Below are 57,671 nucleotides of genomic sequence, written 5' to 3'. Positions count from 1 at the left end.
TCCACTGCGGCAGCGTGGTGAGATTGGGACGGCTCATCGTGCAATGGATCCTTGTGCCTTTGCGTTAAGCGCGGTCGACTTTTCAGCGATCCGCTGTAGTAATTGTTGCCATGATTTGACGAACGATTGCGCACCTTCGCGCTGCAACTGGGCCGGCAGTGCCTGGATATCCACCCCGGCCTCGGCAAGCTGTGCCAGTACATCGTCAGCGTTGCCGCCGTCGGTCGCCATGACCCCGTGCAGTTGACCGTGATCGGCGAACGCCTGCAAGGTCTTTTCCGGCATGGTATCGACAGTATCGGGAGCCGCCAGGGCGCTGATGTATAGCGTGTCGGCCGCGGCGGGGTCCTTGCTGCCGGTGCTGGCCCACAATAGCCGCTGGGGCTGGGCGCCCGCAGCAGCCAGCTTTTGCCAGCGCGGTGAGGCAAGCAAGCTGCGATAGGCGCGGTAGGTTTGCTGGCCCACGGCGATGCCGAGCCGGTTATGCCATGCGTCCGGCAGTTGCGCGTTGCCGGCAACATCCCAGCGGCTGATAAACAGCGATGCGACCGACGCCACGCGTGGATTCAGCCCGGCGGCAAGGCGCCGTTCGATCCCACGCAGATAGGCTTCGGCGGCGGCCAGATAATGCTCGCGGGAAAACAACAGGGTGATATTGATCGGAATGCCCAGGAAGATCGCTTCCTCAATCGCGGGAATGCCTTGTGGGGTGCCGGGGATTTTTACGAACAGGTTGTCGCGCCCGGCCTGCTGATGGATTTGTATGGCTGCGGCGATTGAGCCGTCGGTGTCCGCGGCAAGCAGCGGTGACACCTCCATCGAGACCCAGCCATCGATCCCCTCGGTGGCATCGAACACCGGGCGGAACAGGTCGGCGGCACGGCGCAGGTCTTCCAGGGCCAGCTCGATAAACAAGTGTTCGCCGTCGTGCCCGGCCAGGGTCTTGGCGTGGATGGCCGCGTCATAGGCATCGCTGCCGCCGATGGCCGCATCGAAGATGCTCGGGTTGGAGGTCAGCCCGGTAATCGAGTCTTCGGCGATATAGCGGGCCAGGGTGCCATCGTCGAGGAGTGCGCGCGTGATGTTGTCCAGCCACAGGCTTTGCCCGAGGTTATGCAGTTGCTGGGTCGCTTTCATGCTGGCTTCCTCCGCGTAGCTGGCTTTAACGGGCGGTCGTGGCGGTTGCTGTGGCCGCTAATAGAAAGTCTTCAAGCGTGCGCCCGCGCAGCTCGCCAATGTTGTTGATTTCAAGATCCGGTGCCGGTTCGATACCGGCGGGGGCCGCGGCGGCATAGTGGCCTTGGCGGACAAACACCGTGGTCAACTTGATGCCGAGGCTTTGTTTCATCTCGGCCAGCAGATTCGGCTTGTCGTCGACCATGACGTAATGCTGCGCCGGGTAGCGCTGCTGCATGGCCTCGAGCATGTGCTGTTTGTGCAGGTAGATCAGTACCTCGCCATGCAAGGCGTTCCAGAGGCCGGCGTGCTGGATCTTGCGTGGCTGAAACACCACATCGCCATCGGACAGAATCACCGGTTGCCCCAGCGTATGCAGGTGGCTGATTACCTCCAGCGCGTGCGGGTAGAGCCGGTCGGCGAACGGATACTCCAGCAGGTAGGCCGACATCTGCAGCAAGGCCGGATGGTTATCCAGCCCGCTGCGAAAACGTTGCAGCGCGGCCAGGTAATCGGCATAACCCCATTCGTCGCGCAGCTGGTTGTAGATGGCCCAGTAGCGCTCACGCTCGGCATGACCGAACGATTGCTCCAGCCGTGCGCTGAGGTCTTCGGCGAAACGGTCGTTATCGAGCAAGGTGTTGTCGACATCGAGCAGAAAAACGATTGGCTTGGTTTGTGCTGGACTCATCGGGCCTGAACTCATGGGGCTAGTACTCAACCTGTGTTTGCTTGTTGCGCAAATTTAATCCGGACTGACGCAACGTGGTCTTACCGAGGCTTGCTCAGGGGGCTTTACTCAGCGCGGATTACTCGCTTCGGCAACTGGGTCGTGCCAGCCTTGGCTGTCACTGACCAGGTCGGCGGCGGCAGCCGGCCCCCAACTGCCGGGCTCATACATGCTTACCGCGCCCTCGTGGGTCAGTACCTGATCGACCACGGCCCAGGCGGCCTCGACGCACTCATCGCTGCTGAAGAGGGAGTTGTCGCCGCGAATCGCATCGCCGAGCAGGCGCTCATAAGGCGATTTCTCCGGCTCCGAATGATGCCGGGCAACCAGCTCCACCGGCTCGCCCTGCATTTGTTCGCCGGGTTGCTTAACCCTGGCGCCCTCGGCGATGACCACCTCGGGGCTGAGCCGGAAGCGGAAATAGTTCGCTTGCGCCGGGCCGATCTCATCGAAGATCGGCAATGGCGGTGCTTTCATCTTCACCATGACCTCGGTGGTCGTGATGGGCAAGCTCTTGCCGGTGCGGATGTAGAACGGCACGCCTGCCCAGCGCCAGGTATCGATATACATGCACAGAGCAACAAAGGTTTCGACATTCGACTCGGCGGCGACGCCGTTGACCTCGCGATAACCGCGGAACTGCCCGCGCACGACCTGCTTGGGGTCGATTGGCCGCATGGCATGGAACAGTCGCAGTTTTTCCGCGCGCAAGGACTCGGGGTCATTGCCGATTGGCGAATCCATGGCCAGCAACGAGATCACTTGCAGCAGGTGGTTTTGCACCACGTCGCGAATGGCGCCGATATCGTCGTAGAAGGCGCCGCGTCCGGCCACGCCAAAGCTTTCAGCCATGGTGATCTGCACGCTGTCGACGTAGTTGCGATTCCACACCGGTTCGAGAAAGGTATTGGCGAAGCGGAAGTACAGCAGATTTTGTACCGCTTCTTTGCCGAGATAGTGGTCGATCCGGAAAATCGCCGGCTCGGCAAAGACCTCATGCAGCCGGCGGTTGAGCTGTTGCGAAGAGGCTAGGTCGCGACCGAAGGGTTTCTCTACCACCACTCGCGCGTCGTTAGCGCAGCCGGCTTGTTGCAGGCCCTTGGTGACGGTGCCGAACAGGCTCGGTGGAATCGCCAGATAGTGCAGCGGACGGGTGGCCGAACCCAGCATGGTTTTCAGCTGCTGAAACGTGGCCGGGTCGTTGTAGTCGCCATCAATGTATTGCAGCTGCGCGGCGAATCTTTCGAACGCCGCCTCATCGATACGGTTGCCTTGCTCTTTAGCCGCCTGCGCCAGGCTGTCATGGGCGCGCTGGCGTAATTGTTCCAGGGTCCAGCCGGAGTGAGCCACGCCGATGATCGGCAGGTCCAGACCGTCGTGGAGCACCATGGCTTGCAGCGCGGGAAAGATTTTTTTATAGGCCAGGTCGCCGGTGGCGCCGAAAAAGACCAAGGCATCCGAATGAGGTGTCGCCATAGCGATGGCTCTCTCCTGTATGACGGTAAGGTTGCGGCTGGCGGATGGCAAACGAGGGTCCGGCTAGTATGCACGCGCTTGGGTTAAGCCCGTGCATAGTGTGAGTACCTCATGTGGCACGCGGATGATTGAGCTCGACGTGGTGCTCGATGCCATCGTCCACCAGGGTGATGTAACCGTCTGCTTGGGCGACCCCATCCAGCCAGACGGTGTGCGTCGTGCCGGTGTCGCCGTGTTGGATGTTGATGCGGTACAAGGTGTTGCGATAGCGATAATTCAAGCTGAAATGATCCCAGCCCGTAGGCAGTACCGGCGCAAAATGCAGCCGTCCCGCGCGCAGTTGCAGGCCAAGCAACGACTCGGTGATCAGGCGATACATCCAGCCGGCCGAACCGGTGTACCAGCTCCAGCCGCCGCGGCCGGTATGCGGTGCGGCGGCGTAGACGTCGGCGCATACCACATAGGGCTCGACCTTGTAGATCTCCAGTCTGGCTGCGCTGTCGCTGTGACTGATCGGGTTGATCATGCGTAGCAGCTCCCAGGCGCGCGCGCTGTCACCGAGCTCGGCAAACGCCATCGTGGCCCAGACCGCGGCATGGGTATATTGGCCGCCATTTTCGCGCACGCCGGGGACATAGCCCTTGATATAGCCGGGGTCGAGGGTTGAGTGATCGAACGGCGGGTCGAGCAATTGCACCAGGCCGGCATCGCGGCGTACCAGGTGTTGATCGAGCGAGTTCATCGCCTGCTGCTGGCGCGCCGGGTCGCCTGCGCCGGACAACACCGACCAGCTCTGCGCGATCGAGTCGATGCGGCATTCCTCGTTGCTGCTTGAACCCAGCGGCGTGCCGTCGTCGAAATAGGCGCGGCGATACCACTCGCCATCCCAGCCATGCTGTTCCAGTGCGGTGCGGAGCTTGGCCACTTCGCCTTCGCAGCGCTGGGCAAAGGCCTGGTCGTCGTGCAGCCGGGCGACGTCGGCAAAGCGTGTCATCACTTCGCAGGAGAAGAAGCCCAGCCAGATACTTTCGCCACGGCCGGCCTCGCCGACCCGGTTCATGCCATCGTTCCAGTCGCCGCTACCCATCAAGGGCAGGCCATGCACACCGCGCGGCAAGCTGTGTTCTATCGCCCGCACGCAGTGCTGATAAAGCGTTTCGCGCAGCTTCGATGGCTGCGGCAGATCGTAATAGGACTCTTCGCTGGCTTGCAGTGGGCGGCCCTCGATATAGCCGACCATTTCATCCAGTACGCCGGTGTCGGCGGTTGCCAGCACATAGCGGCTGGTGGCCAGAGGCAGCCATAGATAGTCATCGGAGCAATGGGTGCGCACGCCGCGATCCATCGGTGGATGCCACCAGTGCTGCACATCGCCTTCGGGGAATTGATGCGCCGCGCACAACAGCAGATGTTCGCGCATGTTTTGCGGCGCGGCGTGGATCATCGCCATGGCATCTTGCAGCTGATCGCGGAAACCGATGGCGCCGCCGGATTGGTAATAGCCACTGCGTGCCCAGAAGCGGCAGGCGATGATTTGATACATCAGCCAGCCGTTGACCAGCAGATCGATGGTCGGATCAGGGGTTTTTACCTGCACGGTATCCAGCGTGCGATCCCAATAGGCGCGGGCTGCCTTCAAGGCATCGGCCGCCGGGCCGCTGCCGCGGAAACGCTGCACCAGCGAACTGGCGTCGGCGGTATTGCGCCCCAACCCAAGCCGGAACACCACCTCGCGTTGTTCGCCGTCGTCCAGCGCCACGGTTACTTGCAGGGCGGCACAGGGATCCAGCCCGGCACCAAGCCGGCCCGACAAATGGGTATGCCCCAGCTCGACCGGTGCGCGGGTGCTGCCGTTACGCCCCAGAAAGGTACTGCGGTCGCCGCTGATGCCACGGTCCGGATCATCCACATCGAAGAAGGCCACCCGTTCCGGAAACTCGGTGTTGTAAGCATTGCGGGCGAATAGCGCGCCGCTGGACGGGTCCGACTCGGTGATCACATGCATCGAGGTTTTCTCGCGCAGATCGCCCAGCAGCCATTCGACATAACCGGTGACGCTGAGCTGGCGCGGCTGGCCCGAATCATTGCGCAGCAGCAGGCGTGAAAATTTCACCGAGGCGTCCATGGCGACATAAACCCATAGCTCGGAGTAAATCCCGTCCTCGCTGTGCTCGAACACGCTGTAGCCAAAACCGTGGCGGGTGACGTAATCGCCTTTGCCGCGGCAAGGCAGGGGCGTGGGTGACCATAGCTGGCCGGTTTCTTCGTCGCGCAGATACAGCGCTTCGCCACTGCCATCGCTGACCGGATCGTTATGCCATGGCGTCAAGCGGAACTCATGGGCGTTCTCGCCCCAGCTATAGGCGCTACCGCTTTCCGAGATCACCGTGCCGAAACTGGCGTTGGTCAATATGTTGGCCCATGGGGCCGGCGTGGCTGCGCCAGGGGGCAGGGTGATCACATACTCGCGGCCGTCTGCGCTGAAGCCGCCATAAGGGTTTCTCAATTGCAGGGTATCGGCGCGCGACGGCATGGCCGAACCTGGAGCCGCTATCGTCAATGGTGTGTGCCGGGCACGATTGGTTTTGAGACGCGGCGTGGGTGTTTCCAGTCGGCGCCGGTTGACCTGTTCGGTCAGGCTGCCGCGCGTATCGGACAAGATGATTCGCGCACTCGCTTGCACCACCATGCGGTCTTCGCTGGAAAGCTGCTGCGCCGGCCGTACAAAAATACCGCCCGGGCGATCCAGCAAGCTGGCCTCACTGCCCGAGGCGATCAAGCCCATGATCTGGTCCTGCAATTCTTGCCGATAGCCGACTCGATCTTCGTTCCAGATCACCAAGTCGACGGCCAGGCCTTTCAGGCGCCAATACGCGTGCGCCTGTACCAGTTGACGCACTACTTCGATGCGCGCCGGGTCAGCGATTTGCAGCAGCACGATCGGCAGGTCGCCTGAGATCGCCTGACCCCACAGGCCCGATTGCCCGCGACGATTGCTTAAGAGAACGCCCGGCTCCGCCCGCAAACTCGCGTTCGGATAAATGATCGACGTGGCCATGTGCTCGTACAACTGGGCATCGACCAGGGTGGCATTGAGTTGCCGCAACATCACCTGGCTATGAGTCCAGGCCAGGTCGAACACGCGATCGGCGAGATGGCGGTCGCGGTATTTTTCGATCAGATGCAAGCAGTCCGCGCGGGTATCGCCCAGGCCGGTAACCATATCCACGGTGACCGATTGCTCCGGCTCCAGGCTGATCCGGCAGCGGATCGCTATGATCGGGTCGAGCACCGAGCCTTCGCTGTTGGACAGGCGCCGATGTTCGTGGTCCGGCGTACCCAACGCCTGAGGTTGCGCCACGCTGCGGCCACGACCGATAAAGCGCGAGCGATCGGTTTCATAGGAGATTTCGTCGATGTCCGCATCGTGCACGGCCAGCAGATGGCACATCCATGGCATGGTTTCGTCGTTGGAACTGGGCCGGCGACTGCACACGATGGCTTGCAGCGCGGGAATCAGTTCGGTCTGCACGAACAATTTGCTGAAGGCCGGGTGTGCGGTATCGGCCGCAGGCGATGCCAATACCACTTCGGCGTAGCTGGTCAGTTCGATCGTGCGCCGGGTGCGGCCGCGATTGGTGATGCGGGTACGCCGCAGTTCGATATCGTCCTCGGGGGAGACGACGATTTCGGTGTGCGTGTCGAAGTCGCGTTCACGCACGCGGAACTCGGCACGGGCATCGGAGAAAATCGCCTCGAACAGCTCGGTTTTCTTCAGCGTCGGCTGGTATGTGGTGGACCAGTAAGCGCCGCTGGCGACATCGCGTAGATAACAGAACATGCCCCAGTTATCGCATGTGATGTCCTCGCGCCACCGGGTTACGGCGAGGTCGCGGCAACGGCTGTAGCCGCCGCCGGCGCTGCTGACCATGACGTGGTAACGGCCGTTCGACAGCAGCTGCAGGGCAGGTTGCGGGCGATCCGGGTCGGTGAATACACGCAGGCGGGCTTCGGTCACGTGAGGGTTACCGGTCATTTCGGGGAAGAGGGATGCGTGCAGGTATTCCGAGGCGGTCTTCGGAACGCGTTCTTGCAGCAGCAGACTGGTAGCGCGAAATTGCGGATCGGATTCGAAGCGCCGTTGCATGGGCCGGTCATGCAGCGCGTAGTCCAGCGCCAGCAGGCTCATGCCCTGGTGGTGCACCATGAATGAGCGCACCAAGGCCGAATTTTGCCCTGGCGGCAATCGGGCCGGGGTGTAGTCGATGGCTTCGTACAGGCCAAAACGACCTTGCGCACCGGCTTCGGTCAGCCGTTGCAGATTGCGGGTAGCGGCGGCGGGCGCCACCATCATCGCCAGCACACAGGCGTAGGGGGCAATGACCAGGTCGTCGCCGAGCCCGCGCTTGAGGCCAAGGCCGGGCACGCCAAAGGCGCGGTATTGATAGGTGAAGTGTGCATCGAGCATGTTGTAGCCCGATTCGGAAACACCCCAGGGCACGCTGAGTTGATTGCCGTATTCGATTTGCCGGGCCACCGCGGCTTCACAGGTCTGTTCGAGCAGAGTGCCTTCATAGCTGGGCATGACCAGCATCGGCATCAGGTATTCGAACATTGAGCCCGACCAGGACAGCAGTACCGGTTCGCCGCCACTGGTGGTCAGCAATCGGCCCAGCGAGAACCAGTTATCTTGTGGCAGCTGGCCTTGGGCGATCGCCACGAAACTGACCAGTCGTGCCTCGGAGGCGAGCAAGTCGTAATAGCTGCTATCCAGTCGCCGTTCGTCTACGTTGTAGCCGATCGCGAGCAGGTCGCGTGCGTTGTCGTAGAGAAAGCGATAATCCATCAGGGCCAGGGCGCTGATCTGCTGCGCAAGCTCTTCTATCGCGTCGATACGCTCGCGTGCGCGTTGGCGTAGCGCATGCAGGTGCGCGTGAGTTTCGACTTCAGGCGGCCCGTTCGATAATTCGATTTGCGCCAGCTGACGCAAGGTGAGGTGCCCATCCATCTGCGCTGTCCCTGGCGGCAGGGGGGCGAGCTGAAACAGGTCCGCTTCATCACACAGTTCCTGGCACTGGCTGACCAGGGTGTCGAGCCAGAACTCAGCATCGCTGCCGGCTTCGGTGACGATATTAAGTGTCAGCGCGTGAGCATGATCGCGTTGCCGCTGCAGTAACGTCAGCGCTTCGGTGCTTGTTGATGGCGGCGACGCTAGCGCGTTCTGCAGGTCTTTTTGTAGCCGGTTCAAGGCGCTGGTACGGCTGTCGTCAAGCGCATCCCTGAGCGTGTCTACCGTGTCGAGCAGGCCTTGCAAGATGCGCGGTTGAAATACCGGCTCGTCGAGCAGGGCCAGCAGGCCGGGACGCAACGTCAGCAAATGCCCGGCCAGGTTGCCGCTGTCCACCGCCGAGACATAGAGCGGCGCCAGCGGTTGCAGCGTCAGCGTGTCGTACCAGTTGTAAAAGTGGCCGCGATGGCGCGGCAGGACGTTCATCGTCGATAGCGTTTTCGCGCTGCGATCGAGTAAGCGTCCGGCGCTGATAAAACCAAAATCGTAACTGGCCAGATTGGCCAGCAAGGCCATACCGATATTGGTCGGCGAGGTGCGATGAGCCAAGACCGGGCTGGGTTGTTCTTGCAGGTTGTCCGGCGGCAGCCAGTGATCGTCGGGCCCGACATAGGTATCGAAGAACGCCCAGGTTCGGCGTGCGAGCGTACGCAGAAATCGTAGCTGTATCGGTGTAGGGGCAAAGCTGCTGGGCTGGCGTGGCTTGCTCATCCACCAGGCGATCCATGGCGAGGCCAGCCACAGCAGCAATAGCGGCTCGGCCAGGATCAGCACCCATGGCCGCTGCAGTGCCAGCGTGATGGTGAGCATGACTGCCAACAACGGGCCGATCCACATCATGCGCAACAAGGCATGGATCGAGTTGCTGCTATGCCGTTCGACTTCGCTGGAGGTTTGCCACTGCAGCAAATGTCGCCGACTGGCGATCATGCGCCAAAGCGTGCGCACGATGGCATCGAGATGGTAAAGCGATTCATGCGGCAACCAGGCCAGGGCCAGGGCCATGCGCGCAAGATGCTGGCCGGTGGCGCGCAGGGCCGCGGGCAAATGTTGATCCAACTGCACTTCGCGTGGCTTCTGCAGCAGGTCCAGTACGGCCGACAGCATCGGTGGAATCAATACCATCGCCAACACGGCGACTGTCCACGAAAAGACCGGCGGCAACACCAGCCAACCAAAGATCAGCAGGATCAACAATGATGGCGACACCAGGCTGCGGCGCAGGTTGTCGAGAATCTTCCAGCGCGACAACGCCGTCAGCGCGTTCTTGCACCAGCCGTTATGCGCACTCGGCGCCCAGGGCAGCAGCCAGGGCAGTAACTGCCAGTCGCCGCGGATCCAGCGATGACGGCGCTTGACGTCGGCGCCATAGCGCGCCGGATATTCTTCGTACAGTTGAACATCGCTGATCAGCCCCGAGCGGGCATGACAGCCTTCGATCAAGTCGTGGCTGAGAATGCTGTTTTCAGGAAACAGACCTTCCAGCGTGAGCTCGAAGGCATCGACGTTGTAAATGCCTTTGCCGATGAACGAGCCCTCTCTGAACACGTCTTGATAGACGTCCGAAACCATTTGCGTATAGGGGTCGATACCCGCATCGCCGCCATAAAGCTTGGCGTAGCGTGAGCGCGAAGTGCTCGGCAGGCTGATGCCGACACGCGGCTGCAGAATCGCGTAACCGGAGATGACCCGCCGACGTTCGGGATCGTAGACGGCGCGATTGAGCGGGTGATCGATGGTGCCGATGAACTCATGCGCTGAATCACGCGGCAGCTGGGTATCGGTGTCCAAGGTGATGATGTATTTCACCGCAGGCAGGGTCGCCAGGTTGCCGACGATCAGCGCATAACGGTCGAAACCCTTGCCGCGCAGCAAATGGTTGAGGTCGGCCAGCTTTCCGCGCTTGCGCTCGTGGCCCATCCAGCACTGCTCGGTGGTATTCCATTGGCGCGAACGATGAAACAGAAAAAAACGGTCGGCGCCAGGGCCGGTATATTTTTTGTTGAGTGCTTCGATACGCCGTTGTGCAGCCTGTAACAACGCCTCATCTTCCGGCAGCGTTTCACTGATGGCGTCGGTGAAGTCGGTGAGTAGCGCAAAGTGCAGGTTGGGGTCTCGATTGGCCAGAAAGCGTACTTCCATGGCCTCGATCAGCCCGTCGATGTCCGGCTCGCTGGAAAACATGCTTGGAATGACCACCATCGTGCGGGCGTCCGCAGGGATGCCTTGCGAATAGTCCAGCCGAGGCAGCAGTCGTGGCGTAATGGTCAGCGTGAATAGCCAATTGAGCAAACTCAAGGCCAATTGACTGCTGAGCAGGGTCGCTGGGACGGCGACGGTTATCAGCAGCCACAGCGGCAGCCGATCATCAATGGCCACGCGCACCAGTGACCCGCTGAGCAAGCAGGTCAGCAGCGCCAGCAGGCTTAGATAGATCGGCAACGGCGCCTTGTCGAACAGTCTGCGTAGCCGGTCGGTCAGCGAGGGGCGTAGCGCTAATCGCCGCTCCAGCTGGCGGCGCCCTTTGTCCAGCAAATAAAAGCCGACGTGGCGATGCAGTGTGCTTGCAGCCACGGTGGTGTCCTCGCGGCACAGCGAGATCACCGCCTCGGCGACTTGTTGTTCGGTCAGGGTGTTGTTGCGTGCCAGCATCTCCACTTCGCGGCGATAGCGATCGCGGGTGGCGAAATCCATGGCGGGATAGACCCCTGCCGGATCTTCGCGCAGCTGTTGTTCGATGATGCTGGTGTGCTCGACGAAATCGCGCCAGTCGATCGCCGACAGTGCACGCAAGCTACCGATGCTGTTGCCGATGGATACCTGATCGGCGGCCTGTTGTTGGGCCTCCCATTGCACCAGATATTCGATGCTTTGGCCTGACTCAGACAGCCGTTGCTCGATCCAGCTCAGCGGCAGCGCCAGCGCCGGACTTTGCCCTTGCAGGCGGCGCGCCATTTCAGCGACGAAGGGGCCGGTCATGGGGGGATTGGATCGCGCCATATCGGCGACCACCAGCACCACATTCTTCGGGTCGCTTTCGGCAATGGCGATCATATTGTCGGCCCAGCGTGCCGCTTTGCCGCGGTAGCGCCAGTCGGCCATGACTCGTGCGGCGACCCGGCGCAGGTTCTCGATCAAGGCCAGTCGCAGCATGATCGGAATCGCCCACAGCTCACCGAGCTTGAGCGGGGTGACTGTTTGATAGGCACTGACGAAGCGGCTCAGGCTGGCGGTATCGACCCGGCCGTCGCCATGCGAAATGATTTCCAGCGCAATGTCGTAGACCCGCGGCAGCCCAGTCGACGGGCCGTGTTCCAGCCGTGGCAACTCGCGGCTATAACCTTGCGGTAAATGTCGCCGGGCACTGCGCACTTGCTCTTCGATCAGGTAGAAATTGTCCAGCAGCCACTCGCCCGCAGGAGTGACGCGGCGCTTATGCCGGGTTGCCGCGGTAAGCCCTTCGCAGGCATGGATCAACACCGCTTCATTGTCGGTCAGCCGCGCCAGCAGCAAGTTGCTGCTGGCGCGTGGACTCAGTCGATGCTGGCTGGCCAGTGACTGGCCGTGGCGCTCCATTTGATCGGCGCTGAACAGTTCCGAGCGTAGCGCAGGCTCTTGCTCGGGCTTTGTGCGTAAGGCAGCGCGACGGCGGCGAAATGCTTTCAAACGCCGCAGCTTGAGTAAATCGAGTGCGCTGCCAATCATTAAAACCAATTTTCCTTCAAGGGGGCATGGCAATCTGTCTAGAGGCGCGTGAAGCGCTGGCGATGAGCTTGTGTAGCCTTGATGAACCGGTCTGACTTAGAGGTAAATGTGAGCAGTTGGCTTGCTGTATTTGGCACAATTCATACCTGATTTTCGCCTTGAGCTGGCGTCCTGGCGCGTTGTGAAATCAAGCGCTTGCAGTAGCTCTGCACGACGGTTTCAGCATGTGCCGTGAGTCGAGAGGAGGAGCTTGGCTTCTACCATCACTCAGCTGATGCGTAGAGGCCGGGAGCGTCATAAATAAAGGGTAGGGGCATGACACAGCGGCGACCGGATCGAGGTCGTGACTACGTCGGCTATTGCCGAAGTGTTGTGTCGACACTACAGCAATATCGGCTCGATGCGCGGTATTTCTGTCACCAGTGCGTATCTGTACTACGACGCGGATATCGTGCACGCCTATACCGGCAGCGCGGTCAAGCTCGGCTCCCGTATGACCTGGTAACAGGCAGGGTGGCGGCCCGCTGGTGCCTCGCCGTTACCGAGGATGGCCGGGGCTTGTGCTTAAAATTCCGGTGGACAAATGGGGCTCTGGTGCCGTTTTTGCCACTAGACGACTGGTCTATTTTCGGGTAGAGTGCCACCCCATGAACGCTGCCGCCGCTCCTTCGGATATTCGCCAACACCTTTTGCTGACGGCCCAAAGAATCATGGGCGGCAAGGGGTTTTCCGCGGTAGGCCTCAATGAAATCCTGACGGCGGCAGGAGTGCCCAAGGGCTCTTTCTATCATTACTTCGATTCCAAAGAAGGTTTCGGCGAAGCCTTGCTCGAGGCTTATTTCGCCGATTACATGGAGCGTTTCGAGGCCTTGTTGACAAAGCCCGGCATGACCGCCGCCGAGCGCTTGCTGAGCTACTTTTCCTTCTGGCTGGAAACCCAGGCGAGCCACGACCCCGAAGGCAAATGCCTTGCGGTGAAACTCGGTGCCGAGGTCAGCGATCTTTCGGAAGCCATGCGCAGCGTGCTTGATCGCGGCACCCAGCAAATCGTCGAGCGTTTGGCCGCCTGTATCGAGGCTGCGGTGGCCGATGGTTCGCTGATCGGCGAACGGGATGCGCAAAGCATGGCGACGGCGCTGTATGAGCTGTGGCTGGGCGCCAGCCTGCTCGCCAAGATCACCCGCAGTCGCCGGCCATTGGTATCGGCGATGGCGACGACCCGACAATTTTTGTTCACTCCAGTCCACGCTTAACACGGCGGCATCACGCCGACTGCGCTTTTATTTCCGCGGTAAGTAGACGACTGGTCTATTTGAGGCTTGCGTATGCAGAACTTCGATTTCTACAACCCGACCAAGATTGTCTTTGGCACCGAGACCATTGCTCGGCTGAGTAAGCTGGTGCCGCCCGCCGCCCGCGTACTGCTGCTTTACGGCGGCTCCAGCGCGCAAAAAAACGGCACGCTCGACGAGGTCAGGGCAGCTCTGGGTGCGCGTGAAGTCCAAGACTTTGGCGGTATCGAACCCAACCCCACGTACGAAACGCTGATGCGTGCCGTTGAACAGATTCGCCGCGAGAAGCTCGACTTCTTGCTGGCGGTCGGCGGCGGCTCGGTGATCGACGGCACCAAATTCATCGCCGCCGCGGTGAATTTCGAAGGCGATCCGTGGAGCATCATGGAGTCGCACGGCCGGGTGGTGAAAAGTGCCTTGCCTTACGGCAGCGTATTGACCCTGCCAGCTACCGGCTCGGAGATGAATAATGGTGGCGTGGTGACGCGCAAGGCGACCATGTCCAAGCTGGCCTTCAGCAGTTCGCATGTGTATCCGCAGTTCTCGATTCTCGACCCCAGCAAAACCTTCAGCCTGCCGGTGCGCCAAGTGGCCAATGGTGTCGCGGACGCCTTTACGCATATCGTCGAGCAGTACCTGACCTATCCGGCAGACGGCATGGTGCAGGATCGTTTTGCCGAAGGACTGTTGCAGACCTTGATCGAGATCGGCCCGAAGGCGATTGCCGACCCCGAGGATTATGCGATTCGCGCCAATCTGATGTGGGTGGCTACCTTGGCACTGAATGGCTTGATCGGTGCCGGTGTGCCGCAAGACTGGGCGACGCACATGATCGGTCACGAACTTACCGCGCGTTACGGTATTGATCATGCGCGCACGCTGTCGATCATCTTGCCGTCGAACTTGCAGATCCGGCGCGAAAGCAAGCACGCCAAGCTGCTGCAATATGCCGAGCGTGTGTGGCATCTCAGCGAAGGCAGCGAAGAGGAGCGCATCGACGCGGCGATCGAAAAGACCCGCGCCTTTTTTGAAAGCCTGGAGATCAAGACCCGTCTGCGCGATTACGACATTGGCGCCGACGCGATCGACCTCCTGATCAATCAGCTGCAAGCCCATGGCATGACGCAGTTGGGCGAGCACAAGGATGTCACGCTCGCGGTCAGTCGCCGCGTACTCGAAGCCAGTCTTTAAGGATGCTCTGATCTATGAGGCGCAGGCGTCACCGTCGCTGTCTGCTCGCAGATCATTGGGGTGTTGGCGAAGGCAGTCTGGCTGGCTGTCGAGCCATCTCTCCGAAGAGATGCGGGCAGACAGCAACGGCCCCAACCTATGAAGGTCAGCTCGTGAACATTAATGCATGGGTGATGTCCAGAAGGCGCGCAGGCTGCGCCGCCCGACTTGCCAAGAGGGCACTCTTCCCGGCGCCGGGCAACTCAACCTGCGCGCCTTCTGCATATCATGCCATCTACGTCTCATAGGTCAGAACATCCTTAATGTCATCTCATCTAATCGGCCATCTAATGAGTGAAGCCCATGTCGAAGAATGAAGTCGTGAATCGCCAAATTGTCTTGAACGCACGCCCCGTCGGTATGCCGACCGCGGAAGATTTCCGCCTCGATCGCAGCGAAGTTCCACAGCCCGCCGATGGCCAGGTGCTGCTGCGGACGTTGTATCTGTCGCTGGACCCCTATATGCGTGGACGCATGAGCGATCGCCCCTCGTATGCGCCGGCAGTGGAGTTGAATGCGGTGATGGTTGGCGGCACGGTCAGCCGTGTCGAGGTGTCGCGGCATCCGAATTTCCAGGCCGGCGAGCTGGTGCTCAGCGAAAACGGCTGGCAGGATTACACGCTATCCGATGGCAGCGGCCTGGCCAAACTGGGCAGCAAGATCACCCATCCTTCGTACGCGCTAAGCATTTTGGGTATGCCGGGATTCACCGCGTACCACGGTCTGTTGACGATCGGCCAGCCCAAGCCCGGCGAAACCGTCGTGGTCGCCTCGGCCAGCGGTGCGGTGGGTTCGGTAGTCGGGCAAATCGCCAAGCTCAAAGGCTGCCGTATCGTAGGTATCGCCAGCGGTGAAGACAAATGCCGGTACGTGGTCGAGACGCTGGGTTTTGACGTCTGCATCGACCGCCGCGATCCTGCGTTTGCCGAGAAGCTCGCCGCGGCATGTCCCAAAGGCATCGATGTGTATTTCGAGAATGTCGGCGGCGCCGTCTTCGATGCCGTGTTGCCGTTGCTCAACATCGGTGCGCGCATACCGGTTTGCGGAATCATCGCCCACTACAACGACACCGCGCTGCCGCCGGGGCCGAACCGCCTGTCCTTGCTGACCTATGCGATCTTGACCAAGCGTCTCAAGATGCAGGGCTTCATCATCATGGATCACTACGGTGCGGAACACGCGAACTTCTTCCGCGAGATGAGTGGCTGGATCGGCGAGGGCAAGGTCACCATTCGCGAAGACATCGTCGATGACTTGGAGCAAGCGCCGGCGGCCTTGATCGGTCTGCTGGCCGGTGAGAATTTCGGCAAAGTGGTCGTGCGCGTTGCCGAGCATTGATGGTTCGTTCTGATCGTTTGTTGATTGATCCGATGCCGCCGCGATGCTTCGACGATGAAGCCGTGGCCGCATCCATCCCACAGGATAGCGAAGATGAAAATACTGATGGTTTTGACCTCGCACGATCAGCTGGGCAGCACCGGTGAAAAGACCGGCTTCTGGCTAGAGGAATTCGCCGCTCCTTACTATGTGTTCAAGGATGCCGGCGCGCAGATCACCCTGGCGTCGCCCAAAGGTGGGCAGCCGCCGCTCGACCCCAAGAGCAGCGATCCCGGCTCGCAGACCGAAGCCACTCGCCGCTTCGATGCCGATGCTGCGGCCAAGGCGGTTTTGGCCCATACGCAAAAGCTCGCCGCGATTTCTGCCAGTGACTATGACGCCGTGTTCTATCCGGGCGGCCATGGCCCGCTGTGGGATTTGGCTGAAGATGCGGCATCGATCGCGCTGATCGAAACCACCATCGCTGCGGGCAAACCGGTGGCGGCAGTGTGTCATGCGCCCGGTGTGCTGCGTCACGCCAAGGCCGCCAATGGCCAGCCGCTGGTGCAGGGCAAGGCGGTGACCGGTTTTACCAATAGCGAAGAGGCTGCCGTGGGCCTGACCAAGATCGTGCCGTTCCTGGTCGAAGACATGCTGACGCAGCACGGTGGCATCTACTCGAAGAGAGCGGATTGGCAATCCCATGTCGTTACCGATGGGCTGTTGATTACCGGGCAAAACCCCGCATCGTCGGAAGCGGCCGCGCACGCGCTGCTCAAACTAGTGGCCTGACATCAGCGACGTACCTGCCGATAGCTGGAAGGATTAAGCGCTCGGCAGCTGCGTCGTGCGAGTAGGATCCATGCGTCTTCGCCATGACGTTGGCGAAACGCGGCGGCTGGTCGCTCAGGCCAGCCTGTTACATGGCCTGTTTGCCGAAGCGATACTCGGCCAGCAGCCACAGCTTGCGCTGGTTCATGCTGAAGCTATTGGCGTGGTAGTCGCCGTATTGCAGTTCCAGGCTGAAGCGTGCATTGAGATTGGCGCGCACACCCGCGTCAACCTCATGGCCATAACGCGAGCCGGTTCCGCTCACCGGCTGAAACTGGTGCAACGTAAGCTGCCAGGTCAGCGTCTGCCACGGCAGTGCGCCATAGAGTCCGCCATAGCGATCGCGCAGGCCATGCGGCGGTATGCTGAAAACACCGACCCAGCCATCGAAACTGTGTCCCGACCCGTAAGCGATATTGAACGGGGTGCGGCCGTTTCCGCCCAGCGATTCCTCGCCTAGGCGCGCGGCGATTTCAGGCAGGCCGTAACCCAGCTCCAGCAAGTGATAGGGCAGGCTGAAACGTTGCGGGTTGTTGCTGTAGTTATCCTGATGGGCGGCCTCCACCGTCCAACTCAGTTGGGCCGGGCTGTCGTCTTGCAGCTTGGCGTGACCGCTCCAGCGCGCGCCAACGGTACGCACCGAATTCGCCGCAAGCGTACGGTTCTTGACGAAGTAGCCGTAGGCGCTCAATTGGCCTAGGGGCAATGCCTGATCCAGATGCAGCAGCTGCCCATTAAGCTTCCAGCGGCGCTGATGGATGTCAGGAAAGTCAGCGCCCACGGTACGGTTGACTTGATCGAGCCAGTCGTAGCTGAGGGTGGTGCCGGTTCCCAGCTTTAGGTAGCTGGTGACGCCATCGAAGGACTGCGGGTTTTGTCGCCATGCGTTGACGCTGAAGAACCGGTTGTTATCCAGGTGCAGATACTGCCGTCCCGCGCGAACGCCGACCTGGCCGTTGTCGTAACCCAGCCATGCACTGCTGAGTTCCGTCGAGGGCGGATCGGGCTCTGCGGGGTAGGGCGTGCGCCGCCCGGTGGTGTCGTTGTACTGCTTGCCGAACAGCGACCATACCCGGGTGCCTTCGGCATACACGGCAAGTTGCGGCGTCAATGCCCATAAATAGCCAAGCTGCAAGCGCAGTGTATGGGCGTGGCCAGTGTTGCCAAAAGCATCCGAGTGCAGGGTGCTGTCGCGATAGCGCAAGCCGATGTAGGGCGAGCTAGTGTAAGTGCTGTCATCTGCCTGACTCGTCTGAGATAGCAGCATGCCGACGGTGATGAAGGCATAGGTCAGACGTTTCATGATGATTTCTTATGGATGTATGGACGTCTTTTTTATTACGCTGTCACGGTTTCTTCAAAAGCACGATTTTTCATATCCTTATGCTCTTGGCTTCCGGGTAGCTGGCTCGGGTCTCGCCGCGGCGCGAGTCGGCCTATGAACCGTGGCCGGCTGCGGCGGTTCAAAAAGGGGCTTGCCGACGAGCTGTACGCAGCCTGCCTGTAGCTGAACGGAAGGGTTTGCCGCCGCGGGGAAGGTCAACGCCGTCGTGGACTATCCGTTTTTACGGTGCGTCCATCAGTCGGCTTGCGCAGCCGGTGGATGGAAGCGTGGGGACAACAAACGATGACATCGATGAGCTGCTATCCCTGGCCATGCAGGGGCCGGCGTACCTCGAATAGTGAGAGTTCTCAAGCGCTGTTCTTCTTATCAACCCGAAATTAAGGATTTAGCCATGCAGAACAAGTCGACATTTCGCCTCAGCTTGACCGCTTTCGCCATGCTTGCCGCGCTTGCCAGCGGTGCCGCCATGGCCCAGGCCGCGGCGCAAGATAATGTGCCTGGTCATCCTCGTGTCAACGAGGTCAACCAGCGCCTGGAAAACCAGCAAAACCGCATCCAGGCCGGTGTGGCCGATGGCCAGCTCAATGCCAAGCAGGCAGCGCGCGACGAAAAGCAGGACGCCAACATCGCACAGCGCGAAAGCGCCGATGAAGCCAAGCACGGCGGTCATCTGACCAAGGGTGAGCAGAAGCGTCTCAACGCGTCGGAAAACCAGGACAGCCGTCGCATTCACAGACAGCGGGCCAAAGCCAAGGCCAAGTAATCGGGCCGTGGCGGGTCGTTGATCGGCCCGCCATTTCACGCTGGGGTAGATGCGCCGGTGTCACCAGCCACAGCGGTTATATGCGCCGCGCGGTCACCTGGTCGACTATGCCGTGGTATGCACGCAGAGCAGTTGCCGCGCGGTGAAGTGTGATTCGCTCGGATAGCCAAAAGCGTTATTGATATAAGTCACCCCGTCGATCGTGACATGGCGGTTGACATGGCTGTGGCCGTAAACGTGAAAATGAGCTCCAAGTTGTCTCAGCTGTGTTTCAAGTACGCTCGTGCCCAGTACCGGATAGATCAGGCGATGTCGTTCCGGCACAAAGTCGGGCATCAAATCGATACGCGGTAAAAAGTGCGAAAAGCTAATCACGGTGGTCGCACCCTCGGCCTCCTGACACGGTGCGACCGCATTGCGCCCGGTGAATTCGCCGGTCACCGCGACGTCGTCATAGCCGCTGGGCCAGACGCAGGCGCGGTAATCCATCCAGACATTCTTCAAGGCGTCGCTGGGTTCGCCGAACGAGTAGTCGTACCAGCCCAGCAGCGGAACCAGGGCGAGGCCGCCGAGCCGCAGCGGAGTCATGCGAACGCCATGCTGCCCAGCCAACGCCTGCAGCGCATCGAGCTTGGCGAATGAATCGCGCATGCCGTCGCGGTTGACCCACAAATCATGATTGCCCGGAACATACATGACGTGCGCAAAGCGTCGCGCCAGCGCTTCGAAGCTCTCGGCGATGAGTTCCAGCGAATCGGACAGGTCGCCGGCCAGTATCAACACATCGTGACGGTAGTCGTGCAGCGACAACTGCTGCAGCCAGGCAAGATTGAGTGGATAGTCCACATGCAGATCCGATACGGCGAACACTCGCATAGCGCGCTTTTCTCATGAAGTTGCCGGCCAGGCCGGCGTGATCAATCGGTTGAATGATCACCGCTCAGACAGGTGGCGGTGACGACATATTCGTCGAAGACCACATAGCGTACCGAAATGCGGCTGTCGGCTTTCCATCGATCAGACCAATCGTGGGTCAAGCGAAATTGCAGGGTCTGCGCATCGGCATAAACCAGCTCAGCGGCATCGAACTCCTTGATCTGCCGGACCTGCGGATAAAGCGCCTTATACAGCGACTCTTTGCCCGAAAAGATAAGCAATAGCCGGGCTGTTACATCCAGTTCGCCGAGCTGCGTCAGCTCGGTAGGTTGCGCAATCATCGACTGAATATCCATCAACACCTTCAGCGCTACCCGTTGCTGTATGTCGATACCCAGCGCGTGGCAACGGGTTTGCGCGGCGGCCACCGCCATGGCGTAGTCGCCGCTATGGCTGATGCTGCCCAGCCACCCGTCCGGCCAGGCGGGCAGGCGGTCTTCTTTCATCGCCGGGTAGATATCGTGGGGATAGCCCGCCTTGCGCAACGCCGAGCAGGCGCAAAGCCGCCCGGTCAAATACTCGCGTTGACGCTTGCGCACAGCCCTATCCAGGCTTGCCGGAAGCGGCGGGCAGGCCAGCCCCTGCTGTTCGAGCACGCTCAACGCCTGGCACGACAATCCGGCCGCTCCGGGCAGGCCTAGTTGCTGGTGAAGTAAGGTGTCGCTGGACAGCGACGCCCACGGCGGAGCCGTTGTTGGCGGTGTGGCCGGGTCAGACATGAAGCACCTTGGCGATAACGGCGTATGCCGTGCAGATTACCGTGCCAGCCATGACCATGGGTGGGCGGTGTGTGACGCCATTATTTTCGTTGTTGCGAGGGCGCTCCTGTTGTGCCGCTTATCGCCCAGCCAGCATGTTTTATCGCCAGCACGGCAACAGCGGTTCGCACGCGAATTTCATTCTCCACGCGACCGATCACACAGTTTCAGCGGTGTGGGAAACGCTAACGACATGGTCGAGCGAGACATCGATGTGCAAGCTTGCAAACGGGGGACGCAATCCTTGGCTTTCCGCCGAAGGCTTCCGAAAACCGGGCGCTTTAATCCATCCGATGGATAGCAGCGATAACTGCTACGTGCGTGTGCAATAGATGTTCGTTGGGTCATTTTCTACGCCTTGTGGTTTTCTGCTTTGCACACAGTTTTCGCATGAAATTGCGGCTTGTTTGATCGCTTGCTCAACACGGCCGCGCATGAATTTTTGCGCTACCCGGTTAACGATTAGCGCGGTATTACCGATTCAATTCAGCTGAAATCGTTGCTGCATCATGCCGTGGTCGCAATTATTTGTGGTTGACTGCCCTTGGTTTTTGACATCGAATCTTGCGTTGCCCGCGCAAGGCTGGCTAATCGCAAGACTAAGGGGATAGGCAATGCGAATTCGTAGGCAGGGAGCTTGCCTTGTTGTTATGGCGTGGATGCTCATCAGTGGCGTGTGTCACGCCCAAACTAGCTCGGTCACCCCCGAGAACGAATACAAAAAACTGATCAAGGTCAATCAGGACATACAGCCACTTGGCGACAGTCCGTTCGGAGAGAGCGTCGGGCTATACGACGGCAGCCTGACCTTTAACCAGACCGACATCAGCATGCCCGGCGCTGGCCCTTTGTTGCAGCTATCGCGTTCGCTCAAGGCCACTGGCGAAGACGCCTATCCTCTGGGCGCGGAAGGCGCGTTTGCGGATTGGGAAGTCGATATTCCGCGTATCGAAACCAATTCGGCCAACCAGGCAAACGTGACTGGTTGGATAACGGCATCGAATAACCTGCAGCGTTGCACCTATTTTGAGCCGCCGCCGCCGGTCACTTCATCGCAGCCGGGTGGTGATCCGTGGGGGCCGAATCAGTGGTGGTATGGCTACCATTTGATCGTGCCGGGCCAGGGCAGCCAGGATCTGCTTGCGCGCGGCAGCATCAACACGCTTTCTCCACAGATCAGTGGCATGAGTTTTCCGATCATCACCACGCACCACTGGATGATCAGCTGTGGCGTGACTGCTGACGATGGCGGCGAGGGCTTTCTCGCGCTTGCTCCCGACGGCACGCAGTACACGTTCTCCCATCTGCTTTATCGTCCCATGGCAACGCTGACATCGGCGCTGGGCACCGGTCCGATGGTTGCCGCACGAGGTGTGCGCCCCATGCTGGCACCGTTCAACATCCTGTATCGACGGGATGCCTCGATGCTGGTGACCAAGGTGCAGGACCGCTTCGGTAATACGCTGACCTACAGCTATGACCCTAGCAGCGGTTACCTCACCGGCATCACTGCCAGCGATGGCCGGCAGATAACACTCCAATATGGTTCTGGCACGACGCTGGTCAGTTCGGTGACGTTGCAGTCGTCGACGGCAGCCCCGCGTACCTGGACCTATCAGTACGGTACGTTCAATGGCGAGGGACATCCTCCGACACTAACTGGCGTGCAGTTACCCGATGGCAGTGCCTGGTCCTACAGCCTGGGTGCATTCCAGCAGCCGCAGATCATTACCGATGGTAGCGATTGCAAGGCAGGCAACATCGCCACCCTTTACACCGTGCCGGTCTCTGGCTCCATCACGCACCCCTCCGGTTTGACGGCGACTTTCAACTTGCTGGCGATGATGCACGGACGTTCCTACGTGCCCAAGCAGTGCTACGGCAGCCTGGCTACCGGGACATCCGCACCCTACGCGGTGATGCCGCAGCTTTACGCTCAGTTATCGTTGACCAGCAAAGTCTTCACCGGTGCGGGTCTGCCCACGGAAACCTGGGCCTACAGCTACTCGTCCCCGAACCAAAGCTGGACGACGGACGCATGCGCAAGCAACAACAGCTGCGCATCGAGCGTTTATACCGATGTGCTCGATCCGTTGGGGAACGACGTTCGCTACACCTTTAGTAATCGCTTCGATGTCAGCGAAGGGCAGATGCTGCGTACGGATTACTACGCTGGTGCCGCTGGCGGCACGATCATCCGCTCGGTCAGCAACAGCTATGCCAATCCGACCGCTGGCCCGTGGCCGACCAGCTTGGGTGTCGATCAGCAGATCGGCGACAATCGGGCGCAGGTAACCGAGCTGTCGCCACTTCAACAGCGCACGATTTCTCAGGACGGCGATACCTACACCTGGCAGGCCAGCACCTTTGACGAATACGCCCAGGCCACCCAGATAACACGCTCCAACAGTATTGCCGGCCAGAGTGCGATCACTGAGAAAACCACCTTTCTCAACGATCTGCCGCACTGGGTGCTGGGTTTGCCACAGGAAGTGGACAACCTCACCACCGGCGAAACCGAAAGCCTCAACACCTACAATCTGTCCAACGTGACCTTGCAGTCACGTGCCCGGTTCGGCCAGACCTTGATGAGCTACACCTTTGACGGTCAAGGTCAACTCGCCAGCTTCACCGATGGTCGCAGCAACACGACCACGTTGAGCAATTACAAGCGTGGCATTCCGCAGGCGATTGGTTATGCGGACAAGACCACGCAAAGTCTGGTGGTCGATGACTTTGGCCAGATTGGCAGCATCACCGATCAGGCCGGCAACACCACCAGCTACAGCTACGATGCGGTGGGGCGTGTCACTGGTGTGACTTATCCCACCGGTGACGAGGTGTCCTGGTACCCCACGACGCTGGCCTACAACTTTATTCCCAATGCCGAGCGCGGTATTGCCGCCAACCATTGGCGCCGCACCACGACGTTGGGCAACGCGATTACCACGACCTATTTCGACGCCATGTTGCGCCCGGTGCTGAGCGATACCGCGATCAGCGGTACCGCCAATTCCGATATCAGCGCGCGCACCGACTACGACTGGAAAGGACAAAAGACCTTTGTGTCCTATCCGGTCAGTGGTGCGCCGGACCTCAGTGCGATCAGTAGCGGTACCAGCAGCATCTACGATGCCCTGGGCCGATTGACCCAGACCCAGCAGGCCTCCGAGCTGGGCACGCTGACCGCTACCACGGCCTATTTGTCGGGCGCGCGCCAGCAGATCACCGACCCCAAGGGTTATGTCACCACCACTAGCTATCAAGTGTTCGACCAGCCGTCCTACAGCGCGGTGATCCAGGTGCAGGCGCCGGAAGGGATTACCCAAGCCATCACGCGTGACCTCTATGGCAACCCGACGGTGATCCATCAATGGGGCAGTACCGCTAGTGGCAGCGGCGACGTCAGCAAGACCTTGACTTACGACAGCTATCACCGCCTCTGCCAGACCACTGAGCCGGAGAGCGGCAGCGAGGTCACCGCGTATGACGGTGCCAACAATGTCGCCTGGACCGCTTCGGGCCTTTCGATCAGTGGCACCGGTTGCGGCCAGGAGCAAGTGGCTGATGCTGCCAAGACCACCTTTGGTTACGACACCTTGAATCGGGTGCTTACCCTGTCGCCGCCCAGCGGCACTCAGAGCACCGTCTACACCTACGATCTGCTGGGTAATACGGCGACGGCCACCTCGGGGATCAGCACTTGGTCCGCGCAGCGCAACAAGCGTGCTCAGCTGACTTCGGAAACCCTGAGCGTCACTGGCAATGGCGGCAACGTGCTGCGCTATGGTCATGACAGCTACGGCAATCTGCTTACCATCAGTTACCCCGATAGCACCATCATCAATTACGCCCCCGATGCGCTGGGTCGACCGACCCAGGCGGGTAGCTATGCGACGGGGGCGAGCTATTTCCCCGACGGTAGCTTGCAGAGTTTTACCTTCGGCAACGGTACCAACTACATCGCGGAGCAAAACACCCGTCTGCTGTTGAGCAACTTTAGTTATGGCAAGGGCAGCACGCTAAACCTCAGCGAGGACTACGGCTATGACGCCAACGGCAACATCAGTGGCATCACCGACCTGACGACGGGCGGCACGCGTACCAAGACCTTTGGCTATGACACCTTGAATCGGCTCACCCAGGCGCAGGCTACAAACCTGTGGGGCACCGAAAGCTATCAGTACGACCCGCTCAACAATTTGCGCAGCCGTACCAGCAGTGGCCAGACCTTTACCTACAACTACGACGCCACCAACCGCTTGGCCTCGATCACCAATGGCGCCACGACCACCAGCAGCTTCCTCTACGACAACCGCGGCAACATCACCACCAAGAACGGTAATACGCTGGTTTTCGATGCGAAGAACCAGCTGCTGCAGATTCCGGGCTTTGACAGCTATGCCTACGATGCCAGTGGCCGCCGGGTGCTGAAGACGCCGGCCAGTGGTAACAGCTCGACGTATTACTTTTATAACCAGGCCGGGCAGCTGCTGTATCAGTTTGACGGCGGCACCACCAAGACCACTGACTACATCTACCTCGGCAAGAAGATGATTGCCCGTAACGAGGGCTATGCAACCAGCGTGCTCGGCGGCATCGATGGCATCAATGTCGGTGTCCTGGGCAATGGCTTTGTTTCCGGCTGGGCGTGTTCCAGTGGCTTGACCCAGTCGATCAATGTGGACTTGTATGTCGGCGGCCCGCTGGGCACCGGTACGCTGATTGGCCGCTACAGTGCCAATCAAGCCAGTGAGGCGGGTGTGCTCAGTGCCTGTGGGGTTACCACGGGTAGCTATCGTTTCTATATCGCGCTGAGCAACGCCACGCAAAGCCAGTACGCGGGCAAGGGCGTTTATGTCTACGGCATCTCACCGGTAGGCAACAGCAATGCGTTGCTGACTAACTCGGGGGTTTATGTGGTGCCCGCCGCCCCTTCGACACCGGTGGCCCCGACGTCGACCAGCGCCACCGTGGCGAGCGATCTGTCCAGCATCAGCGTGAGCTGGACGGCATCGACCGGCGCGACCAGTTACATCGTGCAGCAACAGGTCAATGGCGGCGCGTGGACGGCGCTGGTCAACGGTAATACCACCAGCACGACGATTAGCAACCCGGCCGATGGCAGCTACGTGTTCCAGGCGCAGGCCTGCAACGCGAATGGCTGCAGCGTGTGGACGGCATCCAGCGCAGTGAAGGTGGCGCATATCCCGCCGACTCCGGCCAGCATCAGTGTGCCGGCGACCAGCAACGGGCCTATTGCGATCAGCTGGGCGGCGAGCGCCACCGCCACGCGTTACGACCTGTATCAAAGTTTCAATGGAGGCACCTGGGCGCAGGTTTATAGCGGCCCGGCGACCAGCACCACGATTACCGCTACCGCTTCTGGCAACTACAACTATTTTGTATCGGCTAACAACGCCAATGGCTGGAGCGGGCAGTTGGCCTCCAGTAGCACGGTTGTGGTGACGATACCGCCGGCGAGCGCGCCGAGTTTGACGGTGCCGGCCAGCAGCAACACGGGTAGCTACAGCGTGAGCTGGGGCAGCGTCAGCGGTGCCGCCAGTTACACCTTGCAGGAGCAGGTCAATGGCGGTGGCTGGAGCACGGTACAGGCCAGCAACGCAAACAGCTGGAGCACCAGCGGTCGCGGCAATGGTACCTATGGCTATCAGGTGCAGGCATGCAACGCTGGGGGCTGTGGGCCGTGGAGTGCTGCAAGCGCGGTAAGTGTCTTGCTAACCCCGCCCGTGCCGACGGGGTTCCAAACCCTGTCGAGTAACCCGAGAAAGGGTAGTGTGACTGTCGGATGGAATGCGGTCGGCGGGGCCACCAGCTACACCGTGCAGGTAACTGCTCCGTCAGGTGGAGTCACGTTGAATACGGTCACGGCCACCAGCTACAGCACGATATGGCTGCAAACCAGCGGGGTCGCCACATTCAGAGTCAACGCCTGCAACGCGAATGGTTGCTCCGCATGGAGTGGCCCCCTCACTGACCCGATCTCCTCAATTTGAAGGGCCAAAGGACATGGCAATGAATACAAGCCGGCGTTTACTGATGCTGTTGATCCTGTGGCTCAGCTGGGGTGCCATAGCCCACGCAGCTACAGTGACCTACGTCTATACCGACCCCCAGGGGACGCCGTTGGCGGAGGCGGATGCCAGCGGCAATATCACCGCTACATTTGACTACCGCCCCTACGGGACCCAAGCGCTTGGAACAGCGCCAAGTGGGCCAGGCTATACCGGGCATGTGAACGATCCAGAGACGGATCTCGTTTATATGCAGGCGCGGTATTACGATCCAAATAGTGGACGCTTTCTTTCCATGGACCCCATTGGGGTATCACCGGGCAATGGGTTCAATTTCAGTCGCTACGATTACGCGAACAATAATCCGATAGCGAACATAGACCCTGATGGTCGACAGAGCACTATGGATGCGGGATGGTGGGTTGGCCAAGCCACTATGTCGCAGCAAAGCCCTCAGCAGTTTCAACAGCTTAACGAGCAAAATGCAGCGCAAGCCCAGGTAGTGTTGACTTCGATAGCGACCATGGCCGCAGCTCCGGCTGTGGGATTCGTTGCACGCACTGCGGTCGCTGTCGCCGCTGACTCTCTTGCCTCCGGGAGTCTTGCTGCGGGATTAATGGCTAATGGTGAAGCGGTAACGGCCAGTGGTGCACTGCTGGTAGAAGGTGCTGCAGTCGCAAATGGAGTCGTTTCCCCGTTTAGTTCAGAGGCGTTGGTGGTGCGCGGAGGAGATGCTGCCAATCAATCTGCAGCAAAAATTCAAGGTGCTATTGGTCCAAGCAGGACGCCGGGAGTAATTGGCTTTTCCTGTCAATGCGATGGGGGCACCGACCTTTCAGAACTGGGTTCATTTCTCCGCAATAATCAAGTTGGTGTGACAACTGTGGGAGATATTCGGGCAGCTGGGGGGGAGGTTGTCGTTACGCCAGGCTACGGACATCATGTCACAGTAACGAACCTTAGCGGGGAGCAGGCTAGCCCGTTGATGAAAATTCAGAAAAATCCCAATCCACTAATAACGAAGGGCAAATGATGTTACCTATCCTTCCAGTGGATTTTAATAATGCCGACGACGATTGCACTGTGCGCCTTGTGACCCAGGCTACGCGTGCATTTTTAGATCAAGAATCTCTGCAGCTGTATGAGGGTATGGACGTGTTGATTACGGATGAGGAGTTGACGGCTCGCGCTGAAGTAAGGTTGAGGGATGGCGTATGGGTGGCCGTTATACAGGGATGGTTGGATCCATAAACACCTAAGCAAAAACGTCAGAGGTCAGAGCGAGCCATCTATAGTGCTAGTGCGGACAAGGTTATCACTGATGACATCACTCACTACCACATAAAGTTGACTGCTCGGCTAATGCTTGCAATGCATCGAGCTTGTAGATCCGAGATGGCGAACACTTGCATACGCTGGAGAGCTCTAGTTGCTGGTGAAGTAAGGTGTCGCTGGACAGCGACGCCCACGACGGAGCCGTTGTGGACGATGTAGCCGGGTCAGACATGAAGCACCTTGGCGATAACGGCGTATGCCGGGCAGATTACCGTGTCGGCTATGACCATGGGCGGGTGAGGTGGTAAGAATTCAGCCTGTTGTCTAGACAGAAGCGATGGGTCCGCGCATGACGTAGAGACTAGGGGCGCTGCAATCGAGGAGCACTCTAAATTATCTGTACGATGCAGGTGACGTCAATCAAGGTGAAAGTAATCAATATGCCGTTTGCACGTTCCATAATCATTCTGGCTGGACTGCTGGCTAATGGGCGCGTCGGCATTCGAGTCACCAGGCTCAACCGTATGGTTTTGACGTATACGACGAAGCAAGAACCGGCAAGCTGAGACATCAGTCCTTCAGTGCACCAGAGGTTAGGCTGTGTTGGTTAGGGTTTGGCAGAGATTGGGGAGCTTGGGCTCTTTCTGTCGACGAAACCGTCCATGTATTGGCACAGAGCAAGCGACGCCACCTGTTCTGGCGCCTCCCGGCTTATCGCGTGATCTCAAGGATTCGCGACCAAGGTCATTACGGCTTCTCGCGTTGCGCCGTTCCGCACGGTTTGCAATACCACACGTGTCCCCACCGGGTGTTTCCACATGCCTACCAGGCCATCGAAGCCGAGCTGGCTGATCGGGGTGTTGTCGATGGCGGTGATTTGATCGCCGACTTGCAAGCCGGCTTTTGCGCTGGGTGAGCCGGGATCGACGCGGGTGATGACGATACGGTCATGGGCCAGGCGATCAAAGCTCATGTCGTGCCAGGTGCGCTTGTCGGTGGCGGGTTTGGCGAAATGCTGCCCGCGTTCGAGAAACAGCTGCCGGTGTTCGTAATCGAGCGTGAGCACAAAGCGCGAAAGAATCCCGTATCCGATATTGCCGGCCAGTGAGCTTGAGGCAAAAGCGCCTGCCTTGGTCCCTATGAGGCTAGTGTGGGGATGGCTGATGGTATGGCCGCCGAGGGTCAGCGTGCTTATATCGAGATCGGTGGTGATGGATTTTCCGCCGACGCCGCGAGACTCCGAGGTTCTAGCACTGGGTTTGGCGACCATGCCGTGGGCCTTGGCGAATGGAGCGAATACGGTCAATTCGCCGGCGTCGCCGGTATCCAGGCCGAACACGCCTTGCGCGCCGTTGATACTGGCCTCGACCCGCGGTGTGCGGCTGTCGAAGGTAAGCACTGCCGGTGTTGCGCTGCCGGTATAGCGAAAGCTCGCCGTGGGGGTGAAGGTCAACTCGTGCCGGTCGTAGTCGATGCGCGTTACGAAGCGGCGTAATACCTCGTAGCCGATCAGGCCGGCGACCGGCGGTCGGTCGCCGCGGTCGGTCATGATTCTTGGCAGGTCGAGTATGCCGAAGCGTTGATCGTCGAGTTTGATCTGGCCCAGCCGATAGGATTCGATATGGGCGGTTTTCATCGATGCGGTTGCTTCGCCCGCGCCGGCGACGGCAATGTTTCCCTTGCCGTTGATGCCCAGTTGCTGGGCGGCGGCGGGCGTAAGGATATTGATGGCGCCGGTATCGAGCACGAAGGGCAACGGCGGCGCGCCATTGATCGATAGCTGGACCAGAATCCAGCTGCCGTAGGATTCGAACGGCACCGTGGCGGAGGTGGCGCCGTCGACGATTCGCGCATCGCAAGCGGTGGATGCCGGCATGGCAAAATGGGCTTCATCGACGTTAGAGAGGGGCTCGAAGCGCTGGACCCGTAGCGTGGCGTCGTATTGCGCGTCGCCATTACCTTGTCGTTGCGCGAAGGGAAGCCGCAAACCGTCGACGAGGCGGTAGTCCGAATACCGTGTGGTGGTGACTTCGTTGGTATCGCTGTGCTCCACCGTGCGATCGAGCAAGTGGGTCTTGGCGTCGACCCATACTTCGAACGGCTGGCCGTCTTTCGGGCTGATGCGGATGGTTTGGAATTCGCGGCCGGCCTCGCGTTTGCTGCCCAGAAATTGCATCTGGGCGGGGGCGGTTGCCGGGTCTTTGAACCAGTCGTTGCGCGTCATATAGCTATCACTCACGGCGGCGCGGCGTGCTTGCTCGGTCTCCAGCACCGAGACGAGATTCTTCTCGTCCAGAAACCAGCTGTGTTTGCCGTCGTACCCCTGGCCGCCGCGTTCGCCGCCGGTGTCGGTGAATATGGCGTTGCGACCGCTGCGCAGATCGGCGCGTACGGTGCTGTGTCCCTTGATGCCGCCCTGCAGGGTTTCGGCCTCGTAATGGAGTTCGCCGATGGCATCCCAACGCGAGCCGCCGCTGGCGGCTTTCATCGCGGCAAAGATGGCGCGTGGGTCGGGGCTGGAAGGGTTGGCCGATGCGTATAAGGGGGCACTCAAGCCAAGCATCAGTGCGATGCCTAGCGGCAACAGCTTGCAGATCACGGTTATTTCCTACATGGTGCGCAAGGTTGCCACATTAGGAGAAAAGTTTACTGTTTTACAGTAAACTTTGGTTACTTGATGATAAATATTGATTGTGTTAAAGCCAAGCGAAAAGCCCGCTGGCTACGTTATGTCATTGTTGCGATGATGCTGGCCGTAGTGGCGGCGAATCTGGCGTTGGCCTGGCTTGGTGCGGGCAGTCACGCGGCTCGTGGTATCGCGCTCAATCTGTCGGTATCGGACGATTTGCTTCAGCGGCCCATGCTTGCGCTGATTCAAAGCGTGCTGGTTTCGCTGATTTTTCTTGCCGGGCTTTATCGACTGGTGCGTTTGATGCGGTTGTTCGAGCAGGGCGAATTTTTCAGCGCACGCGCCGTACGCCATCTGCGCGTGTTTGCACTGTCGCTGCTGTCGGGCACCTTGGCGAGCTGCCTGTTGCCGGCGATTGAAATCGTCATCGCACGCCTGCTTACACCGCATACGCCCGCGCCGGTGACAATCAGCTTTGCTGTCGACAGTTCCGATGTCTGGCTGGCCATGATTGGCGCCTTGTTCTTTACGATTGCCTGGATCATGGAAGAGGCCGGGCAATTGGCCGAAGACAATCAGCTGATCGTCTAAGCCATGCCTATTCTCGTCAATCTCGATCTCATGCTCGCGCGCCGCAAGGTGAAGTCGCGCGAGCTGGCCGCCCATGTGGGCATTACCGAACAGAATCTCTCGTTGCTCAAGTCGGGCAAGGTCAGGGGTATTCGCTTCAATACGCTGGAGCGTATTTGCGAGTATCTCGACTGCCAGCCGGGCGACCTGCTTGAGTTCAAGGCGGGTGAGGTCGATAGCGACGATGACCCGGGCGGCTTGTTGTGAGCCGCCGAGTGGTTCGCTGATTCAGTGCCTCTAGACAGCCAGTGGCGGAACCTCAGGCCTTGAAGAGATAAATCGCGTAGCCGGATGACAGAGTGCGCATGAAGCGCAGCATCCACAGCGGAACCTTCAATAGCCCAAAGGCTGCCGCGCTGCGCGAGATCGAGGTCACCTGCTGCATGCGATAGCCTGCTGCCGTGAAAAGCTGATCGGGTCGATCGGCGGCCGTCAGTGATGCACCGAGGTCGGCGATCCGGCGTCGCACCGATCGTGCATAGCTGTGCAGGAATTTTTTCGTCATCAGATCGCAGATCAGCGTATGCGCCGGAAACGCACTACGCAGCGTGTAAGCAAGATGCTGGCGAGCTGGCGGGTCGAGATAAAGCAGCACGCCTTCGACCACACAGATGACCGGCCTGTGCCTGGCGTACGGCGCCAGTTTTTCTGCCAGCGCCCCGGTCGAGAAATCGATGGCGATCCGTTGCAATGGATTGGGGCTATCGGCTACCGGTAGCCGTTGGTTTTTGTAGGCGATGATTTGCGGCTCGTCCAGTTCCAGCCAGCTGCCACCGGGCAGGCGGAAAGGCCGGGTGTCGAAGCCAGCACCCACGGTGACCACCAGCAGGTCGGGGTGCGCTGCCAAGGCGCGGCGGAGGTGATCGTCGATGATACGCGCGCGTGCCAGATTGCTGGCGTTGGCTTTTTTCTCGGCTTTGAAGCTCTCGAAAATCTGCAAGCCACGCTCGTCCATGAAAACTTTTGCAAAGGTATCGCCGCATACGGGATATGCACTTTGCGCGTCCTGCATTCTTACCCCACAGCAATAGAATGCGGTGTTCGAGATGGGTTTCATGGGTGACTCAGCGGCCAGATCAAGTGGCTCACAGGCCAATTCACAGCTCATGCAGAGGGGGCTCCAGAGATCAGGTTCGCGTCAATGCTGCTGAGCATACATGCGTCGCTGCGCCGCATGGATGCCTATCGGTGGGTCAAGGGCAGGGGCGGCATTGCGAGTGCCGGTACTTTCGATAACGCCGAGTGGCTGTGACTCGGGCGAGCATGTCCGGCAAGCCGGCGGACGCTTGGATTGGCGAGTGCCGCGGACAACATGCGTGGCTACGAGCAGTGCCCGTTGTCCGTAGGCGTGCGGACAACGGGTATCCAAGATGCCGGGCCATGCGCTTACTCACATAGCGGCCGCCGCCGCCATGTCGGCATGCTTGCTCGGCGTGGTTTTGCGTTTGGCACGATAGTCGGCTTTGAACTGGCTATAGACGGCGTAGATTTGCTCTGGCTCGGGAATATCCACGCCGGCAAGCTTGCCGATGCGCGAGACGATTTGTTTGCGGATCTTCTTGATCACCGTATCGCCGAGGATGGCATTGAGATTGCGCACGGTCTCGAATACCGGATGATTGATGAACTGATCGCCCTGCAAGAACACCCAGGCCGACCTCAGCACGATGGTTTTCTCGTAATCTGGATCGGCGGCTTCGGCGATGGTTCGGCGGGTGTAGTTTTCGAAGCCCACGGAGTGGCGCATCTCATCCTTGGCCAGCTTGGCGGTGATGTCTTTGAGCACCGGTTCGCTCACGCTTTCCGAGGTCGCCAGATACATATTGCCGGCGACGATCTCGGAGATGACGTTAAAGGTGAGCATCTCCGTCCTGGACTTGGTCATCGGGGTAATCGTGCGGCCTTCCATCAGGTATTGGCCCGATAGCTGCACGCCATTCATCGCCAGCCACTTGGTCAGCGCGTGGGGGTGCTTGGTCTCTTCGTACAGCCACACCGCAAGCCACTGGGTAAAGTCGATATCGTCCTCGAACATTTCCATGAACGAGCGAGTGGCCGAGTAGGTGGTCAGCTCGCCGAAGGTGATCGTTTTCACCATCTCGATCAATGCCGGGGTCACCATGGATTTGTCGATATGCTCCCAGTCGACGTCGCGCATCAGCCAGCGAGCTTTTTCGGCGACGTCGAACAGTGAGTAGTAGGACAGATCGTTAAAAATATCCCTCACTTGTGCGGTCATGGAAGCGTCCTCAAAGATGGGTGGAACTTCAGGTTCAGATGAGTCGGTTCGCGGGTTGGTATCCGTTTGCAGCTTGACGAGGTCGATCGCGGCGACATCCTTGATAACTAAGCCATGCCGCCATTGACACTGATGATTTGGCCGGTGATGTAACTCGCCGCGTCGGAGGCGAGAAAACCGACCAAGGCCGAGACTTCCTCGACGCGTCCGGCACGTTGCATGGGTACGATGGCCTTGAGCAGCGCCGGGTCGAATTTGCCCTTGGCCATGCCGCCATCGATGACGCCGGGAGCGACCACGTTGACGGTGATGTTGCGATTCGCCAGCTCCTGGGCCAGCGATTTGCTGGCGCCGTGCAAGCCGCTTTTTGCCGCGGCGTAGTTGGTCTGTCCACGTACGCCGGTAATGCCGGAGACCGATGACATATTGATGATGCGACCCTTGCGCTTGCGAATCATCGGCATCAGCAGCGGCCGGGTGACATTGAAAAAACCATGCAAAGTCGTATTGATGACCTTGCTCCAGGATTCGAACTCCATGCCGGCCATCGGTACGTCGTGAAGCGTGCCAGCGTTGTTGACCAGCACATCGATGGTGGTGTGCTCGGTGAGTTCGGACAGCAGTTGCTGGGTCAAGGCAGTGTCGCTGATGTCGAACACAATCACTTCGGCCTTGCCGCCCTGGTCACGGATTTGCCCGGCCACGGCTTCGGCTTTCTGTGGGTTTTTGTTGGCATGAACGTAGACATGCAAGCCGCGCTGCGCCAACTCCATGCAGATGGCTGCGCCGATATCGCCACTGCCACCGGTTACCAGTGCTGTCTGCATGGCCAGCCTCCTGTCTGATTAATCCTGGACTTCATCGGTCACCAGCGAAATCGTGCCTTCGGCCAGCGTCTTGCCGTCGATCGTGCCGTTGACGTGATACTGATAAATGCGCGGCCCGACCAAGATCACCTCGGACGTCAGGATCAAGCGAGAGTTTGGATGGGCATCCAGATAACCTTCTTCGAAACTGAAATTGCGCGTGACAGCAAGATAGGCCGACGAGATCGGGGTGAGTTTGTTGTAGCCCACCATCGGTTTTTTAGTATCGATAGCGTTGATGGCGAGGTGAATCGCGGCGGCCTGGGCGCCGTACTCGATCACATGGATATACGATAGCCGTCCATTGACCTTCAACGGATTGTTCGCATCCAGATGCGAGGTCGCGCTGCAGACGATCTTGCTGTCGTCCCACGACTCCACGCAATCAAGCAATAGCATCGGCCCCTGATGCGGAATAAAGGCGGCAAGCTGCTTGGTGTCCATCCGCTGGGGCAGGTCTAGCATGGGGTGACCTCGACACTCAGAACCTGATCATGGGAATAGGCGAGCGCAACGGTATCCCGCTGCTGTTTGGCCAGGGCAATCATTAGCGGCAAGACGCCTGCCGTCGACGAGCGCGCGCTGACCCGCGACAGGTCGGCATTTTCGATCGGAGTGACTTCGGTGCCGTTTTGCAGGCTTAAGCGAATCGCGGCGATGGAGCGCTCGCTGGGATGCGGGCTTAACAGAAAGCCGACGGAGAACGGATCGATAGGCGTCGCATGCGGGTCGATTTTCAATAGCGCCGGCGCGTCGTAGGCAACATATAGAATCGGTGCCGATTCGGTCAGCGACGTCGTATAGGACTGCAGCAGGCCTACGGCCAGGCTATGTGCCGCTGCGGTCACGGTGGTGGCGCTGGCGGTGTTCTTCAGCAGAATGCCCAAGTGTCCGGCGGCGGCATTCAAGATCACATTCTGGAATTTGGTCGGCGAGACCGGCTTGCCTTCCAGGGTTAGTGAGTAGCAGATGTGGTGCGCGATATTTAAATCGCCTTCTGAGCTGGCGAAGACCAGTTCGATATTGTTGAGGTCGGCATCGGTGCCTTCCAGGGCTTTGTCCGCCGCATGGATGGCCAGCTGCATGTGCTGGGTGGTCTTGCGTTTGATGCCGGAGGAAAGAAACGTCGATTGCAGCGGGCCGGTGATATCTTCGCGATAGGTCTCCGGGGCCAGCAGCGTATGGACCGCCTCCTGCCAGCTCGGCAGGCCCGGACCATAGAGGCTGATGGTTTCGATATAAAGCGGCTTCAATGCGTTCTCCCGAAAATCAGCGTGGCGTTATTGCCGCCGAAGCCCATCGAATTGGTCAGCCCATAGCGGATGCGGTGCGATTGGTTGTCGAGAGCGATATTGCATTTGAGTGAGCTGTCGACAGCATGGGTATTAAGGCTGGCGGGAACCAGGTCGTTTTCCATCCCAAGCATCAGAATGATCGCCTCGGTAATGCCGGCCGCGCCCTGGGTATGACCGGTCCAACCCTTGGTTGAACTGACCAGCACCAGGGCGCCGAAAATGCGATGCACGGCGGCATCTTCCGCATCGTCGTTCATCGGCGTGCCGCTGCCGTGCGCATTGATGTAGTCGATGTCTTTCGCATCGAGGCCTGCGCGTTTGAGCGCCAGCAACATGGCCGCCTCGATGCCTTTGCCTTCCGGATGAGGGGCGGTCATGTCGTAGCCGTCGGCGGTTTCGCCGTAACCGATCAGCTCGATAGGCGCCGGATCGTGACTGGCTTCGGCCGGTTGCTTTTCCAGCAAGGCAAAGCCGGCGGCGGCACCGATGCTGATGCCATCGCGTTCACCATCCCAGGGCCTGCACGGCTGGGTGGATAACACGCCTAGCGAGCGAAAGCCGTTGATCAGCGTTTCGCTGAACGATTCCACCCCGGCAACGATAGCTGCATCGCATAGGCCCATTTGCAGGTAGCGATAAGCCGTGGCGAAGACCTTGGCACTGGATGAGCAGGCGGTGCCGATGGTGGCATAAGGGCCGCTGATATCCAGGCTCTTGCGGACATACTGCACGGTGGCGTCGAGGCTGCCGCCGTGGGTGTAATTGCTTCCCGGGGTCAGATCCAATGCGACCTGGCTCTTTTGATAATCGTCTTCGACAAAACAGATGCCGCTGGTAATCGTGCCCAGGAAGCAGGCAACGCGATGCTTGCCGTAGGTTTTCTTGGCTCGTTCGACGGCTTCGATAAAGCCGTCTTGTTGCAGCGCGGTCTGTGCCATGCGGCTGCATTCGTTGTCGTAGGCGGCCAGATCGCCTTCGATCGGATACAAAGCCTCGGGGTTGACGAAGCCGAACCAGGTGCGACCAAGTTCTCCCATCGAATGTTCGCGCAAGCCGCCAGTCTTGTTTTTTATGGCACTGAGCGTTGCTGTATTTCCCACGCCCAGGGCACTCGTGAGCGTATAGGCGGTCACGTAGGTCGGTAAAATCGCCATGTCCTAAGAACTCCAACAACTTTGTACGCGCGATTCGTTTGTCATGCGGCCGATGCGCCCACAACGGCCATCGCCGAAGCGATGTTGATGTACCGAGAGTGCAATAACCGCCATGGCCAATACGCTGCCAGTTTTACTGCCTTGTCGCAGCCAGCGGCGTCGAATGGAAAGATCCCGCGGCAATCTCGGTGTCGTCACAGTCCAGGCAGCTGAAACTAAAGCTTTCTTCGCTTTTGCTGCGGATCCTGACGGTGAGTGTGTTACCCGGTTTTAAAACGGATAAGTTCTTCACTTTGGTCATGCGCTTGAGATGCAGGTCGCCGCGAAATTGCGCGAAGGCAATCCGCACATGCTCCATGATCACCGCGCCAGGAATAATCGGGTTACCGACGAAATGACCGTTGGACGCGGGGTGATCCTTGGCGATGGCCGTTACGTATTCGAACTCACTCGGCTCAGGCGGCATTGGCTTCCCTGGCTTCGTTCTTCGCTAGCATTTTTGCCGCCACAAAGGCATGCAGGCTGCGAACATTGGCATAGGCTTGCCGGGTCGCTTCGTCATCGACCTTCAATTCGACCTTGAAGCGTTGATTGATGACGGCGCCGATTTCGAGTGCGTCAATCGAGTTCAAATCGAGCTCACCGCCAAACAAGGGGGTCTCGGGCGTGATCTCAATATCGTTGTCTAGATTGAGCGTGTCGACGATGAGTTCGAGGAACTCTTGCTCTGACGGTATGACCATGACTACTCCTTATGTCGATGGGAGCGATTTCGTAAATTTCACCCATGCCCGGCCTTAGATCGGCCGTTTATTGGTGCGTTACAGAAATTAATGGCTTTAAACTTTATCTTGGTGTTTGTAACGTGATTATTTTGTGATGAGGTTAGCTATAAATAATATCTAATAAATTATGGCGTGATAGATCAGTGAAGAGTCGTCGTAAGTCTTATTTATTGTTTAAAACGCCGTCCAGTTGGCGGCGCCGTTGTGCTGCCGCGTAAACCAGCGAAAAGAAGTTTCGATGCCCGCGCTTATAAAGCTCGCAGATACTTTGTCGACGAGGACCGTGGATGGGTCCAATCCACGCTAGGCGTCAGCATGAAACGCAAGTTCATCGCGATGCGATTTGCATTGCATGCAGTTCTTTCGAATGTCCAACACGGCGATGTGAAGCGTATGTGATAGCTATCGCGGCGTGCCTTGCGTGCTGGCGAGGGCATTCACGCAATCTGGATATTTGTTCGGACCATGATGACGGCGCGATGGTTTGCGTCGTCATGCGCATGACATCGTTCGGTCGGAGACTCCGCTGGCCGAGCAGGGGCGGCAGATTGCACATTGCCTAGATCGCGCCGTATCGATGTAACGATTGATACAGCGCTTTTCCATTCACGAGAAAGGATATCCATGAAACCTCTATACGTATCCGTTGCGTTGGCCGGTGTGTTTGCCTTGAGTCTGCTCGGCCCATCGGCCAGTCATGCTGCTACGCCAGGCGCGGAAAAGCATGCGTCGACGTTCCCTTGCGATGACAATCAATTTCTCAGCGATCAGCAATTGTTCGAAAACGGTCAGCTCAGCCAGGACGTCGCGGAAAATGTGTGCGGCACGGTGACCTTCGTCTACCCGAAGAAAAAAACCCGCAGCGGTTGGCATGGTTATTTTCTGGTCCAGGTTGCACCTAACTCGGTGATCGAGATCGTCTCGGATCTCGATCAGATGAACGCGCCGGCATGGCCGTGGGTTGCCGTGGGTGACAATGTCACCGTGCGTGGCCGTTACTACTACGACAACGATTCCAGCCAGGGTATCGATTGGACCCACCACGGAACCAGCTCGAGCTGGCGGACGGCGGGCTACGTTGTAGTCAATGGCGTCGAATACCAGTAAGTCTTTAGTGGCTGGGGCCGGGTGTCCGCGTCCCAGCCAGTTCGATAGACGGAGCTTCCGGATCTTCTCGTAGGTGGTGTGGCGGATGCGCGTATCACGTCGAATTTTTCAGGGCGGGCATCGCCTGATCACGCATCGGTAATCGTCACCAGATCCAGTGCGCCGCGCAATGCGGCGGGTCGCGCCACCAGGTCTTTCAAGGTGTAGCCGTCCAGCACATGAAGGAAGGCCGTATGCGCTTCATCAAGCACATGGCGCAGCTGGCAGACTGGGGTAATCGGGCAGCTGTTTTCTCCGCCAAAGCATTCGACCAGGGCGAAGTCGGGCTCGACGGCGCGGACGATCAGGCCGATCGGGACATCTACCGGCGTGTTCGCCAATCGGAGGCCGCCGCCGCGACCTCGCAGGGCATCGACATAGCCGAGGGCAGCGAGGCGCTGGGTTACTTTCATCAGATGATTCTCTGAGATGCCGTAATGCTCAGCCACCTCATGTATCGACGAACGCCGATTACCTTGAACCGCCAGAAACATAAGCAGGCGCAAGGCGTAATCGGTCTGGTACGTCAATCTCATGGATGCGAGTTCTCGGTACTCATGGCAGTTCCAACGGAGGCTGGTTCGAAAGCCTGACCAGTGAGCCTTGGCGTACGTATTTGCGAGTGTCGGCAGTGGCATCGACTCGCCGTCGGCGACGGGCGGCATGTCGTGCTCATCGATGAGTGTGAGTGGGTAGCCATGGCGGCGGCCGCAGTGTCATGTACAGATCTGCGGCTGCCTTTCATCGGCGTGCTTACGGCTGATTATCTGGGTTGCCTGCACAGATCCAACCTACAATGACGCCATCGGCGTTGTAGATCGGCAATAAGGTCTGGCCTGGCAAGCATGCAGGCGGATGCTCGTTAAAGGCTAATGGACTGGCGTGACGTACACCGCTGGCACTTGCCGACAACGCGACCACGATCAGGGCAATCCCTACTAGCGCTTTGTTCATGCGATTCACTCCCGTTGCACCAGGCGCATTTACCCGTTACGGCACATACCCTGTGAGCGCCCGATAACACCTGGTATGCGAGAGTTCGGCGGGCATCACCATAGCGTCTGCTTCGGTGTCGTACTAGGCGATTTTGACGGCTTGGGCAGAAAATCTTGTGAGGGTATCTTCACGAAAGATGGGTGATCGATCTAAACCCAGCGACTGGTCACATGGACGGCCATGGCTTTATGCCATCACACTCGAAGCGCGATTGACCACGGGATCGACTTGGATGCACCGAGGTACTTCGGCGTGATCGATAAAGGCTGTAGGACTGTCGTCGCGTTGCGAAGAAACTTGCCGAGTAGCGCCGATGCCTATGATGCGACGACGGATCGATCACTTTATCTACGCAAGGCTGGAGCGCCGTGCGTCATCCAGATTCGATCGAGCAGGTGATTACGATGAGCATAGGCTGTGAGCCATACATCACGGAAGCTGTGGTTGAGGAGTAGCACTGTGCTCATCGCCGGCGGGCTGGGGCGGCTGGATGGGGCTGGTATGCCTTGGCTCGCCGGGCCAGGTCATAAGTCATGTTGTTATGTTATAACATTGCTCGGATACTCGTTTGCATTACTCACCAGCTCGCTTCGCGGGCTTTCATGCATCGGGATGGCACACATGAAGCAAATGATGGCTCTGGCGCTGACAGGCGCGCTGGTCTTTGCGGCGGGATCGGCCGCCGCCGATGAAGGCATGTGGACACTGGATCATCTGCCGGTGGCGCAAATGCAGCAGCACTACGGTTTTACGCCGAGTCAATCATGGATCGATCTGGTGCAGCATGCCGCGGTGCGGCTGGCGGAAGGATGCTCCGGCTCGTTCGTCTCGGCCGATGGCCTGGTGATGACGAATCATCACTGCGCCAATAGCTGTTTGTCGCAGCTATCGGCAAAGGGCAAGAACTACATGTCTGATGGCTTCAGTGTGCAGAAGCAGGAAGACGAACCGAAATGCCCGGATGTCGAACTGAATCAGCTGGATTCGATGACCGATGTCACCGCCCAGGTAAGCGCGGCCACCGCTGGGAAGAGCGGCGCCGATCGCATCAAGGCCGAGCGTGCGGTGAGCAGCAAACTCGAACAATCCTGCATAGCCGGCGATGCCAAGACCTGGCGTTGCGATGTGGTCATGCTGTATCACGGTGGCCGTTATGCGCTTTATAAATATCGCCGTTATCAGGACGTACGCCTGGTCTTCGCGCCGGAACAAAGCGTCGCTTTTTTCGGCGGCGATCCGGACAATTTCAACTTTCCGCGCTATGACCTGGACGTGACGTTTTTCCGCGCCTACCTCGATGGCAAGCCGGCAAAGACGCCGCAATTCCTCAAGTTCAACCCGCAGGGGCCCAAGGCTGGCGACATGACATTCGTGGTCGGCAATCCCGGCTCGACCCAGCGCGACACACCGTGGACACAGCTCTCGGCGATGCGCAATTACACGCTGACGCCGTCATTCGGTTACCTGTCCGAGCTGCGCGGCGTGCTATGGCAATACACCCGCGGGGGTTCACAGCAGGCCAAGGAGGCGCAGGATCTGCTATTCGGCCTGGATAACTCGCTCAAGGTTTTCTCCGGCTGGCTGGATACCTTGAGCGACGCCGATTTCGCGCAGCGCAAGCAGCAGCAAGATGCTTCATTGCGCGATTGGATTGCCGCCGACCCTGCGCGCAAGGCCACATACGGCGATCCCTGGGCCGAGCTGCAGCAGGCTCAGCAGCGCGGCAAGGAGTTGCAAGGCCGTTACAGCATGATCCAGGGCGGCCGTGGTTTTGGAGTGGGTACACAGTTGTTCGATAACGCACGCACCTTGGTGCGTGGTGCCGCCGAACGTGCCAAGCCCGATGGCGAACGCCTGCCGGCTTATCGCAATGCGATGGAAAAAATGCGCCAGCGGCTCGGTGCGGACGATGCTTTCGTGCATCAGGTGCTTGGCAAGCAATCGCCCGATCAACTCGCGCAGGCGCTGGTCAGCGGTACCAAGCTGGCCGACCCGGCGGTACGCAAGCAGCTTTGGGACGGTGGGGCGAAAGCTATCGCCGCGTCCACGGACCCGATGATTGTATTTGCCCGCCAGATCGAGCCACAGGCTGCTGCCGTGCGCAAGCAATATGAAGCCGAAGTGCAGGCACCGACCAGCAAGGCTGATGAAGCCATTGCCAGGGCACGCTTCGAGCGCGATGGTACGGCCAATTATCCCGACGCCACATTTACCCTTCGTCTTTCCTACGGCAAGGTGGCCGGCTGGAACGAAGACGGTAAGCCGGTGCCGCCGTTTACCGACTTCAATGGCTTGTATGCGCGTGCCACTGGTGCCGATCCGTTCAAGCTCCCGGACAGCTGGGTGCAGGCGAAAAGTAGCTTGAATCTGACTACCCCGATGAACTTCGTCACTGACAACGACATCATCGGCGGCAACTCAGGTAGCCCGGTGATTGATCGCGAAGGCCGCGCGGTAGGCCTGATTTTCGACGGCAATATCCACTCTATCGGTGGCGACTTCACTTACGACAGCAGCAATAACCGAGCCGTTGCCGTGGACACCGCAGCCTTGGTCGAGGCAGTGCGCAAAGTCTATAAGTTACCGTTGCTGGCGGATGAGCTGATCAACGGCCACCGATAATCCAGCGCGTTTTTATAGGCCTGGCTTTAGCCGGCATGGACTGAGCAGGCGAGCCAGCGATCCATCCGGTCGCAGGCTCGATATCCCCGGCTCGGACTGGCGCCAGTCACTCCGGCTGGCCGATAAGTCACGTCGTCTGCGGCGGCATGACACTCCAATCAACGATGACCTGATGATGAAATGGACTAGCACAGCGTGCATCCTCGGACTCGGCTTGTCCGTACTCGCTGCGTCCAGTACGCAAGCTCGCGCGTGGCGACAGTACGGTCCGCATGTGCATGGTGTGTCGAATCTCGATGTGGTGCTCGAAGGCAGTGCGCTTGAAATCGCCTTGGCCGCCCCTGGCCACAATATGGTCGGCTTCGAACATCCGCCTGCTACGCCCGCAGAGCATCAACGGCTGGATGCTGCCCTGGCTTTGTTGAAGTCACCGGCGAGCTGGCTGATACCTGCCCGCGATGGCGCTTGCAGCTTGCTTGAAGCGAAGGTCGAGCCGCACGGTTATGACCGCGGCGACCAACCTGCCGATGGCGGCAACGATCACACCGAGATCCACGCGCACTATCGGTACCACTGCCAGCTGCCTGCACAGCTAAAGCAGCTTGAGGTCAACTTGCTGGAGCATTTTCCTGAAACGCGAGAGGTCGTGGTCAACCTGGTACTGCCCAGCCGGCAGGATCAACAGATCTTGCAGGCGGGGCAGCACCGCGTTGACCTCATGCCATGAGCAGCAGTGTCCCCAATCCACTGCTGGCATGTCGTGGCTTGCGTTTTTCCTGGGGCGGGCAGGGCGACATGCTGGACCTGCCCGATTTTGAAGTGGCGCGTGGTGAGCGTGTATTCGTCTGCGGCCCCAGCGGCAGCGGCAAGAGCACCTTGCTGGGCTTGCTGGCCGGTGTGCTGACACCTGTCGAGGGCAGCGTGCACGCGCTGGGGCGACCGCTTTCGGCGTTGCGGGCGACCCGGCGCGATCGCTTTCGTGCCGATCACGTCGGCTATATTTTTCAACAGTTCAATCTGCTGCCTTATCTCAGCCTGATCGACAACGTATTGCTTGGTTGCTGTTTCTCCGCGCGTCGTACCAGGCAGGCCAGTACACGGCATTCGGCGCGTGCCGAAGCTGAGCATTTGCTGCGAGCCCTGGGGCTGGACACCGCGACGCTGGCTCGTCGTACCGTGAATGAACTGAGTGTCGGACAACAGCAGCGCGTAGCTTCTGCACGGGCGCTTATCGGTGCGCCCGAGTTGATCATCGCCGATGAGCCGACCTCGGCACTGGATACCGATGCACGGAATGCCTTTGTCTGCTTGCTGTTGGAGCAGTGCTCGCGTTACCAAAGCAGCCTGGTGTTCGTCAGTCACGATGCGTCGTTGGCATCGCATTTTGACCGCTATCCACAGCATGCGTCAGCGGCGTTTCGCGGTAACGCTTACCGTGCTGACCATGGCGCTAAGCGTGTTGCTCGTACTCGGTGTCGAGCGGCTCCGTCACGAAGCGCGCAGCAGTTTCGCCAGTACGGTGTCTGGCACCGATCTGATCGTCGGTGCGCGCTCGGGGCCGGTGAATTTGCTTTTGTACGCCATTTTCCATGTCGGTGACGCCACCAGTAATGTGTCCTGGAAGAGCTATCAGGACATCGCAGCCTTGCCCGAGGTGGCTTGGGAGGTGCCGATTTCACTCGGCGATTCGCATCGTGGTTTTCGCGTGCTGGGTACATCGGGTGAATTCTTCAGCCGTTACCGCTATGCCGATGGCGCGGCGCTGCGCTTTGCCGAAGGCCACGCCTTCGACGATTTGTACGATGCGGTGGTTGGGGCGCGAGTGGCGGCCAAGTTGAACTACCGCCTGGGTCAAAGCATTGTCATCGCGCACGGCGCCGGTGATGTACGGCAGATGTTGCACGCAGACAAACCGTTTCGCATCGTCGGCGTGCTTGCGCCTACCGGCACGCCGGTGGATGAAACGGTGGCGATCAGTGTGCAGGCGATCACCGCGGTGCATGTCGATTGGCAATCGGGCATGCGCCTGCCAGGCAGGCGGGTCAGCGCGGGGCAGGCACGGCAGATGGACCTGACGCCCACGGACATTACGGCAGGTTTAATCGGGCTGAAGTCGCGGCTGGCGGTTTTTGCCGTACAGCGCGCCATTAACGACTACCCGGACGAGCCGTTACTGGCGATTCTCCCCGGGGTGACTTTGCAGCAATTGTGGGGGCTGGTCGGCAGCGCCGAAAACGCGCTGCGGGCGATCAGTTTTCTGGTGGTGCTGGTCGGTTTGTTCGGCATGCTTACGGCACTGTTGACGACGCTGAACGAGCGTCGCCGCGAAATGGCGATACTCCGCGCGGTCGGTGCCTCGGCGGGCACGGTGTTTCTGCTGCTGCTACTTGAGGCGGCCGTATTGGCCAGTGGCGGTGTGCTTCTCGGTGTGGCGCTTATGTATGGCGTGCTGGCGCTGGCGCGCGCGCCCATCGCCGAGCACTTGGGCATTGCCTTATCGCTAGGTGGGTTATCTGCGTCCGAATGGATGCTGCTTGGCGCGGTGCTGGGCATGGCCTTGTTGGCCGGTTGCGTTCCTGCATGGATTGCCTATCGCCGATCGCTGATCGACGGCCTGCAGACTCGCCTATGAAGATGCCGCGCTACTTATGGGGTATGGGACTGTTGCTGTCGGCCGCCACGATGATGGCGTGTTCGCATCGCGATTCGTCCGATCAGATGCCGGCTTCATCGGCGAGCACCGCGCAGCAGGGTCTGACGCGTGCCCAGGCCGCTGCCGATGCCGGGCGGGCAAGAGCGGCGATGGAAGGCATTCTCGCGGCGCAGGGTTTAAATGTTTCGCAGGGCAAGCCGCCGGTAAAGCCGGGTGCTGCAGAAGAAGACGCGTTGCCGCTGCCAGATAACGATGGCTATGCCGAGCTTGAGTGGGACGACATGTTGCCCAAGCAAGACTACGAGATCTTGCAGCATGAGCCGCCGGTGGTTCACATCGGTAACCAGCGCAGTAAACAGTTGGGGACGCTGCACACGGTTAGCGGGCTGGCTGGCCGCAAGGTCAAACTGGTCGGCTATGTCGTGCCGCTAGAAACCGATAGCCACGGTCGCATGACGGAGTTCTTTTTTGTGCCGTTTTATGGCGCCTGTATCCATGTGCCGCCCCCGCCGCCAAACATGATCGTGCACGTGGTGCTGGCGCAAGCCATCGAAACCCCGTCGTTATGGGATCCGCTTTGGCTCAAGGGCACGCTACGTATCGAAACCACCGAAAACAGCATGGCCTCGTCCGCCTATGCGATGCAGTCCGCGCGCCTGGAAACATACAGCGACGACACCCAGCAAAACCTGCGCCGTGCCTTTGAATGAATCGCTGTGCGTTCATGACGGCGCGGCCTGGCATCAGAACATCATGAAAGGATCCTAAGCCTATGCAGCAACGTCTTCCTGTCACGGTATTGTCGGGTTTTCTCGGCGCCGGCAAGACCACTCTGCTCAATCATGTACTGGGCAATCGTGAGCATCGGCGCGTCGCGGTGATTGTCAACGACATGAGTGAGATCAATATCGATGCCGCCTTGATTCGCGATGGCGGCGCTGCGCTCAGTCGCACCGAAGAGACCCTGGTCGAGTTCAGTAATGGCTGCATCTGCTGCACCTTGCGCGATGATTTGATGCAAGAGGTGCAGCGGCTGGCGGCGGCGGGCCGTTTTGATTACCTGCTGATCGAGGCGACCGGGATTTCCGAGCCGATGCCGGTGGCCGCCACTTTTCAGGTACGCGACGAGCAGGGCTTCAGCCTGTCTGACGTCGCACGGCTGGATACCATGCTGACGGTAGTGGACGGGCTGAGTTTTCTCACCGATTTCTGTTCGCAAGACATGCTGGCAGATCGCGGCGAAACGGCGGGCATTGGCGATCAACGCGCCTTGGTGCACTTGCTTACCGAGCAAATTGAATTTGCCGATGTCATCGTAATCAACAAATGCGATCAGCTTGATCAGCCACAACAGCGCGAAGTGAAGCGCGTGCTGCGCGCGCTGAATCGCGATGCCAAGTTGATAGAAGCAAGCTTTGGCCAAGTGCCGCTGGATTATGTACTCGATACCGGGCTTTTCGATCATCAGCGCGCAGAGCATGCACCGGGTTGGGTACAGGAGCTGATGGGGGTGCATACACCTGAGACCGAAGCCTATGGCATCACCAGCTTCGTCTATCGCTCCAGGCGCCCGTTTCATCCGGTTCGATGGCAGCGTCTTTTGACGCTGGGTATCCCAGGCATCTTGCGTGCCAAAGGTTTTTTCTGGCTGGCCAGCCGGATGGACCGGGTCGGCGAACTGGCTATTGTCGGTGGCTCCACCGAGGTCCGTGCGGCCGGTTACTGGTGGGCCAGCCGATACCGCCTTGATGAGCCGGTGACCAAGCCGTTTGTGGCATCGGATCTCGCCGTCAAGCCGCCCACTGAAAACGAATTGCCCGATGCGCAGCAACGCCATGCGCTTCAGCATATCTGGGATGCGACCTACGGCGATCGCCGGCAAGAGCTGGTGATGATCGGCGTCGATCTGCCTGAGCGGGAGATTCGCGTTGAGCTTGACCGTTGCCTGCTGCGCGATGAAGAACTTCTGGCCGGTCCTGAAAGTTGGTCGTGGATGATGGACACCTTTCCGCGTTGGGAGCCCACGCATCGTCATTCTGCTTGAGTTCGTCGAATGACCGGTGCACGCCTGCGGTTGCTGGCCCTGCTCATCGTGTTGATCGGCTTGTGCCTGGTGTGGCGCATCGGCAGGCAACCTGATCGCCCGGCGACGCAGGGCGTGTCGCCGACGGCTGTTTTGCCTCAAGCCTTGGCGGCGCCATTACCGCTGGATATCGATGCGGGCGATATGCTGCCGCCGGCCACGCGAGATCGCATCGCCGAGGCCATGCTTAGTCACGATGATTTTGTCCGCGATGTGAGTTTTCTACTGGTGAGCAGCATACGAAGTCGTTGTGAGCCGCTGCATGCCCATGACCTCACCCGGATGGTGATGCAGGCTCGTTTGCCGGTGCTGCTCGGTGCGTCTACCGTGTTGATTGAGCAGCCCGAGCTGCGGCCAAAACTGTACGGGCTTTTGCGCCATCTCGCGGCAATGGCGCCGTGTGGTCGGAGCTTGCATATCGCGATCGGCAAGTACCGGATGCGGCTAGACCCGTCTGGCTACGCCGCGGCGTTTCCCGATAGTTATTTCGACCCCGCCAGCGATGAGGTGCCGAGCGAGTTTGCAGGGCGGGATTTGCATGCGCGGAGTGACGATCCATGCACGCCGATCGGTTATGCCGTATTGCCGCTCGGGGTCGAACGTGCCTGGCAGTGCGGGCGCTTACGCGCCGATGCGCGCAGGCATCTGGTGGTGGATACCTGCGCTGCCGTGTTGCAACGGTCGCCTGGGCCCGCGGCCAGCGTGTTGCAGTCGGCGGTGGTACAACAAGAAATGGCGTTAGCCATCCATAACCAGTTAGAGCGATTGCCGGTGTCGTGCCGCTGATCTGTTTGCGCCCAGACCGACGCGGAACACCTTAACGCCAGGCGATGGCGATGCAGGTTATCGAGCGAGGCTTGATCGACTAGGCGTTTGCCTCAGGCATGTCGGCGTATTCGACGCGATCGCGGCCATTGTGCTTGGCTTGATAAAGCGCTTTATCGGCGCGCATCAGTAGATCGATCGGCGTTTCTTCGCCATTTTTCAGCGAAATGGCGACGCCAATACTGACGGTGACGATGCCGTCGAGGTTGTCGGGATTGGCGATGGCCAGTTTGCGTACCGCGGCATTGACCAGTGCCGCTATGGCTTGCGCGCCGGGCAGGTCGGTATCGGGCAGCAGCAGCGAGAATTCTTCGCCGCCAAAGCGGGCTAGCAGGTCGGTCGGTCGGCGCAAAACCTTGCGTAATTCAGTGGCGATCGTGCGCAGGCAATGATCGCCGGTCAGGTGGCCATAACGATCGTTGATCCATTTGAAATGGTCGATGTCGATCATCAGCAGGGCCACCGGCTGACCAGTACGCACAGCGCGGGCGTATTCGCGATGCAGGGCGAGATCGAAGGCGCGGCGGTTGGGTGTCTGGGTCAGGCTGTCCTCCAGCGCCATGTCTTCCAGTTCGTCACGGTCGTGGCGCAAGGCGTCTTCCATTTCGATATGGCGCGCCTGCGTCAAGGTGCTGCGCAAGCCGTAACCGATCAGCGCGATGACGATCCCGGCCACCGCGACATAAAAGTGAATTTGCAGCACCAGCAGGGAAGTCAGTAGCACAGCCAAGGCCAGCATCAGCGGGCTACCGCTGCGGACGATACGGATCCATTGCAGTCGCGGTGAGGTGAAGCCGGTAAAGACGGCGCCGCGCCAGCCAAACGCGGCAGCCAGCAAGAACGGAATTTCAATCACCCACAGTGCCGGATAGCTTCCGGCATGGGCTTCATCGAGCGCGAGTACGTGATTGTAGTAGAGCGCCGCCACCAGATAGCTGACGGTATAAATCGTCAATACGCCAAACATGCGCCGCGCCTGGTAGCTCTCGGCAGCCAAATAGCGAATCGTGCAGCAGACGGCGAGAAACAGATTTTCCAGATCGAACATCAAGACGACCCGCTGTGCGTTATGGGCGTCGGTTTGCCCATGCAGGCTGGCCAGTGAAAAGGTGTAGAGGTAAAACATGCCGCCGAGCGTCATCGCCATCACCGCATCGGTGATTCGCACGATGACCGATTCGCGCTCTTCATGCGCTCCGGAGGCGGCGTAAGTAATCGGCACGCCGTACTGGATATAGACCAGCATGATGACGGCCGGGGTCAGATTGTGCGTGTCCAAAAGCAGCTCGGCACCCGCGCTCATGAGCATGCCGAGGGTCCACAGCAGCATGCTTATCGCGGCAAGAATCCAGCCCTTGTATAGCGCAAAGCCGTCGATAAAGCAGCGGCGCAGCATGGTCGCCGTAGCCAGCAGCGGCGCGGCGATCAAGAAGGGATAGGAAACCATCATGGCGTGTTGCGGAAACATCGCAATGACCACGGCATGCAGCGCCAGAAATGCGCCTGCAAGTGTGAGCTCGGTCTTTGGCAAGGGCACTCCTTGGGTCATGGCAACCGGGGGTACAGCAACCAGATAAGGCTCCGAACGGTTGATCCGCCGAGGCCAGCTTCTGCAATAAGCCGGGCAAAAGCAACTGAGCGATGTCGCGTTTTTAAAACCTCAGAGCTATCCGGGTTGGGAGGTCGTCATGCCGCTCAAGCCGCATGAGCCACTCTCCCTTGCGAAAGGGGGGCCATGTGCGAATGAGGTCATTTCTAGGAATTTTCTGATACCCGTGGTCTGGTGCTATGGCGACACTTTCGCCCCAGGGGGGCATGACCGCCAGCAGGCCGGTCATCTCGGGGGAAGTGAAATAAAGTGCGGCGAACAGGCCCTCAGCCTGTGGCGTCGCTGGCCTATGTCTGGCCGAGGCCGGCTATGCCCAGCCTGACGATTGACTTGCGCCAGCTTGATGCGATGCGTGGCGCGGTCATCACGTTGGGAGGGAGTAGTCTCCAGCCTGGGTTCGTTGGCTGAAATCCGCTCGATCTCTGCGCTTGAATCCACCCCAGGGATGAGCCTTGCATACGTTTCGAACCTTGGAATCAGCTATGTCAGGACGCACTCCGTCAGTCCCGCGTACATGGTACCGCCAGCTCATCCTGGGCCTGACGCTGGTCTGTGCGTGGCCGGTGCATGCGGGGAGCCCGGTTGCGGATGGCGCCGTGCGCCAGCAGCTGTTGGCCGCGGCGCAGTCGCAGCGCGCGGCGGGTCGGCGGATGCAGGCACTCGCCCTTTGCGGCGATCTGCTGCAGCGCTGGCCCAACGACGCCCAGGCGCTGCAATTGCAGGTCAGGCTGTTGTCCGAGCTGGGTGCCGCGGCTCAGGCCATGCAATTAGCACGGCAGCTCGATCCGCCGCTGCCAGCGCAGGAAATGGCTGACCTGGAGGCCGACCTGGCTACGCATCAGACGCGCTGGGCCAGCGCCATGCCTGCCGATTCGCGCCACCCGTATATCGAAGCCGACCATGCCGTCGACACCATGGACGACACCCTGGCGCGATACGGTGAGCACTTTCCGGAGGTGGCTGCGCGGGCTCGTGTCGATCGTTTGGTTTCCTACGACCGGGCCTCTCGCAGTGCCGCTGCCGTGAGCGAATACCAGTCGATGTTGCAGGCCGGCAAGCCATTGCCCTGGTATGCGGATGAGCCGGTCGCCGATGCGTTATTGCAGCAGCGTCAGCCTGAGCAGGCGATGGCGTTGTACGAAGACAGCATCAAGCACGAGCCCGGGCCGTACCCTGACGATCAAGTCGACCCGCATATCGGCTTGATGTACGCCCATGTCGAAGCCGGCCACTATCGACAAGCGGTCGCCTCGATTGACCAGACGGCGGCCGCCGAACCCGCGTGGCGGCCGATACACGGCTCGACCGTGCCGGTGATCAACCCGCATAAAATCGACGCGGATATCAGCGCCGCGCTGATCCGCAAGGACGCCTGGCTGTACCGCGATGCCTGGCAGCGCATTGACGCCATGCTGGCGCAGGCGCCGATGAATTCCATGCTATGGCGCGAAATGGCCGATGTGGAACGGGCGCGTGGCTGGCCACGGCGTTCGGAGCGTTCGGCGATTACCGCGGCGGGTATCGACCCGGACGATGCCAGGGTAAGGCTGAGCGCCATCGAGGATTGGCGCGAACTGAATGATTTTTCGCGAGTTGAGCCCTCCCTGCAAGACGTGGAGGCGGTGATCCCGCGCGATAAACACGTGCTGTTGACCCGCGATGCATGGGATCGCCAGCGTGGCTGGCAGTTCGATTTCGAGCACGACCGTGGCCAGGGCGGCGCGCCCAATTTCGGCGACTACGATCATGAGACCCAGGCCAAACTGCAAAGCCCGCTGCTGGACGATCACTGGCGGATCTACGGCTTGACCCGGTTGGCTGGCGCGTCACTACAAGAAGGCCATACCGAACGCGATCGTTTGGGCCTCGGCGTGATCGGCTACGCCCGCGGGCTGGAGGCCTATGTGCAGGTGCTACCCGGGCTTGGCAGTCGTACCTCGCGCACGGCAGTCGAGGCCGGCGTGAAATGGTTTCCCAGCGATTACCTGACGTTCAATGCCGACTGGAGCTCCAGCGGCGACCAAGACGTGCCATTGCGTGCCAATTATTACGGCATTACGGCGCACTCGCTGGACGTGCAAGTGCAGTGGCGGGCCAGCGAGTTGACCTCGGCCAAATTGAGCGCGTCTCGCGATCTTTTCAGTGATAACAATCAGCGCAATGGTTGGCAGGCCGAGGTGATCCAGCGTCTGCATACCTCGCCTTACCTGAGCCTGGATGGGGGCGTGCAAGTGGGTAGCTCACGTAACAGCCGCAGCGACGTACCGTACTTCAGCCCGCAGCAGGCGCGCTGGGGTTTGTTGACCGGCCGTTTGGAAAACATGCTCAGCCAGCGCTACGAGCGCACCTGGCAGCAACGCATCGATATCGCCGCCGGGGTCTATCAAGAACGCCATTTCGGTTCCAGCTGGATGTTCAGCACGCGCTACGGACAGACATTCACCCCACGGGGCGGGCTCGCCTTTGGTTGGGGGCTGAGCTGGGGCAGTCAGCCTTACGATGGCCGACGCAGCGCCCGCGTCATGCTCGATCTGACGATGCACTGGGGAGCGTGACCGATGCGTTCACTGAGATGGCTCATCGTATGGCTGGCGTTGCTGCTGCCGCTTGCCGGCCTGACCGCCGATCGCCTGGACGCGCTTACCGGCCCGCTTGGCGCGCATCCGCCGTTGCCGCCGCTGATCGTGCTCAATTATCACGACGTGCGCGATGACATTCGCGATGCCGGGCGCCTGGATGGCACCGCCATCAGCACCGATCACTTGATTGCGCATTTCGACTGGCTGCGCGCCAATGGCTTTCACATGGTCAGCCTGGACGATGTCATCGCCGCGAATGCGGGGCGCCGCCAGCTGCCTGAGAAAGCCGTGTTGCTGACCTTCGACGACGGCCTGGTCAGCTTCTATACCCATGTTTTTCCGCTGTTGCGTGCGTACCGCTATCCCGCGCTGTTTGCGCTGGAGGGGTCGTGGATCGACATGCCTAAAGGCACGCGCTTTGACTACAACGGCGAGGCCTGCGGGCGTGAGTGCTTTGTCAGCTGGGATCAGGTGCGCGAGATGCAGGCCTCGGGCCTGGTGGAAATGGCCTCGCATACCTATGACCTGCACAAGGGGATCGTGGCCAATCCGCAAGGCAATCTGATGCCGGCCGCCTTGAGCCTGGCCTACGACAGCCAGCGAGGCCGCTATGAGGATGTTGCCGCCTATCGCGCTCGCCTGCACAGTGACTTCAAACGCAGCGCCGACGAAATCGAGCATGAAACCGGCCATCGTCCGCGTGCCATCGTCTGGCCTTATGGCAGTTATAACCTGGTGGCCCAGGCGCAAGCCGCCGCAGTGGGCTTGAAGGTGTCACTCAGCCTTGACGATGCGGCGCCTGAATTGGGCACGGACAAAACCATCCCGCGGCTCTTGGTTTCCGGCAACCTCGGCATCGATGGACTGGCCGCGCTGATTTATCAGCAGCTGGTGGTGACGCCGCAGCGGGTGGTGCAGGTGGATCTGGACTATGTCTACGATGCGGACCCGGTGCAGCAAGAGAAGAATCTCTCGGCCTTGCTCGACCGCATCAAGCGGATGAACCCCAGCCAGGTCTGGTTGCAAGCCTATGCCGATCCGGACGGCGACGGCGTCGCCGATGCGGTGTATTTCCCCAACCGCCACCTGCCCATGCGGGCAGACTTATTTTCGCGGGTAGCCTGGCAGTTGCGCACGCGTACCGGGGTCAAGGTGCTGGCCTGGATGCCGGTGCTGGCGTTTCGCTTTCCGCACGCCACGGCGCTGACCACGCTGGGCAAGCCCGGCGCGGCCAACGATGGCGATCACTTCCGCTTGGCGCCATGGGACCCGGCGGTGCGGAAAATGATAGGCGAGGTTTACGAAGATCTGGCGACTCACGCGGCGCTGGATGGCCTACTGTTTTCCGACGACGCCTACATTCGCGATACCGACGCACTAGGGCCGCTGGCCGGCAGCACCGCGGTGCAGCGCACGCAGTATCTGATCGACTTTACCCATGAACTGACCGCCCGCGTGCGGCAGTGGCGCACGCAAATAAAAACCGCGCGCAATATTTATGCTCGGCCGGTGCTCGAGCCGGCGGCCGAAGCCTGGTTCGCGCAAAGCCTGCCGGCCTTCAATGCGGCTTATGACTACACCGCGCTGATGGCGATGCCGCAATTGGACAAGTTGCCTGCCAGCGATGATTGGTTTCGTCGGCTGGTGGCTGCGGTCGCCGCACAACCCAAAGGGCTGGACCGCACGCTGTTTGAGCTGGCGACCGTGGATTGGCGTAACGGCAACAAGCCGGTGCCCGATACGGAGCTGGGCCGGCGGATCCGCTTTTTGCAGGCGCAAGGTGTCAGGCATCTGGGCTATTACCCGGATAACTTCATCACCGGTCATCCGGCTTTGGAAGCCATTCGGCCATACATTTCGGCCGCCGAATATCCGTACCCGGAACGCTGAGAAGAGCCTATGCACGACATCATGAATGCGCTGTTGAGCTACGCCTTCTACTATCCGCTGGTCATGTCGCTGACCTGGATGAGCGGCAGCCTGATCTATTACCTGCGCTGGGAGCGCAAGCGGCCGATTCGCGTACAGCCGCCGGCGTTGTCCAGTTATCCGTTAGTGACCTTGATCGTGCCTTGCCATAACGAAGGCGCGCAGGTGCGAGAGACGATCATGTATCTGAACGGCCAGCGCTATCCCGATTTTGAAATCATTGCGGTCAACGATGGCTCCACCGATGACACCGGCGCGCTGCTGGATGCCTTGCAAGCCGAAGTGCCACGGCTGCGAGTGATTCATTTTTCCAGCAACCAGGGCAAGGCCATGGGCCTGCGCATGGCGGCCATGGCGGCACGTGGAGAGTTCCTGGTGTGCGTCGATGGTGATGCCTTGCTGGATGAATACGCGACCCATTGGCTGATGTCGCACATGCTGAGCGGCGCGCGGGTGGGTTCGGTCACGGGTAATCCGCGTATCCGCAATCGATCCACCCTGTTGGGCAAGCTGCAGGTGGGTGAGTTCTCTTCGATCATCGGCATGATTAAGCGCGCGCAACGCATTTACGGCCGCATCTTCACCGTCTCCGGTGTGATTGCCTGCTTTCGCAAAAGCGCGATTCACGACGTCGGCTACTGGAGTACCGACATGGTGACCGAGGACATCGATATCAGCTGGCGCTTGCAGATGCGTCATTGGGATATTCGCTACGAACCGAATGCACTGTGCTGGATTCTGATGCCGGAAACCCTGCACGGGCTGTGGAAGCAGCGGTTGCGCTGGGCGCAGGGCGGCGTCGAGGTCATCTTGCGCTATAGCACCGGCTTGCTCCGGTGGCGTCATCGGCGCAAATGGCTGGTCGCGCTGGAATACATTTTCAGCCTGGCATGGGCCTATGTGATGTTGTTGATCATCACGCTTTGGTTGCTAGGCCTCGTGCTGCCGTTGCCGCCGGCGTTATACATACCGACCTTGCTGCCGCAATGGCATGGTGTGGTACTGGGCATGGTATGTCTTATCCAGTTTGCCGCGAGTACGCTGATCGACCGCCGTTACGAGGTCAGAGTAGGGCGCAACTACTATTGGATGATCTGGTATCCGCTGGTTTACTGGTTGCTGATTACCGCGGCAACCGTGGTGGCCTTTCCCAAGGCATTGTTCAAGCGCAAGGGTACCCGCGCGGTGTGGGTCAGCCCGGATCGGGGAGTGCGATGAAAGCCGAAGCCATTGTTATCCAGCGTCCAGAGCGCCAACGGCCGGCGCAACGGCTGGTGTTCTCGTTGCTTACCCTGCTGGCCTGGGTAGCATGGAGTGCGTTGTGGCTGCCGTTGATTACGCTGGTGGCGTGGGCGCTCGGTCTGCGCAACGGCTACGTTGAGCTGATGCTTTTCAAACACGGCAACGGCGGCCATGACTTATGGATGGTGGCGATGATCGCGGCGGTGTGCACGGTCATTGTCTGGATATGGTCCGAATACAACCAGCTACGCTTTGGCAAAGGCCAGCCAAGCCGTCGCCAGGGCCGGCCGATTCCCGATGCGCGTGCCATGGCGCATGCCTTGAAAGTGCAACAACCGACCGCGCTGCGATTGCGCGCCGAGCGCCGTGTGGTGCTGGATTTTCTCGACGACGGCACGGTAACGCACCGTGCCGATACGGTGATCAAGGCCACGCGGGATTGATGCCGGATGTCTTCGATCGATGCTTAGACCGCTGCACTTAAACGACGAATTTCTTCGTTGAGTATGCGGTGGTTATCCGAGTAGTCGATCGCCAGGTCGATCAGATGCACGCCGCCTTCGTGATAAGCCCGCTGCAGCGTCGGCAGGAATTCCTCGGCGCTGGCCGGTCGATGGCCACGCGCACCATGGGCCTCGGCCAGTGCGACAAAATCCGGGTTGCCGAAGGTCATGCCGTAGTCGGCGTAACCCATTTCGGCCTGTTTCCAGCGAATCATGCCGTAGGCGTCGTCGCGCAATAGCAGGATGACCAAGTCGAGCTTCAAGCGCACGGCGGTTTCCAGCTCTTGCGCATTCATCATGAAGCCGCCATCGCCGCAGATCGCCAGCACCTTGCGCTCAGGGTGAACCATTTTTGCCGCCATCGCCGAAGGCAGCCCGGCGCCCATGGTGGCGAGCGCGTTGTCCAGCAGCACGGTATGGGGTTGCCTGGCCCGGTAGTAACGCGCATACCAGATCTTGTACATGCCGTTGTCCAGGCACAGCACGCCGTCGTCGGGCATGAACTTGCGTGTTTCATCGACAATGCGCACCGGATGCATGGGGAAGCGCGCATCGTCGGCGTACTCGAGCAGTTGGCGGTGAAACGCCGTGCGCACTTTGTCGAAGTAGCTGAAATCCCAGTGGTCCCGTGGGCTCAGCGCATCGGTCAGTTGCTCGACGGTGTGGGCGATATCGCCGACCACCTCGATCTGCGGAAAGTAAACCGTATCGACTTCGGCGGATGAGAAGTTGATATGAATGACGGTGCGGCGGCCTTTGTGCATGAAAAACGGCGGCTTCTCGACCACATCATGACCGACATTGATGATGACGTCGGCGGCATCGATAGCACGGTGCACGAAATCGCCATCGGACAAGGCCGCGTTGCCCAGCCACAGCGGGTGGTCCTCATCGACCACCCCCTTGCCCATTTGGGTGGTGAAGAACGGTAGGCCCAGCTTGTCGATAAAGGCTCGCAACGCGACTGCCGTGCGTTGGCGGCTGGCGGCGGCGCCGATCATCAGAATAGGCTGCCTGGCACTGCCGATCGCCTCGGCCGCTTGCACCAGGGCGGCATCGTCGGGCGCCGGGCGCCGGGCGTATTCCGTCGGCAGCAGGATAACTTCGTCGACGTCGTCGCGGGCGATGTCTTCGGGCAGTTCCAGATGCACCGCGCCGGGCCGTTCTTCCTCGGCCCGGCGGAAGGCTTCACGTACCCGCGCTGGAATCGTCGGCGCGGAAACCAGCTGGCGTGTGTACTTGGTCAGCGGCTGCATCATGTCGACCACGTCGACTAACTGAAACAGCCCCTGCTTGTGCGTGCGGATCGGCTTCTGGCCGGTAATCATCAGCATCGGCATGGCGCCTAGCTGCGCATAGGCCGCGGCGGTTACCAAATTGGTGGCGCCCGGGCCGAGAGTGGATAGCGCGACACCGGCCTCGCCGGTAAGACGGCCCCAGGTCGCGGCCATGAAACCAGCCGCTTGTTCGTGCCGGGTCACGATTAAGCGAATCGACGACTCCCGCAGCGCCTCGACCAAATCCAGATTTTCTTCGCCGGGTACGCCGAAGATACGACGCACGCCCTCGGCTTCCAAGGCTTTGACAAATAGCTCCGCTGCCCTCATGCAATGCTCCTCGGTATCGAGCGCGTCAGGCCGCGCCGTGTGGGGATCGGTTTCGGCGAAAGTCGCGCAGAAAGAATAAGACCTAACCGGGATCGATGGCAGCCGCTTGCATGCTTTTGCACATCAACATCCATGCGTCCGTCGCAGGATGATCAGCCAGTGGCGGCGCCTAGGCATGATGACGCGGTGTGTTGAACACGATGATGGCGCTCCGCTGCTCGGCCGGCGACCGGTGGCCACGAGATATACGCCAAACAAAGATAAATCACCAATGTGATGACTCGATGGCAGGCAGCGTTGCGTGCCTGCCGATCGTTGGCGGTGTTTGCGCACGGGCCATGC

41 protein-coding genes and 2 pseudogenes (1 of these 43 running past the window's edge) are annotated in these 57,671 nt (G+C 59.8%); 22 read left to right on the top strand and 21 right to left on the bottom strand.

The genetic code is table 11. The features are described 5' to 3' along the window. The 5 genes and pseudogenes from pgi to OUZ52_RS05605 all read right to left on the bottom strand — a co-directional run. A pseudogene (pgi, locus tag OUZ52_RS05625) lies at nucleotides 1-37 on the bottom strand (glucose-6-phosphate isomerase); it reaches 1,614 nt to the left of the window's first position. Beyond that, nucleotides 34-1,137 carry a transaldolase gene (gene tal, locus OUZ52_RS05620; protein WP_266157362.1) on the bottom strand — a complete coding sequence of 368 codons (1,104 nt, stop codon included), beginning with the start codon at nucleotides 1,135-1,137 and terminating at the stop codon, nucleotides 34-36. The pseudogene pgi and the gene tal overlap by 4 nt, the downstream one beginning before the upstream one ends. Before the next feature lie 25 nt (nucleotides 1,138-1,162). After that, entirely contained in the window at nucleotides 1,163-1,867 is a 705-nt protein-coding gene (locus tag OUZ52_RS05615; RefSeq protein WP_266157360.1) for an HAD family hydrolase, read from the bottom strand. A gap of 108 nt (nucleotides 1,868-1,975) precedes the next feature. Continuing rightward, nucleotides 1,976-3,382, bottom strand: a complete 1,407-nt coding sequence (gene zwf / locus OUZ52_RS05610) for a glucose-6-phosphate dehydrogenase (RefSeq protein WP_266157359.1) — start codon at nucleotides 3,380-3,382, stop codon at nucleotides 1,976-1,978. A gap of 109 nt (nucleotides 3,383-3,491) precedes the next feature. Next, nucleotides 3,492-12,155: a glycoside hydrolase family 94 protein gene (locus OUZ52_RS05605; RefSeq protein ID WP_266157358.1), complete on the bottom strand. Its 8,664-nt coding sequence runs from the start codon at nucleotides 12,153-12,155 to the stop codon at nucleotides 3,492-3,494. Between the two features lie 343 nt (nucleotides 12,156-12,498). On the opposite strand from OUZ52_RS05605, the gene OUZ52_RS05600 reads away from it, so the two are divergent. From OUZ52_RS05600 to OUZ52_RS05580, 5 genes are all read left to right on the top strand, one after another. Beyond that, nucleotides 12,499-12,660 (top strand): hypothetical protein, encoded by a 162-nt coding sequence (locus OUZ52_RS05600; RefSeq protein WP_266157356.1) that lies wholly within the window; start codon nucleotides 12,499-12,501, stop codon nucleotides 12,658-12,660. Between the two features lie 142 nt (nucleotides 12,661-12,802). Next, complete coding sequence (locus OUZ52_RS05595; protein WP_266157354.1) at nucleotides 12,803-13,408, top strand: TetR/AcrR family transcriptional regulator; 606 nt, start codon at nucleotides 12,803-12,805, stop codon at nucleotides 13,406-13,408. Nucleotides 13,409-13,480: 72 nt separating this feature from the next. Beyond that, a complete protein-coding gene (locus OUZ52_RS05590) occupies nucleotides 13,481-14,638 on the top strand; it encodes an iron-containing alcohol dehydrogenase (protein ID WP_266157352.1) in 1,158 nt (385 codons plus the stop codon). A gap of 342 nt (nucleotides 14,639-14,980) precedes the next feature. Then, complete coding sequence (locus OUZ52_RS05585; protein ID WP_266157351.1) at nucleotides 14,981-16,015, top strand: NADP-dependent oxidoreductase; 1,035 nt, start codon at nucleotides 14,981-14,983, stop codon at nucleotides 16,013-16,015. Between the two features lie 93 nt (nucleotides 16,016-16,108). Next, entirely contained in the window at nucleotides 16,109-16,786 is a 678-nt protein-coding gene (locus OUZ52_RS05580; RefSeq protein ID WP_266157350.1) for a type 1 glutamine amidotransferase domain-containing protein, read from the top strand. A gap of 127 nt (nucleotides 16,787-16,913) precedes the next feature. Here the strand turns inward: OUZ52_RS05580 and OUZ52_RS05575 are convergent, their stop codons facing one another. After that, nucleotides 16,914-18,128 carry an alginate export family protein gene (locus tag OUZ52_RS05575; protein WP_266157349.1) on the bottom strand — a complete coding sequence of 405 codons (1,215 nt, stop codon included), beginning with the start codon at nucleotides 18,126-18,128 and terminating at the stop codon, nucleotides 16,914-16,916. Nucleotides 18,129-18,561: 433 nt separating this feature from the next. Between OUZ52_RS05575 and OUZ52_RS05570 the strand changes: the two genes are divergently transcribed. Then, the gene (locus tag OUZ52_RS05570) at nucleotides 18,562-18,933 is read left to right on the top strand and encodes a hypothetical protein (protein ID WP_266157348.1); all 372 of its coding nucleotides are present in this window, start codon (nucleotides 18,562-18,564) and stop codon (nucleotides 18,931-18,933) included. A gap of 105 nt (nucleotides 18,934-19,038) precedes the next feature. On the opposite strand, the gene OUZ52_RS05565 is transcribed toward OUZ52_RS05570, so the two are convergent. Both OUZ52_RS05565 and OUZ52_RS05560 read right to left on the bottom strand, forming a co-directional pair. Continuing rightward, nucleotides 19,039-19,809: a metallophosphoesterase gene (locus OUZ52_RS05565; RefSeq protein WP_266157347.1), complete on the bottom strand. Its 771-nt coding sequence runs from the start codon at nucleotides 19,807-19,809 to the stop codon at nucleotides 19,039-19,041. 41 nt (nucleotides 19,810-19,850) lie between these two features. Beyond that, entirely contained in the window at nucleotides 19,851-20,588 is a 738-nt protein-coding gene (locus tag OUZ52_RS05560) for a 4'-phosphopantetheinyl transferase family protein (protein ID WP_266157346.1), read from the bottom strand. A 713-nt stretch (nucleotides 20,589-21,301) separates the two neighbouring features. Between OUZ52_RS05560 and OUZ52_RS05555 the strand changes: the two genes are divergently transcribed. Continuing rightward, a complete protein-coding gene (locus tag OUZ52_RS05555; protein ID WP_266157345.1) occupies nucleotides 21,302-26,644 on the top strand; it encodes a hypothetical protein in 5,343 nt (1,780 codons plus the stop codon). A gap of 19 nt (nucleotides 26,645-26,663) precedes the next feature. After that, on the top strand, nucleotides 26,664-27,695 hold the full coding sequence (locus OUZ52_RS05550; protein WP_266157344.1) for an RHS repeat-associated core domain-containing protein: 1,032 nt from the start codon (nucleotides 26,664-26,666) through the stop codon (nucleotides 27,693-27,695). Nucleotides 27,696-28,661: 966 nt separating this feature from the next. Here the strand turns inward: OUZ52_RS05550 and OUZ52_RS05545 are convergent. Beyond that, entirely contained in the window at nucleotides 28,662-30,536 is a 1,875-nt protein-coding gene (locus OUZ52_RS05545; RefSeq protein ID WP_266157343.1) for an aspartyl protease family protein, read from the bottom strand. Between the two features lie 144 nt (nucleotides 30,537-30,680). Here OUZ52_RS05545 and OUZ52_RS05540 point away from each other — a divergent pair, with 144 nt between their 5' ends. Further along, on the top strand, nucleotides 30,681-31,157 hold the full coding sequence (locus tag OUZ52_RS05540; protein ID WP_266157342.1) for a DUF2975 domain-containing protein: 477 nt from the start codon (nucleotides 30,681-30,683) through the stop codon (nucleotides 31,155-31,157). Nucleotides 31,158-31,160: 3 nt separating this feature from the next. Then, nucleotides 31,161-31,403, top strand: a complete 243-nt coding sequence (locus tag OUZ52_RS05535; protein WP_266157341.1) for a helix-turn-helix domain-containing protein — start codon at nucleotides 31,161-31,163, stop codon at nucleotides 31,401-31,403. 52 nt (nucleotides 31,404-31,455) lie between these two features. On the opposite strand, the gene OUZ52_RS05530 is transcribed toward OUZ52_RS05535, so the two are convergent. The 8 genes from OUZ52_RS05530 to OUZ52_RS05495 form a co-directional block, all read right to left on the bottom strand. Then, entirely contained in the window at nucleotides 31,456-32,208 is a 753-nt protein-coding gene (locus OUZ52_RS05530) for a class I SAM-dependent methyltransferase (RefSeq protein ID WP_266157364.1), read from the bottom strand. Between the two features lie 378 nt (nucleotides 32,209-32,586). Beyond that, nucleotides 32,587-33,435, bottom strand: coding sequence for a ferritin-like domain-containing protein (locus OUZ52_RS05525; RefSeq protein ID WP_266157339.1), 849 nt, complete (start codon nucleotides 33,433-33,435; stop codon nucleotides 32,587-32,589). A 107-nt stretch (nucleotides 33,436-33,542) separates the two neighbouring features. After that, nucleotides 33,543-34,262, bottom strand: a complete 720-nt coding sequence (gene fabG, locus OUZ52_RS05520) for a 3-oxoacyl-ACP reductase FabG (protein WP_266157338.1) — start codon at nucleotides 34,260-34,262, stop codon at nucleotides 33,543-33,545. 18 nt (nucleotides 34,263-34,280) lie between these two features. Continuing rightward, nucleotides 34,281-34,766 carry a hotdog family protein gene (locus OUZ52_RS05515; RefSeq protein WP_266157337.1) on the bottom strand — a complete coding sequence of 162 codons (486 nt, stop codon included), beginning with the start codon at nucleotides 34,764-34,766 and terminating at the stop codon, nucleotides 34,281-34,283. Beyond that, nucleotides 34,760-35,554 carry a beta-ketoacyl synthase chain length factor gene (locus OUZ52_RS05510; protein WP_266157336.1) on the bottom strand — a complete coding sequence of 265 codons (795 nt, stop codon included), beginning with the start codon at nucleotides 35,552-35,554 and terminating at the stop codon, nucleotides 34,760-34,762. Before OUZ52_RS05510 ends, OUZ52_RS05515 begins: the two co-directional genes overlap by 7 nt. Next, entirely contained in the window at nucleotides 35,551-36,750 is a 1,200-nt protein-coding gene (locus OUZ52_RS05505; RefSeq protein ID WP_266157335.1) for a beta-ketoacyl synthase N-terminal-like domain-containing protein, read from the bottom strand. Before OUZ52_RS05505 ends, OUZ52_RS05510 begins: the two co-directional genes overlap by 4 nt. Nucleotides 36,751-36,883: 133 nt before the next feature. After that, the gene (locus OUZ52_RS05500; RefSeq protein ID WP_266157334.1) at nucleotides 36,884-37,216 is read right to left on the bottom strand and encodes an ApeI family dehydratase; all 333 of its coding nucleotides are present in this window, start codon (nucleotides 37,214-37,216) and stop codon (nucleotides 36,884-36,886) included. Beyond that, nucleotides 37,206-37,493 (bottom strand): phosphopantetheine-binding protein, encoded by a 288-nt coding sequence (locus OUZ52_RS05495; RefSeq protein ID WP_266157333.1) that lies wholly within the window; start codon nucleotides 37,491-37,493, stop codon nucleotides 37,206-37,208. The genes OUZ52_RS05500 and OUZ52_RS05495 overlap by 11 nt, the downstream gene beginning before the upstream one ends. Nucleotides 37,494-38,159: 666 nt before the next feature. On the opposite strand from OUZ52_RS05495, the gene OUZ52_RS05490 reads away from it, so the two are divergent. Next, the gene (locus OUZ52_RS05490; RefSeq protein WP_266157332.1) at nucleotides 38,160-38,642 is read left to right on the top strand and encodes a hypothetical protein; all 483 of its coding nucleotides are present in this window, start codon (nucleotides 38,160-38,162) and stop codon (nucleotides 38,640-38,642) included. 128 nt (nucleotides 38,643-38,770) lie between these two features. Here OUZ52_RS05490 and OUZ52_RS05485 read toward each other — a convergent pair whose 3' ends face one another. Further along, the gene (locus tag OUZ52_RS05485) at nucleotides 38,771-39,217 is read right to left on the bottom strand and encodes an RrF2 family transcriptional regulator (RefSeq protein WP_266157330.1); all 447 of its coding nucleotides are present in this window, start codon (nucleotides 39,215-39,217) and stop codon (nucleotides 38,771-38,773) included. Between the two features lie 217 nt (nucleotides 39,218-39,434). Continuing rightward, nucleotides 39,435-39,635: a hypothetical protein gene (locus OUZ52_RS05480; RefSeq protein ID WP_266157328.1), complete on the bottom strand. Its 201-nt coding sequence runs from the start codon at nucleotides 39,633-39,635 to the stop codon at nucleotides 39,435-39,437. 663 nt (nucleotides 39,636-40,298) lie between these two features. Between OUZ52_RS05480 and OUZ52_RS05475 the strand changes: the two genes are divergently transcribed. The 7 genes and pseudogenes from OUZ52_RS05475 to OUZ52_RS05445 all read left to right on the top strand — a co-directional run bounded on the left by OUZ52_RS05475 (nucleotide 40,299) and on the right by OUZ52_RS05445 (nucleotide 47,821). Next, a complete protein-coding gene (locus tag OUZ52_RS05475) occupies nucleotides 40,299-42,299 on the top strand; it encodes a S46 family peptidase (RefSeq protein ID WP_266157327.1) in 2,001 nt (666 codons plus the stop codon). Between the two features lie 172 nt (nucleotides 42,300-42,471). Beyond that, nucleotides 42,472-43,026 carry a DUF2796 domain-containing protein gene (locus OUZ52_RS05470; protein WP_266157325.1) on the top strand — a complete coding sequence of 185 codons (555 nt, stop codon included), beginning with the start codon at nucleotides 42,472-42,474 and terminating at the stop codon, nucleotides 43,024-43,026. Beyond that, nucleotides 43,023-43,559 (top strand): annotated as a pseudogene (locus OUZ52_RS05465) (ATP-binding cassette domain-containing protein); the annotation flags it as partial. The gene OUZ52_RS05470 and the pseudogene OUZ52_RS05465, both read left to right, overlap by 4 nt. 196 nt (nucleotides 43,560-43,755) lie before the next feature. After that, the gene (locus OUZ52_RS05460; protein WP_266157324.1) at nucleotides 43,756-44,931 is read left to right on the top strand and encodes an ABC transporter permease; all 1,176 of its coding nucleotides are present in this window, start codon (nucleotides 43,756-43,758) and stop codon (nucleotides 44,929-44,931) included. Further along, nucleotides 44,928-45,662 carry a DUF3299 domain-containing protein gene (locus OUZ52_RS05455; protein WP_266157322.1) on the top strand — a complete coding sequence of 245 codons (735 nt, stop codon included), beginning with the start codon at nucleotides 44,928-44,930 and terminating at the stop codon, nucleotides 45,660-45,662. Before OUZ52_RS05460 ends, OUZ52_RS05455 begins: the two co-directional genes overlap by 4 nt. 62 nt (nucleotides 45,663-45,724) lie before the next feature. Further along, nucleotides 45,725-46,996, top strand: coding sequence for a GTP-binding protein (locus tag OUZ52_RS05450; RefSeq protein WP_266157321.1), 1,272 nt, complete (start codon nucleotides 45,725-45,727; stop codon nucleotides 46,994-46,996). A 9-nt stretch (nucleotides 46,997-47,005) separates the two neighbouring features. After that, on the top strand, nucleotides 47,006-47,821 hold the full coding sequence (locus OUZ52_RS05445; protein WP_266157320.1) for a hypothetical protein: 816 nt from the start codon (nucleotides 47,006-47,008) through the stop codon (nucleotides 47,819-47,821). 79 nt (nucleotides 47,822-47,900) lie between these two features. Here the strand turns inward: OUZ52_RS05445 and OUZ52_RS05440 are convergent, their stop codons facing one another. After that, a complete protein-coding gene (locus OUZ52_RS05440) occupies nucleotides 47,901-49,391 on the bottom strand; it encodes a GGDEF domain-containing protein (RefSeq protein WP_266157319.1) in 1,491 nt (496 codons plus the stop codon). 674 nt (nucleotides 49,392-50,065) lie between these two features. Here OUZ52_RS05440 and pgaA point away from each other — a divergent pair. Genes pgaA through pgaD form a run of 4 tightly spaced genes read left to right on the top strand, consistent with a single transcriptional unit; the run spans nucleotide 50,066 to nucleotide 55,662 of the window. Next, nucleotides 50,066-52,024, top strand: coding sequence for a poly-beta-1,6 N-acetyl-D-glucosamine export porin PgaA (pgaA, locus tag OUZ52_RS05435; RefSeq protein ID WP_266157318.1), 1,959 nt, complete (start codon nucleotides 50,066-50,068; stop codon nucleotides 52,022-52,024). A 3-nt stretch (nucleotides 52,025-52,027) separates the two neighbouring features. Continuing rightward, nucleotides 52,028-53,938: a poly-beta-1,6-N-acetyl-D-glucosamine N-deacetylase PgaB gene (gene pgaB / locus OUZ52_RS05430; protein ID WP_266157317.1), complete on the top strand. Its 1,911-nt coding sequence runs from the start codon at nucleotides 52,028-52,030 to the stop codon at nucleotides 53,936-53,938. A gap of 9 nt (nucleotides 53,939-53,947) precedes the next feature. Beyond that, nucleotides 53,948-55,195 (top strand): poly-beta-1,6-N-acetyl-D-glucosamine synthase, encoded by a 1,248-nt coding sequence (pgaC, locus tag OUZ52_RS05425; RefSeq protein WP_266157316.1) that lies wholly within the window; start codon nucleotides 53,948-53,950, stop codon nucleotides 55,193-55,195. After that, nucleotides 55,192-55,662, top strand: a complete 471-nt coding sequence (gene pgaD / locus OUZ52_RS05420; RefSeq protein ID WP_266157315.1) for a poly-beta-1,6-N-acetyl-D-glucosamine biosynthesis protein PgaD — start codon at nucleotides 55,192-55,194, stop codon at nucleotides 55,660-55,662. The genes pgaC and pgaD overlap by 4 nt, the downstream gene beginning before the upstream one ends. A 23-nt stretch (nucleotides 55,663-55,685) precedes the next feature. On the opposite strand, the gene OUZ52_RS05415 is transcribed toward pgaD, so the two are convergent. Further along, complete coding sequence (locus OUZ52_RS05415) at nucleotides 55,686-57,329, bottom strand: acetolactate synthase large subunit (protein WP_266157314.1); 1,644 nt, start codon at nucleotides 57,327-57,329, stop codon at nucleotides 55,686-55,688. Nucleotides 57,330-57,671: the final 342 nt, after the last annotated feature.

Source organism: Dyella silvatica (assembly GCF_026283955.1).
Taxonomy (GTDB): Bacteria; Pseudomonadota; Gammaproteobacteria; order Xanthomonadales; family Rhodanobacteraceae; genus Dyella_C; species Dyella_C silvatica.
The sequence above is the reverse complement of the archived record's forward strand: the minus strand, read 5'-3'. Positions and strand labels throughout refer to the sequence as shown.

What these genes read in the sequence shown, in the direction of transcription:
- tal (WP_266157362.1), bottom strand. Translation starts at nt 1,137, where the DNA reads ATGAAAGCGACCCAGCAACTGCATAACCTCGGGCAAAGCCTGTGGCTG.
- OUZ52_RS05615 (WP_266157360.1), bottom strand. Translation starts at nt 1,867, where the DNA reads ATGAGTCCAGCACAAACCAAGCCAATCGTTTTTCTGCTCGATGTCGAC.
- zwf (WP_266157359.1), bottom strand. Translation starts at nt 3,382, where the DNA reads ATGGCGACACCTCATTCGGATGCCTTGGTCTTTTTCGGCGCCACCGGC.
- OUZ52_RS05605 (WP_266157358.1), bottom strand. Translation starts at nt 12,155, where the DNA reads ATGATTGGCAGCGCACTCGATTTACTCAAGCTGCGGCGTTTGAAAGCA.
- OUZ52_RS05595 (WP_266157354.1), top strand. Translation starts at nt 12,803, where the DNA reads ATGAACGCTGCCGCCGCTCCTTCGGATATTCGCCAACACCTTTTGCTG.
- OUZ52_RS05590 (WP_266157352.1), top strand. Translation starts at nt 13,481, where the DNA reads ATGCAGAACTTCGATTTCTACAACCCGACCAAGATTGTCTTTGGCACC.
- OUZ52_RS05585 (WP_266157351.1), top strand. Translation starts at nt 14,981, where the DNA reads ATGTCGAAGAATGAAGTCGTGAATCGCCAAATTGTCTTGAACGCACGC.
- OUZ52_RS05580 (WP_266157350.1), top strand. Translation starts at nt 16,109, where the DNA reads ATGAAAATACTGATGGTTTTGACCTCGCACGATCAGCTGGGCAGCACC.
- OUZ52_RS05575 (WP_266157349.1), bottom strand. Translation starts at nt 18,128, where the DNA reads ATGAAACGTCTGACCTATGCCTTCATCACCGTCGGCATGCTGCTATCT.
- OUZ52_RS05570 (WP_266157348.1), top strand. Translation starts at nt 18,562, where the DNA reads ATGCAGAACAAGTCGACATTTCGCCTCAGCTTGACCGCTTTCGCCATG.
- OUZ52_RS05565 (WP_266157347.1), bottom strand. Translation starts at nt 19,809, where the DNA reads ATGCGAGTGTTCGCCGTATCGGATCTGCATGTGGACTATCCACTCAAT.
- OUZ52_RS05560 (WP_266157346.1), bottom strand. Translation starts at nt 20,588, where the DNA reads ATGTCTGACCCGGCCACACCGCCAACAACGGCTCCGCCGTGGGCGTCG.
- OUZ52_RS05550 (WP_266157344.1), top strand. Translation starts at nt 26,664, where the DNA reads ATGAATACAAGCCGGCGTTTACTGATGCTGTTGATCCTGTGGCTCAGC.
- OUZ52_RS05540 (WP_266157342.1), top strand. Translation starts at nt 30,681, where the DNA reads ATGATGCTGGCCGTAGTGGCGGCGAATCTGGCGTTGGCCTGGCTTGGT.
- OUZ52_RS05535 (WP_266157341.1), top strand. Translation starts at nt 31,161, where the DNA reads ATGCCTATTCTCGTCAATCTCGATCTCATGCTCGCGCGCCGCAAGGTG.
- OUZ52_RS05530 (WP_266157364.1), bottom strand. Translation starts at nt 32,208, where the DNA reads ATGCAGGACGCGCAAAGTGCATATCCCGTATGCGGCGATACCTTTGCA.
- OUZ52_RS05525 (WP_266157339.1), bottom strand. Translation starts at nt 33,435, where the DNA reads ATGACCGCACAAGTGAGGGATATTTTTAACGATCTGTCCTACTACTCA.
- fabG (WP_266157338.1), bottom strand. Translation starts at nt 34,262, where the DNA reads ATGCAGACAGCACTGGTAACCGGTGGCAGTGGCGATATCGGCGCAGCC.
- OUZ52_RS05515 (WP_266157337.1), bottom strand. Translation starts at nt 34,766, where the DNA reads ATGCTAGACCTGCCCCAGCGGATGGACACCAAGCAGCTTGCCGCCTTT.
- OUZ52_RS05505 (WP_266157335.1), bottom strand. Translation starts at nt 36,750, where the DNA reads ATGGCGATTTTACCGACCTACGTGACCGCCTATACGCTCACGAGTGCC.
- OUZ52_RS05500 (WP_266157334.1), bottom strand. Translation starts at nt 37,216, where the DNA reads ATGCCGCCTGAGCCGAGTGAGTTCGAATACGTAACGGCCATCGCCAAG.
- OUZ52_RS05495 (WP_266157333.1), bottom strand. Translation starts at nt 37,493, where the DNA reads ATGGTCATACCGTCAGAGCAAGAGTTCCTCGAACTCATCGTCGACACG.
- OUZ52_RS05490 (WP_266157332.1), top strand. Translation starts at nt 38,160, where the DNA reads ATGAAACCTCTATACGTATCCGTTGCGTTGGCCGGTGTGTTTGCCTTG.
- OUZ52_RS05485 (WP_266157330.1), bottom strand. Translation starts at nt 39,217, where the DNA reads ATGAGATTGACGTACCAGACCGATTACGCCTTGCGCCTGCTTATGTTT.
- OUZ52_RS05480 (WP_266157328.1), bottom strand. Translation starts at nt 39,635, where the DNA reads ATGAACAAAGCGCTAGTAGGGATTGCCCTGATCGTGGTCGCGTTGTCG.
- OUZ52_RS05475 (WP_266157327.1), top strand. Translation starts at nt 40,299, where the DNA reads ATGAAGCAAATGATGGCTCTGGCGCTGACAGGCGCGCTGGTCTTTGCG.
- OUZ52_RS05470 (WP_266157325.1), top strand. Translation starts at nt 42,472, where the DNA reads ATGATGAAATGGACTAGCACAGCGTGCATCCTCGGACTCGGCTTGTCC.
- OUZ52_RS05455 (WP_266157322.1), top strand. Translation starts at nt 44,928, where the DNA reads ATGAAGATGCCGCGCTACTTATGGGGTATGGGACTGTTGCTGTCGGCC.
- OUZ52_RS05450 (WP_266157321.1), top strand. Translation starts at nt 45,725, where the DNA reads ATGCAGCAACGTCTTCCTGTCACGGTATTGTCGGGTTTTCTCGGCGCC.
- OUZ52_RS05445 (WP_266157320.1), top strand. Translation starts at nt 47,006, where the DNA reads ATGACCGGTGCACGCCTGCGGTTGCTGGCCCTGCTCATCGTGTTGATC.
- pgaB (WP_266157317.1), top strand. Translation starts at nt 52,028, where the DNA reads ATGCGTTCACTGAGATGGCTCATCGTATGGCTGGCGTTGCTGCTGCCG.
- pgaC (WP_266157316.1), top strand. Translation starts at nt 53,948, where the DNA reads ATGCACGACATCATGAATGCGCTGTTGAGCTACGCCTTCTACTATCCG.
- pgaD (WP_266157315.1), top strand. Translation starts at nt 55,192, where the DNA reads ATGAAAGCCGAAGCCATTGTTATCCAGCGTCCAGAGCGCCAACGGCCG.
- OUZ52_RS05415 (WP_266157314.1), bottom strand. Translation starts at nt 57,329, where the DNA reads ATGAGGGCAGCGGAGCTATTTGTCAAAGCCTTGGAAGCCGAGGGCGTG.